Here is a 57671-nt window from a genome sequence, read left to right as displayed (position 1 = left end):
TCCCCTGCCTCAATCGGCCTTTCGGATCCTGCTGCGGATGGGGATCTGGCACGAAAACGAAAACCTCTACCTGCTGGAACAGAACATCTCCCCTGAATTCTCCAAAGAAATTGAAGATCTGGCTACCGATCTCTCCACCGCCGACATTCATAGCCTCGGGGACAGGGAACAGCGGCGCGATCTGAGGTCTCTCCACACCTTCACCATCGATGGGGCTCAAACCCGCGATTACGACGATGCCCTGAGCCTGGAGATCCTGGAAGGCGGCCTGTTCGAAATAGGAATCCATATTGCCGATGCGGCAGAATTCGTCGTCAAAGGCAGTCCCCTGGATCTGGACGCCCAGGAAAGGGCCAGTTCCATCTACCTGCCCGATGCCAGGATCTCCATGCTGCCCCCGGCTCTCTCGGAGGGGATCTGCAGTTTGAAGGCCGGCGAAGATCGCCTCGCTCTCAGCTTCCTCCTGCGGATAGATGCTCAGGGAGAAATCCAGAGCCGGGAGATCGTTTCCAGCATCATCAAAATCAAGGAGCAACTGACCTATCAAGAAGTGAACGACAGGGTCCGGGAAGAGCCTTTCCACACGCTCCATGCCCTGGCATCGAAATTGAAAGAGCAGCGCCTGGCCAGGGGCGCCGTCATTCTTCCCCTGCCTGAAATTCAGGTTTTTGTGGGGCCGATGGGCATGATTCAAGTGGTCCGGTACGAGAAGGAATCCCCCAGCCAGCTCATCGTTTCCGAATGGATGATTGCGGCCAACGGGACGGCGGCGGCTCACCTGGCGGAAAACGGCGTTCCGTCGCTTTATCGCCTCCAGGGGGAATGCAAGCCGGAAACGGATTTCACTCAAAGCGAGCACGAGATCTACCGGATTTACCGCCAGAGGCGCCTTTTTGCTCGAGCGGAGCTGGACGCGAAGCCCGGCGCTCATTGCAGTCTGGGGATGCCTCAATACACCACGGCCACTTCTCCCATACGCCGGTATTCAGACCTTGTCGTCCAAAGGCAGCTCAAGCACCTCATGATGGATGCACCCCCCCTCTATTCCGAGGATGAATTGCGCCAGGTGATGATGAAGCTCGGCCTGATGCAGTCGAAAATCTCCCTCATTCAGCGCAAGTGGACCCGCTACTGGATTCTCAAGTACATGGAGCAGGAGGATCTCCAGACCCTGAATGCCCTGGTACTGGATTTGAACGGCCGGTTCGCTCATCTCCTCATACCCGAATTTCTCCTGGAGACCAATGTGCCCATTCTCGAGAACGTTCGTCTTCAGCGGGGAGAAATGATTCGGGTGAAGATCGAGAAATTGAATCCCCGGGAGGACATTTTGAGGGTTCAGCTTCCGGATTTCACGAAATGAAAGTCGGTGAAAGCCGGGAAGTGGGGAGCTCTTCCCGGCCGTGCGAAAGATGTGAGAGGGACCTCTCGAATCGTTACAGCGTATAGCCAACCTCGCCGTGCAGCTCCCGATCCAGGCCCATGACTTCAGCCTCTTCATCGGCGCGGAGTCCCATGGTCTTTTCGAGGATCAATCCCAGGACATAGGTCAGAACGAAGGCATAAACCGCCACGACGGCCACACCGATGAACTGCTTGCCCAGCAGGGACGGATCGCCGGCAACGAGTCCCGTTCCTCCTATGGTGGCGAAGATTCCCGTGGCAATGGCCCCCCAGGATCCTCCCACCCCGTGGATTCCCACTACGTCCAGGGAATCGTCAAACCCGAAGACTCCTTTGATGCGGATGCCGTAGTAGCAGAGGACGCCCGCAGACAGCCCCATCACGATGGACCAGAAGGGTGTTACAAATCCCGCCGCCGGGGTGATCACGACCAGGCCCGCAACCACTCCCGACCCCAAACCCAGGGCACTGGGTCTTTTGTGGACGACCCATTCCATGAGCATCCAGGAAAAGCCCGCTGCAGCGGAAGCGATCATGGTGGTGGCGAAGGCCAGCCCTGCAATGCCATTGGCTCCCAGGGCACTTCCGGCGTTGAATCCGAACCAGCCGAACCAGAGGAGTGCGACTCCCAGGAGGGTCATGGTCAGATTGTGAGGGACGAAATCCTCCCCGGGATAGCCCTTCCTCCTGCCGAGAAGGAAGACCAGGGCCAGGGCGGAAGCCCCGGAGGACAGGTGCACGACCGTTCCCCCCGCAAAGTCGAGGGCGCCCATCTTCTGAATCCACCCGCCGCCCCAGACCCAGTGGGCCACGGGGTCGTAGACCAGCGTCGCCCAAAGCACGAGAAATACGACATAGGTGCTGAACTTCATGCGCTCGGCAATGGCTCCACTGATGAGGGCAGGCGTGATGATGGCGAACATGCCCTGAAACCACATGAAGACGTAGGTGGGAATCGTACCGCTCAGGGAATCCGGCGTGATGCCGTCCAGAAAGAGCATGCTGAAATCTCCCACCAGGGAATTTCCCGGACCGAAGGACAGGGAGTAGCCGTAAATCACCCACTGGATGCCGATCACCGCCAGGGCCACAAAGGAATGCATGAAGGTGCTCAACACATTTTTCTTGCGGACCATGCCGCCGTAGAAAAGCGCCAGCCCCGGCGTCATGAGCATGACCAGGGCGGTGGAGGTCAATACCCACGCCGTGTCCCCCGCACTCAAGGTGGGCGGGGCAGCTTCATCGGCCCAGGCGAGTCCTCCCGCAGAAAGAGACAAAAGAGCACCCCCCCATCCGGCAAGGATTTTCCCGGACCATCGTCGTGCATGGGGAAGGCTGGATCGTAGTGTATCGAGCAATCGTTCCATCAACATGTTGTCCTCCATCGGAACCGACCGCCGAAAGACGGCGGCGGCAAATTCACAGGCTCGTGTAATATTCCGTCCTGGTTCCCACTCAAATGGCATCGGCACCCGTTTCACTGGTCCGAATCCTCATGGCTTCCTCGATGCGCGAAACAAATATCTTTCCGTCCCCGATCTTGCCGGTGCAGGCCGCCTTCTGGATGGCCCCCATCGCCTTCTCAGCCAGGTCGTCCCCGACGACCACCATGAGCATGAGCTTGGGAACAAAATTCACCTGATACTCCGCACCACGGTAAAGCTCCACGTGCCCCTTCTGACGGCCAAACCCCTTCACTTCGGTCACGGTCATTCCCTGGATCCCCAGGGCCACGAGTGCATCCTGCACTTCATTCAGGCGGAAGGGTTTGATGATCGCTTCGATTTTTACCATGGTCTCACCTCCTGTTTCTTTCCGTTGATAACACTGCAGTCCCTTTTCCCATGTTCCCAATTCCTCTCAAAGCCATTCTTCCCTACTCCATTGTCACCCTCCGCCGATGGATCCCCGACAGATCCTCCTCAGCGAAATTTTGCAGAATGGTGAAAACTCCTCTTTCGTCGTCTCCACAACATCGCCACTTGGAGGCTCTTAATACCAAGCGCCGTGCCAAGGGAAGCACCGGAGCAATCATTAAGTCTATAAGTAATTGTTTTATATAATAAAGATCTGTGGACTTCACCCCATCTTTCAGAAAAGAGGGAGCATTCCAGCATGACAAGTTTGTAGTCCAGGGGGATCGTCTTCCCTATAAAACTACATTTTTGTGCCATATTTTATTTACTTTAAAAATTAAAGACCAGTTCGGAGGAGGGATATTCTGAAAGATAGAAAAAGTATTGGACAAAATTGGATCATATTGAAATGAGGATTTTTCATTTGTGGAGGAAGACCCAGGGAAAGGCCAAGCGGCGAAATTGAGTCCACAACCCCCTTTTGGCGCTCGTCTCCTCGATCTTTACGTGCAGAATGCCGCTGGAGCATCAAACAGGGAACATATTTGTAGACTCTAATGTCTAAAAATACCTGAAATGAACAATTATGGATCAATTATGGGATTTTTCCGGCACTATCAATGAAAAATATCATATCAATTTCAATATATTATATGAAAATATCCTTATGGTCCATAGATTGCTATTCGCATGCGCCGAAGCACAAGCATCGAGATTCCATATGGCGCCCGGTTTAAATCCGGACCTTTGCCATCCTCCCCAAACAAGCCGATGGGCGTTTTTATTCATGGAGCGGCGTCACCCGACTCATGGATGCCAGGAGATGGGAATCGCACGGGAGGGTGCAGGGGCGAACACTATCTTCAGGGAGAAATCACCATGCCTTTTTTTCAGTCACCATGCCGGCTGCATTCCGTTTCCATTGAAAAGATCTCCAAAATGTCTATTCCCGGTCTTCTCCCGGCCCTCACACTGCTTGGCAGTGGAACGGCGCTGGCAGCCGACGCGCCCGGGGCCAACGCCGCGGACACCGTATGGATCCTCATCTCTTCCGCCCTTGTCATGCTGATGCTCCCGGGCCTCGCCCTTTTTTATGGCGGGATGGTGCAGACCAAAAACGTGCTGAGCTCTCATATGCATTCCTTTGTGGCCCTTGCGGTTGTGGGAATCCTCTGGGTTTTCACGGGCTATTCCCTCTCCTTCGGCACCGGCAACGCCTGGATCGGCGACCTCAGCCAGTTCCTGCTGATAGGCACGACACCGGACTCTCTGACAGGGACTATCCCCACCTATGCCTTCGTCATGTTTCAGGGCATGTTCGCCATCATCACACCGGCGCTCATCAGCGGCACCATCGCCGAGCGCATGAAGTTCAGCACCTATGTCGTTTTCATCCTGCTCTGGTCCTTTTTTGTCTACAACCCCGTCGCGCACTGGGTCTGGGGTGGAGGCTGGCTCGCCAAGATGGGGGTCCTGGACTTTGCGGGCGGCATCGTCGTCCATCTGACCGCGGGCATCTCTTCCCTCGCCATTGTTGCACTCATCGGAAAACGGCAGGGATATCCCGGTGAACAATTCGTACCCCACAACCTTGCCATGACTGTTCTGGGAGTCGGCCTGCTGTGGTTCGGCTGGTTCGGTTTCAATGCAGGAAGTGCTCTGGCCGCCAACGCCAGCGCAGCCCTGGCCTTCACCACCACCATGGTGGCCGGCGCGGCTGCCGCCACCTCGTGGATGCTGATGGAATGGTGGCTCCTGGGCAAGCCGAGCGCTTTGGGGCTGGCTTCAGGAATCGTTGCCGGGCTCGGCTCCATCACCCCGGCAGCCGGATTTGTCACCCCCGCCGCAGCACTCCTCATCGGTCTGGTGGCCGGAGCTCTCTGCTACTACGGCGTTCGTTTGAAATTCAAAATGGGTTACGACGACTCCCTGGATGTGGTGGGGGTGCACGGGGTTGGAGGGGTATGGGGCCCCATCGCCACCGGGATTTTTGCCACGGTGGGAGGCCAGGGCCTCTTGAGCGGCAATGCCCATCAACTCCAGGTCCAGGTGATCGCCGTCGCAGCGGTGGGATTTTATTGTTATGCCGTGACCTACCTTCTCGGGTGGCTGCTGGACAAAACCATGGGACTTCGGGTGGATGAAGACCAGGAGCTCATCGGCCTGGATCGGGAGCTCCATGGGGAGGTGGGTTACAGCCTGTAGAAATCGCAGACGGTGGCGCATGAAAAGGGTAAAGAAAAGGGCAGGTCGCCCTTCCCTGTCCGACATCCTGGATCTGTCAGGGAAGCACGACCCGCCCTTTTCTATTGGACTGCGCAGTGGGACTGTCTGCAATCCCAACCCGAAAGCCTGAAGAGGGTTGGGGGCAGCGTCATTCTCCTGCATTCTTGTCAGCCGATGGACGCCCGCTCTCGCGTGTTCATGAGATTCATGAGATACGCCTCGATGAATTCATCCAGGTCTCCATCCATCACGGCCTCCACATTGCCCTTCTCGAAGTTGGTGCGATGGTCCTTCACCAGGCGATAGGGCTGCATGACATAAGAGCGGATCTGGCTGCCCCAGGCGATTTCATCCAGATTGTCATGAGCCTCCTGCATCTTTTCCTGCTGGGCATGCTTTTCGCGCTCGTACAGTTTCGCACGCAGGATCTTCATGGCGATGTCTCGATTGCGGTGCTGTGATTTCTCGTTTTGACATGCCACCACGATGTTGGTCGGCAAGTGGGTGATACGGACGGCCGAGCTGGTTTTGTTGACGTGCTGTCCCCCGGCTCCACTCGCCCGGTAGGTGTCTATCCTGAGGTCGGAGAGCTTGATGTCGATCTCGATCTTATCATCCACTTCCGGGTAGACCAGCACCGCGGCGAAAGACGTGTGGCGCCTTCCGCTGGCGTCGAAGGGCGAAATGCGCACCAACCGGTGAATGCCCGATTCGGACTTGAGCATCCCATACGCGTGAGGCCCTTCCACGGTGAAGGTGGCGCTCTTGATGCCGGCCTCTTCCCCCTCCAGGAGGTCCACCATCTGGGTTGAAAATTTCTTCTTTTCACACCACCGCAAATACATGCGGAGCAGCATTTCGGCCCAGTCCTGAGCTTCCGTTCCCCCGGCGCCCGCGTTGATGCAGACGATGGCATTCTTGTCGTCGTTCTCTTCGCACAGCATCTGCTCCAGCTCCAGGGATCGCATGCTCTTCTTCAGGGCCTGCGACTTCTCCAGGACTTCCTTCAGCGTCTCTTCGTCATTCTCTTCGAGGGCCATCTGCAGCAGGAGCTCGCACTCCTCCAGGCCTTCAGAAAACTGCTGCAGGGTTTGAAGGATTGCGCCGATGTCCGAACGCTCCTTCAGAAGGGGCTTCCCCTCTTCGGGCTTGTCCCAGAATCCCGGTTTTGCGAAAATCCGCTCCAACTCTGCAAAGCGCTTCTTTTTGGCCTCTATGTCAAAGATACCCCCCGAGGGTCTGGAAGCGTTCAGAAAGTTCCTTCAACGTCGCCTTGATGTCACCCACATCGATATTCATTTGGAAGTCCTCCTCAGGTTGATTTGGCGGAACGGCGCTTCAGGGTCGAATAAACCATGCAGCCCATGCTCGCAGCCATACAAAACCATACAAAAAAGTCACCCCATCGTGCGTAGATCGTCAGGAGCCCCGGTGAGCGCGCAGTGCACACCATTTCCCCTTGAAGATCCAGCTCTATTCTACCACAACTCTCTCCAGCAGCGTCGATCACCGTGCTGATCCCCGTATTGGCCGCGCGAATCATGGGAGCTCGAAGCTCGATGGCCCGCCATCGTTCGATCTCCAGGTGCTGATAGGGGGCGGAGGTCCTGCCGTACCATGCATCATTGGTGATATTGACCAGGTACGCAGCTCCCGCCAGGACCGTACGGCGCGCCAGAGAGGGAAAAATCCCTTCATAGCAGATGAGAACGCCCAGTCCCCGATCTTCCCAGCGGAGGGGCTGAGAATCATGCCCGGGCACAAAGTCTCCGGCAGCCTGGACAAGGCGGTGCACAAAAAACAGCAGCTTCTGCAGGGGCACGTATTCGCCGAAGGGCACCAGGTGCTGCTTGGCATACCAACCCAATATGTTCGCGCGGGCATCCACCAGGTAGGCCCGGTTCTGAAACCGGGGCTCACCGTCCAGGAGCGTGATGGCGGGGCTCCCAAAGAGAAGGGGAACCCCCAGTTCGCGCACCATTCCATTGAGCTGTTCCGTCAGGTCGTCTTCCACGCCATAGAAAAAGGGAGCCGCCGTTTCGGGCCATACGATGAGATCCGGGCGGGGACTCCTGGCAGCAGCGGCCATGGAAAGCTCCCGGTAACGCCGCAGGGTCTCCTGCTGAAAAGCAGGGTCCCACTTTCGAGCCTGGTCGATGTTCCCCTGGATGACCGCCACCGTCCAGGAATCCGCTGTCTTTTCCAAGGCCTTCACGGTGTCCAGGCGCCAGCCCCCATAGACCAGCGTACCCGAAAGGCACAGGACAAAGACCGGCAGGCTCCAGCGGACGCAGCGCCCCTTCAGGCACGAGAGGACCGTCGTGCTTCCCAGTACCACCAGCCAGGAGAGGCCGAATACACCGGTGACATCGGCCGCTTGAATGAGGAGCGACCAGGGGGTTTGAGTATACCCCAGGTTCGCCCAGGGAAAACCGGTCAGTAGAGCTCCCCGCACCCACTCCAGAGCTACCCAGACCCCCGGAAGCCCGAAGATTTCCAGGAGGGGATGCCCCTGCCATCGGTGAGCCGCGACAGCAAAGCAGGCTGGATAGAGAGCCAGATACCCGCTGAGCAGGGCGACCAGCAGGACCGCCACGGGCAGAGGGATCCCGCCGAAGTGCTGGACGACATACTGAATCCAGTAGAGGGTGGAAGCATAATGGGCCATGCCGCAGACATAGCCCAGGAGAAAAGCCTCTTTGCCCGACTTGCCCTCCAACGCGAGCAAAAGGGGTACGAGGGCGACCCAGGAGAGGTAGAAAAGCTCGGGCTTGGGAAATCCCAGCGTCAGCAGCAAGCCACTCAGGACACTCAAAAAAAGGCTTTTCATTCCCATACCCAGGAGCTCATTTCGGTTGATTGTACAAGCAATGCCACAGATCTCTTATAGAGGTCCATCCAGGGGGAAGGGGCTGGTTTCAAGAAGGGAAAGCGGCCATCGTTCCCCGGGTGGCGCCGTGCAGCAGATGCAGAGGGGGGATCCTGGCCTTCAGTCGGAGCTTCCATCCAGGCTCTCCGTTGCACTGGAATCCGGGTGAATTTTGCGCACACGTATGGTTTCGATTTTTCGATTGTCCGCCGACTCGACTATCATTTCAATATCTTGATACACCAGGCGCTCATTGACGGCTGGAACTTTGCCCAGGAGACTGATGACAAAGCCCCCTACCGACTCAAACTTGCCCTCGGGCAGTTCGATATTGAGATAGTCTTCCAATTCTTCTACATCCAGCCGGGCGTTCACAAGCAGAGACCCGTCGTCGAACTCCACCATGAGGTTTTCTTCGGCGTCATATTCATCCATGACATCACCGATGATCTCTTCGATGATGTCCTCGAGGGTGAGGATTCCCGCCGTGCCACCGTATTCATCCAGCACAATGGCCATATGAGATTTATTGATCCGCAGGTCTTTGAGGACGTCGCTGATCTTTTTCGTCTCGGGAATGAAATACGGAGGCCGCATGATGGTTGTCAAATCCAGCGAGCTCTGGCCCCAGTAGTTCAAGAGATCCTTGGCGTGGAGCGTTCCAACGATGTTATCGATATTTTCCTGGTAGATGGGGATCCGGGAATGACCGCTCTGGAGGATGATCTGTATGATTTCGGAAAGCCCGGCATCGACACGGACATAAACGGCATCGGTTCGGGGAACCATGATTTCTCGTGCAATCGTATCCCTGAAGGAAAAAATCCCCTGGATCATCTCCCCTTCGTCTTCAGAGATGAGGCCCCGCTCCTCCCCCTCGTCGATGAGCTGTTGGATTTCCTTCTCGATGTTCTCGGATTCTCCCACGCGAGCCAACCGGCGGAAGCACATCCGTAGCCAATTCTGAAACCCTTTGGCTGACTCCTCTTCCAATGTTTGATCTCACCCCTCAGTGAAGTTTGACGATTCTCCGAAAAGCCAATGGGGGATCGCGAAATGTCCCCTTAAATCGAAAGGTTATTATAATAAATTTTTTCAATTTAACAAGATGCAGGAGCATTGTCCACAAAAATACTTTGAAGACGGCAGCGACGGAGCGGGCGCTCCACCCCCGAGTGAAAAGACTACAAAATAAATGGGGTCCAGAGCTTGAACAGCCCGGACCCCATGTCGCATTCAAAGGATATTGCCGAAACGTCTGATGGGCTACCTGGAGCGCTGCATGAGCATACGATCCATGCGGACAACCTGTGCGGTCTCGTGAATGGTGTTGGGGAATTCCTGTCCTCGATCCAGCACCTTCACTTCGCACTTTTGGATATCAAAGTACCTTTTGATGGTTTCCACTGCAACATCCGTATCGAACGGCTTGCAGGAGAACATGTCCAGACTCAGATACTGCTTGTCCGGAAACGTGTGAACACTGATATGGCTTTCAGCGATGAGAACGAATCCCGAAACCCCCCAGTCCTCCGGTACTGAGCCATTATAGCGAAAAACGTAAGGAGGCATGATCTTCGTCATTTCCATCTGAGTCGGATACTCATCCAGGAAATTGTAGATCAAGGTCATATCTTCAAGCCCGGCACGATTACAACCATACCCATCCACCATCAAGTGGACCCCAAAACCAAATTCGGGTTTGCCCCTACCCATGGCAGTCACCTCCCATTTTCTCTCGAGAACCGTCACGTTCTCACCAAATCCACACAACGTTTCCCTACCGCCCATCATTTTGGAGATGCCACCTGACAGCTTTCGAAAGCAACGCAGGGCCGCATGCTTTCAGCTTTCTCATTCGCGATGGACTTAGCTTCCTTTACTCTGGGGCGGACCTGTTACCATCTTCATACTGATCGGCTCATTGAATTCTTAGGTAGAAAAAGCATACCCCCGCCTCAACCAATCGATTCCAATGCATCAACCGCGTACATCATTGGATCCTGGCGTGCAAGGTAACACTTGTTTTTTAAAATTTTAAAGAATTCTCCACCGTTTACCTGTACAAAAGCACCTTTCATCAAAGTCAGCACTATATAAAGGACCGCTTAAAAGGTGTCAAGAAAAATCAGAGGAAAATGGGAAGGTGGGTCAAAAAGGCGTGAAGGCGGAAGAATATTCAAGATATCAATGGGCTGGATGTATCAGGTCGATTCCTCATCGAGAACGGCTTGATCGCCTCCCAGCTCGTGCTTGACGCGATAGAGGGCCCGATCGGCACGCTCCACCATATCGGCAATGTCCTGGTCCACATCTCCCGTTCTCTCACGAAACTGAGCCATTCCGATGGACAGGCACGTCGGGGCGAGAGCCAGGCGATTGTAGGTTTGGCGGATACGGTCCGCCACAACCTGCGCCTGGCCAGGCAAAAGATGGGGGAGCAGCAAAGTGAATTCATCTCCCCCATAGCGAAAGGCCATGTCCAGGTCCCTGCGGATGCATGAGCTCAGGACTTCGGCAAAGCGCATGAGGAGCTCATCACCCGTCTGATGCCCCCTGGTGTCGTTATAGAGTTTGAAATGATCGATATCGAAGAAGAAAAGAAACAGGGAATGGCGGTATCGCGTGGCCCGCAGGGCTTCCTTTCGCGCCATGTGCTTGAAAAAGCGTCGATTGTACAAGCCCGTCAGAGGATCCCGGATGGCGAGGTGCTCCAGTTCCTTGCGCAGGGAACGTTCCCGAATGATGCGCGCGAGCTTGGCCTCCAGTTCATTGAGAGTGAAGGGCTTGATGATAAAATCCGAAGCCCCGGCGGAAACCACATCGGTATAACTGTAGTTCATGGCGTGGCCGGTGATGGCGATGATATCGATCTCCTGGTGGTCGCGGGCAAGATGCCGGATGAGCTCAAGGCCGTCCATCCGAGGCATGTTGATGTCCGTAATGACGATATCGAAGGTGTTTTTCGTGATCCGATCGAGGGCCTCTTCTCCGTCTTTGGCAGTCACCGTGCGATGGCCCATGTGCGCCAGAGCCTCTCCCAAAATATCGCACATCTGGTCTTCGTCATCCACCAACAGGACGTGCTGAGAAACCGACTTCGACCTCGAATCTTTCAAACCCATGCGGTGGCTTTTCCTCTTCCCCCGGGAGATCCGAAAATCTCCACAGGGACGCTGCGGATGGCAACAATACACGCGGAACGCAATACTTTAGTTGAACTTCCTTGATTTGACAAATAATTTTCATTGCATTTTCCAGGGCGATTTGCCTATCATCCTTGCCGACCGGCAAGAAGGAGGAGGAAGATGCACCACATCGCCATTGTTTATAAACGCACACGCTCATTAGCGGCTGAATTGACCCAGCGCCTGGCGCATTGGTTGGAGGAGCGCAATATCCAGGTAATTTCACACGAGAACATCGACTGCTCCCGCGACCAGTGCACCCACAAGCACCTGGAGATCCCCCCCACTGTCCAGGCGGTGATCGTCCTGGGAGGGGACGGCACCCTGCTGAGTGTGGCGCGATTGCTGGAAAACCGCACCACACCCATCATGGGCATCAACCTGGGAGGACTCGGTTTCCTCACGGAGTACAGCATCGAAAACTGTCTCCGGGAAATCGAGCACATTCTGGACGGCCGTTATGAAATAGAGGAGCGGATGCGCCTGCGAGTCTCTGTCGTGCGGGGGGAGGAGGAAATCTTCTGCCACGGAGTGCTCAACGATGCGGTCATCAACAAGGGGGCTCTCGCACGCATCATCGACCTGGAAACCACCATCGATGGAAGGTATCTGACGCGCTATCGCGGCGACGGCCTCATCGTCGCCACTCCCACAGGCTCTACAGCATACAATCTCTCGGCGGGAGGCCCCATCGTCTACCCCACCGCCAAAGCCATCATGCTGACGCCCATCTGTTCCTTCACCCTGTCCAACCGCCCCATCATCTTCCCACCTGAAGTCATCATCCAGGTGGAGGCGCGCGGCCCCCTCCAGGACGTGACTCTCACCTGTGACGGCCAGATCGGCTGCACACTGGAATCTTCCGACCGCATCGTCATCTCCGCAGCCTCGATCCCTCTACGCCTCATCAAGACTCCATCCATAGACTACTTCGAAATCCTTCGCACGAAGTTGAAGTGGGGACAGAACTGACAGCCGGGATGCAGCATTTCATCGCGCGTCCGCCCCTGCGCTCCCCCCATACCGTCACAAAGCCCGCAGCCATTCCGGCTTGAGGCGCACAGCCCCTTGAAGAGCTTCGTCGATGGTGGTCAGGGCTTTCTCTTTTTCACCGGGCATCCTGACTTTGAGGGGCAGATAATTGGAGGCATGGTTGGCGAAAAACAGGCCCCGGCTCATGTGCGTATAGTGCAGCATCTGGCGAAGCTCCATGAGGAATTCCGTCTGCGTCAGCAGCTCGAACCGGCCCTCCTGAGCTTTTTGTCCCAATTCCGTATTGGGGAGGAGCATGAGGGTGAGGACCCCCACGTAGTTGGGATCCATGGCCGTAAGGAGCTCCCCGGTGGCCCGGGCATGATTCATGGAACGTTCTCGCCCCCCCACTCCCAGGAGGACCGTGACGGAAAGCTTGAGTCCCACACTGCGAATCCTCCGCCCTGCTTCGATCAGCCGTTCGGGGGTCACCCCTTTTTTGATGTCTTTCAGTACCTGGGCATCCCCGCTCTCCACCCCGAGGTAGACGATCCCCAACCCCAAATCACGCAGTTCCTCCAGCTCTTCCGGTGTCTTGCGCAGGATGCTCTTGGCATTTCCATACAGTCCCACCCGCCGGACCCAGGGCATTTCTTCCCGAATGCGCGAAAAAATCCTCACCAGCCGGGCCTGGGGAATGATGAGCGCATCCCCATCGGCAAGGAAAACCCGGCGCAAAAACGACAGATGCTTCGCGGCGTACTGAATATCCGCATCGATGACCGCATCGTCTTTGATGCGGAACCGTTCTCCCTTGTAGGTCCCGCAGAAGGTACACTTGTTGTGCGAGCAGCCGACCGTGACCTGCAAAATGATGCTGTCCGCCTCGCTGGGAGGACGAATGATCATTCCTTCATAGTGCATTCCATCCATACGCTTATCACCCTGTTCCTTATGGATTGTGCTTCTCGTGAACACCATTTCTAATCAGATATCATGGCTTGTTCATCAAGAATAGATTATGATCCCCTTCCGTCGCATGCAAGAACGCTCTCAGACGAAAGGTCCTCAGCAGATGAAGAAGATGCCTCCCCCGCTCCCGCCCGACGCCAAGTGCACGCGCTGCCGCAGCCAGGCGACAATCCGCCTTCCCAACCATCACATGAACTTTTGCCCCGACTGTTTCACTCATTTTTTTCAAACGGCGGTTCACAGGGCCATGAAAAAATACGGCATTTCCCGAGCCACCCCGCTTCTGGTGGCGGTTTCGGGCGGCAAGGATTCCCTGGCCCTCTGGAACGTCCTCAACCAGCTCGGACATGTCACCCGGGGTCTTCACATCAGCCTGGGCATCGACGACTTTTCGGAGGCGTCCACGGCCGCCGTGGATCGATTCGCCCAGGAACGAAGCCTCCCCTGGACCCAGTACTCCCTCAAAGAAATCTTCGGGTACGACCTGATGGAAATCAAGCGTCGATCGAGAAGGCGGATCTGTTCCCTCTGCGGACTGCTCAAACGGCAGATGCTCAATAGACTCACCATCAAGGAGGGCTTTCAAGTCCTTGTCACGGGGCACAATCTCGACGACGAAGCCGGGCGGCTCCTGGGAAATCTCGTGTACCACCGCAGCGAGCACCTCAGGAAGCAATCCCCTTTCCTGCCCACCCCCCACGGGAAAATGCCCATCCGGTTCAAGCCGCTCTACCGGTTGGACGCTCAGGAGGTCCGCAATTACTGCTCCCTGCAGGGCATCCATTCCCTGGAAGCCGCGTGCCCTCTCTCCCGGGGAGCCACGAGCCATATTTTCCAGGAGGCGTTGAATCTACTGGAAAGGGAAATGCCCGGGACCAAGCGCCAGTTGTTGTACGGATATCTGGAACGCCACCCGGCATCCCCATCGACCATCCCCTTCGTTCCCTGCACGATCTGCGGTGAGCCCACCTATGAGGATACCTGCAGCGTATGCAACCTGCGGAGACACCTGGAAAAAAATTCCGCGAAGGAATGAAGGACTCCCCGGCGCCAGGGCGGTCTCCCTACCTCCCTTTCTGCGGTGATTCCTGAGCCCCCTGCCGCGGGACCAGCGCGATATTGAGAGCCTCCATGATCAGCTGGAGCTCATGAAAGACCATCCCCTCACGCAGGGACTGAGGAATGTCCACCAGGTCCCTGGCATTGGCCTGGGGAATCATCACTTCCCGAATGCCTGCACGGCGGGCGGCCAGTATTTTTTCCTTGATGCCACCCACGGGCAAGATATCCCCTCGCAGAGTGATTTCACCCGTCATGGCCACATCGCGGCGCACCTGCCGCCCGCACATGAGGGATGCCAGGGCCGCCACCATGGCCACTCCCGCCGAAGGACCGTCCTTGGGAATGCCCCCCGCCGGGATGTGGACGTGAATGTCCGACTTCTCGAACTGATCCACATCGATCCCCAGATCGGAGGCATGGGCGCGGATATAGGTCAAGGCTGCAGCAGCAGACTCTTTCATCACGCCTCCCAGCTGGCCGGTGAGCGTCAGGTTGCCCCGGCCCCCCGTGCGCAGGGCCTCGATAAAAATGAGCTCCCCGCCGCTGGGTGTCCAGGCGAGCCCGGTACAGATGCCGGGTCCCCAGGACCGGGTCGTTGTCTCAGGGAGATAACGAACGGGTCCGAGGATATCCCGACAGTTTTCCGGACGAATGGTGATGGGCCAGCCTTCCCCTTCGGCGATGTCCTTGGCCGCATAGCGACACAGCGCCGCGAGATTCCTTTCCAGGTTGCGCACGCCCGCTTCCCGTGTGTAAAAACGAATGATCTCCACAACGGTTTCGTCGGGAAGGATCAGCTGATCTTCCCGAAGTCCATGGTTCTCAATTTGACGACGAACAAGATATTTCCGGGCAATCTGCACCTTTTCCTCTTCCGTGTACCCCGGAAGCTCGATCACCTCCATGCGATCCCGCAGGGCGGAAGGGATGGGATCCAGCATATTGGCAGTCGCCACGAACATGACCTTGGAGAGATCAAAGGGTACTCCGAGGTAATGATCGGAAAACGTGGAATTCTGCTCGGGATCCAGTATCTCCAGCAGTGCGGACGAGGGATCCCCCCGAAAATCCATCCCCAGCTTATCGATTTCATCCAGCATGAAGACGGGATTGTTGCTGCCCACGCGGCGCAGGCCCTGAATGATCCGCCCGGGGAGCGACCCGACATAGGTCCGGCGATGCCCCCGCAGCTCTGCCTCATCCCGCAGCCCGCCCAGGGAAATGCGCAGAAATTTTCGGCCGAGGCTTCGGGCAATGGACTGTCCCAGGGATGTTTTCCCCACTCCGGGAGGGCCAACGAAGCAGAGAATGGGGCCCTTCAAATCTTTCTTGAGCTGCAGAACGGCCAGAAATTCCAGAATGCGGCGCTTCACTTTTGTGAGATCGAAATGATCTTCGTCCAGGATCCTGGTAGCCTCTCGAATATCCAGAGTATCTTCGGTGGAAACGCTCCAGGGCATTTCCAGGAGCCAATCGAGATAATTGCGCGACACGGTGTATTCCGCTGCGGACGGTGACATGCGGCTCAGGCGCTCGATCTCTTTTTCTGCAGCGCTCAGAGCCTCCGGGGGCATTCCCAGATCTTCCAGCCGGGCGAGCAGCTCCTGAATCTCCGGATTCTTCTCTTCTCCCTCCCCCAATTCTCTCTTGATGACCTGAAGCTGCTCCCGCAGATAGTATTCGCGCTGCCGCTTATCCATTCCCGCCTTGACTCGATCCTGGATCTTCTGGGCAAGCTCCTGCCGTTCCAGCTGGCGCGTGAGATAAAATGTCGTTCGTTCCAGAACGGTCAGCAAATCCAACACTTCCAGGATAGTCTGCCTTTCGGAAATGTTCATGGAAAGGTTGGCCGCCACAATATACACGAGCTGTATGGGACGTTCCACGTTCAGGGCCAGTGTGCCCAGCTCTGCAGGCAGGTTCGCCAGTTCCACCAGTTTCTCGAACTGGTTACGAAGATTGTGGGCCATGGCCTCGATTTCGGGGCTGGTGCTCGGATCCTCGGGAATGACTTGTACGCGCGCGTCGTAATATTTTTCCAGGGGCCGTACATCCTCCAGCCGCACCTTTTGCCTGGCGCGAACAATGATCTGGTAGCTCCCGTCGGTCTGCTTCACCAGCTTCATGACGCTGGCGATGACTCCCACGTCGTACAGGTCGGAGGAGCCGGGGTTCTCCACCTGCTTGTCCTTTTGAGCCACCACGACCATCAGTTGATTGCCCGACACGACATCATCGACCAGTTTCTGAGAAGCGGGTCTTTCGACATGCAGAGGCATGACCAGTTCCGGATAAAGCACCATGTTCCTGAGGGGAAGAATGGGAAGACGCTCCGGAACCGGACTCTCCTGATCATTTACCTCCAGAAGCTCTTGTGACATGACCACCTCGCTTTCCTCATCCTGTAAGCTTGCTTATTCCTGTCGCAATGGGACCCGAACGGAAACCGGCTCCGGCAGCTTGGGCAGCACGATCTCGAGGAATCCATTCCGGTAAATAGATTGTGCCGCTGCGACATCGAAGGGAAGGAGAAATTGAAAGCTTCTCTGGAACCTCCCGGAATCGATTTCCATCTGGTGGATGCGGGCGCACCCGCTGACCTGAGGGCGCTTTCGATTCCCCTTCAGGCAGAGACCGTTCTCCTCGACGCTGAGCTCGATCTGCGAAGGCTCGACACCCGCCAGATCGACAAAAACGTGGTAGGCCGTCTCCGTTTCATGAATATCCGCGCGCGGTATCCACTCATGGCTGCCGGAAAAACAGCTCTGGACACCATATTTCGACAGTTGACCCAGCCAATGGAGCAAACGACGGGGCATTTCTTCCATTTCGTCATTCCGGTCAAACAAGGACATGATGGACCCCTTGTCAAAAGAGGTGGGATTTTCAGGAGATGAAGATCCTGGAAATGAAAGTCCCTCCGGCCTCTGTCCAAAGACGGGGGAAGGAGGGATCTGTGGCTTGGCTCTGCCTGAAACCCGCGGGAAAGCGGCTCAGGGTGCATCCTCGGGAGGGACACGGAAAAACATCCTTTTCCCCCGTCCCCCAGAGGCTCTATTCTTGAATTTCCTCAAAGGACTTGACGTCGATATAGTCCCCTTTGTCAGTCTCGTTGATTACACCGGTCGCTTCCACCAGCTTGCCGACCATCTTGGAGAGATCAGCACCCTTGACTATGTAATCCCCATCTTCCGCTTCGATGATGATCCCTTTATCCGTCTTGGTGACAACACCGGCGATGGTTTCCGGCTCCTCCGCGGCAACCCCCTTCTGCACACAGACTGTAGAAATCATAAAAAAAAGCAAAACACTCAGCAGAATGCTCAGAAGTCCCCTGTTCGCTCTCATTCGTCCCTCTCCTCATTCACAAAAGGGTTGCTCATGGCCAGCAATTTTTCAGTCTTCCCGCAGGGCACCCTGCCCCCTGAGAAGCCCACTTCGAACCGTCCGGCATGGGCTCTTCACAGCTGCCCGCCCGCCACCACGGCTCGGGAATGGGTGATATCAAATTCATCGAACAATGTATAGATCTATTTTTCACGGTTTACGATAAAAAAATACAATAATTCAGATGCTTATTACATCTCCAAATCTAAGAGCCTCCGTTGTCGCGCGGCATGGCGAGATCTACCCCCCTGCTTCGGGCGGCGCTTCCAGAAATCCCTTTTCCCGCAGGTAACGGGCAGAGGCAAGGACGACCTCCTCGGCCCGCTGTTCGAAGCAGTCGAGCTTTATGGTGACATACCCCCTGTAGTCATCCCGTTGCAGACAGCGCAAAAAGCCGGGGATATCCATGACCCCTTCACCCAGCTGGATATGACGGTGAGCACTGTCGGATGAAATGTCGTCCAGATGCACGTGCGCCACATAGGCTTTCAATTTATCCCAGGATTCACTGGGATCCTCACCGATTCGGAAACAGTGGCCCGCATCGAGATCGATCTTGAGAACACTGGAGGGCGGCAGCTCTTTGAAGAATTCCAGGGCCTGCTCCGTCGTCTCGATGAGGGTATGGACTTCGGGCTGAATCAGGATCTTTACACCCAACTTCCCGGCCAGGGGCAGCAGCCGGTTCATGCCCCCCATGAAAAGGTTCAAAATTTCCTTCTGGTTCATCGCTTCATGAGCGGGCATGGCGCCACTTTCCGTGGAAACACTGGGAATTCCCATGGCCGCCGCCAGGCGCAGGCATTCCAGGGTGTACTGGATCCGATTTTCACGCTCTTGCCAGTCCACGGAAATCCATGAGGGATTATTCATCTCTCCGGCCGATGTCACCACACAGCTGTTGAGGTTGGAGACTCTCAATCTGCGCTGTTCCAGGCATTGATTCAGCTCTGCGACCTTCCCCGCCGTCAGATCGCGAGGGAAGGCATGGGGACGATCCGCCATGAGCTCCACGGCCGTGAACCCCGCTTTGGCAATACCCTCTACCGCTTCGGCAAGAGGACGAGATCGAAAAATCGTGCTGCTGTACGCAAACCGCATAAAACATCCCCTGTCAGGTAAAACGGTCGGCTCAGACCATGAGCCATGACTCACCCTTCGTTGCGCGCCAATCCAGAGCCATACAGCCTTCCGGGTAGAGGCGCACCGGATTCAAATCGAGCTCCTGGATTTCCGGAAAATCATGCAGCAGCCAGGAAATTCGCACGAGAACATCGCACAGGGCCTCACGATCCAGGGCAGCTTCCCCGCGCACCCCGCGCACCAGAGCAGCCCCCCGGCTCCCGTCCACCATGCGGCCCGCTTCTTCCATGGTTATGGGTGCGATCCGAATGGACGTTTCCCGAAAGATCTCCACGTAAATCCCCCCCAGACCTGCCACCACGACAGGCCCGAAGCTGGAATCCTGCCGTCCCCCCACGAGCCATTCCAGCCCTGGATGCGCCATTTTTTGCACCAGCACCGCAGGCCCGATCTTTAGAAGCTTCCGGTAGTCCCCTCGGACAGCATCCGCATGCGGCAGGTTCAGATGTACACCCCCCACATCGCTCTTGTGCAGCACCTCGGCATGAGCCGTCTTGAGAGCGACGGGATAACCGAAGGTCTCGGCCGCGGCAACGGCAGTGTCCTCGCTCTCGGCGCGCTTCCAGGAAACCAGTCGAATGCCGTAGGCATCGAGGATGGAAGCAAGGCTTTCGGGAGCAATGGGGCCCGCAGGCAGCCGTTCCAACCGGCTCCGGGCTTCTGCTGCGTCCACGCCGGTGGGGCGCTCGGCGGAAAAGGGCAACGGCCTGAGCTCAGACCGGTCGCGGCTCATCGCCAGAGCCATGACCGCATCCCTCGGGTCGTCGAAAATGGGATAGTCCAGGGTCTTCCTCAAATGTTCAAATTCCTCCTGAACCGTGAAGATACAGACCGCTATGGGCTTTCGGCATTTCTGCATGATTTCGCCCAGGCTACCGAGGAGACGCCGGGACTCCACCAGGGCTCGATTCCCATTGTAATTCAAAATGAACGTGATCCCATCCACATCCTCCCGGGCCAGCGTCTGTTCGAGGAGGGTCCTGTAGAGGGGCAGATGGAAAAGGTCGCCGAGGTCCATGGGATTTTGCAGATGAATCACCCCGGCCCGCGAGTACTCACGCACCATGTGGATCGCTTCCTGAGGGTAAGGTGGAAGTTCGAAACGGAACTCTTCGGCAGCGTCGGCAGCCAGGACGGCATGGCCCCCGGACCTGGAGATGACTGCCAGACGAGGACCTGACATCTGAGGAAGAGAGAATGCCTTGAGGCAGTGCAGAGCCGTTCTCTGGTCCGGCACCCGAATGATGCCGCACTGCAGGAACGCGGCGTCCACAACCTGGTCATCGGCGGAAAGCGATGCCGAATGCGACCGGGCCATGGCTGCGCCGGGCCGGCTCTTGTTGGCCTTTTGAACGACGATGGGCTTGGTGGAGCGGGAGGCAATTTCCATCAGCCGCCGGCCGTTGGAGATTCCGTCCAGGTAGAGGTAGATCTGGTGGGTTTCTTCGTCCACCAAGAAATACTCCAGCAAGTCCGCCTCACCCACATCCAATTTATTCCCCATACTGGCAAACTTGCTGAACCCCATATTTTCCGAGGTCAGGGAATTGATCATCATGGCACCGATGCCGCCGCTCTGGGCTGCGACACGCAAGGCCATTGTTTCTGTTCATGATGCCGATGCCGTTGGGACCGATCATGCGCATGTCATAACGCCGAAGGGTTTGCACAACCTCGTCTTCCAGGGACAACCTGTCTTCCCCCATTTCCCGAAATCCACCCGACTGCACGACGACGCGTCGAATCCCCTTTTCTCCGCACTGCCTCAGGATTTCAGGTACAGCCCGGGCGGGCACCAGGACACTGGCAAGATCGACAGGGTCGGGAATGTCCATGACCGTAGGGTGAATTTTGTGCCCAAACAGGGCGCCGCCCTTGGGCCCCACCAGGTGAATGTATCCTTTATAGCCAAATTCGATCAAATTCTGCACCATCAATGCCCCCAAGTTTGTTGGCGAGTTGGAAACACCGATGATGGCTACACTTTGTCCTTCGAAAAAACCCCTCATGCCGTTTCCCTTCACGATTCAAAAGGTCTGGAAAAGGTCCTGCCGCGTTTATGGTTTGATGCACGCCTGAATGTTCAACGGATGCACCTGCAGGCGTGCATCCTTTGGGATGATAGGACCAGAAAACATGGATTTCAAATGAAAGATGGACTCCTCGCCAAAATCAACAGATCTCCGGAGGCTTTCCGGCTTCCGTCATGTACGCCCACGACGGCTTTCGGCCCCCGTGCGCCCACACATTGATTTTGTAACAGGACTGTAACATTATGAGCATGTTTTCGGCACATAAGCATGATTATATCGAAATTCATGTTACGAAAGGCTCGGGGGACCCGCTCTGTACCCCCGGTCATCGTGATATGACGCGATGTGACAGGCGTTGAGGGCTCTCCGGAAGATCGGTTTGGGATGTCGGTGTGGGGCTTCTCGCTGAAAGTCTGCCCGTCTTTCGTTTCACTCAGGAGTTGCCGATGACCAAGACGTACATACTCGTTGTGGAGGATGATCACGATATTTTACAGCTTTTACGTTACAATCTTCAAACGGCGGGCTTCGACGTCGCAACAGCCCAGGATGGATATGAGGCCCTGGAGAGCGTCAAGCAGCGTCAGCCCGATCTCATGCTTCTGGATTTGATGATCCCGGGACTCGACGGGTTCGAGGTATGCAAGGAGCTGAAGAGGAATGGGACCTTCAAGCACATCCCTGTCATCATGCTGACGGCCCGGGGTGAAGAGGTCGATCGCATTGTAGGACTTGAACTGGGAGCCGACGACTACGTGGTCAAGCCCTTCAGTCCGCGAGAGCTCATTCTGCGCATTCGCGCCGTGCTGCGCAGATCGACTCAGGAGGAGCCCGAATCTCTACTCTGGCAGCGAGAGGGGTTCCAGGTTGATTTCGAGGCACACAAGGTGCTCATTGACAGTGTGGACGTGGCACTCACCGCCACGGAATTCAAGCTCCTGGCCGAGCTCATCAAGGGCAGGGGCAAGGTGCTGACCCGGGACCATTTGCTGGATACCGTCTGGGGTTACCAGTTTGAGGGCTACGCACGCACCGTTGACACCCATGTACGGCGCCTGCGGCAAAAGCTGGAGGGCTACTCCCGCTGGGTGGAAACGGTCAGAGGCGTCGGATACCGTTTCAGAGGTTGAATCATGACAAGACCCATCAAGTTTCGCACGCGTTTGATCCTTTACCTATCGGTCCTCGTCTGCCTGGCTTACATTCTCCCTTCCTGGTACTACTACCGTACCCTCAGGGAGGAGATTGTCAACGAAACGCGCGGAAACGCCGTACGCCAGCTCGACCTGGTGCATTGGCTGGTGCGGGAGAAGGCCGATCTTTCCGATGCCGAAAGCCTGCAGGGATGGCTGTTGGAAATCGGCCGCCACATGGATGGTCGGATCACCTACATCGCTTCCGGGGGGCACGTCGTTGCCGATTCGCAAGTGCCTTTTTCCGAGATAAAAAACCTGGACAATCACGCCGGCAGGCCTGAAATCATGCAGGCCAGAGAGCAGGACCTCGGGGTGTCGATCCGGTACAGTGAGAACACGCGCAAAATGCTCCTCTATGTCGCCAGGAACATCGAGCCTGCAGGGGCCATTTCCCCTGGCGTCCTGCGGTTGTCCGTTCCCTTTTCGCCGGTGAGCGAGCTGTTGGAGCGCCTCAAGTACAACTACCTGGTGGTTTTGGCTTTTGTACTCCTTGTCTTTGTCTGCATCACTTATTGGCTCATGCGGCAGAGGTCCAAGCTCCTTCAGCAAATCACCTCGGCTGTCAATGCTCTCGTGGATTCCAACTACAAGCAGCGCATTCCCGCGGTTTACGACGGGGAGCTCTCGGAACTGGCCCAGGCCGTCAATACAATGGCCGAGCGCATCGAAAGCGACATCAAGGTGATCCATGAAAAAAAGCAGCAGTTGGAGGCTGTGTTCAACGGCATGCAGGAAGGCGTCATGGTCCTGGATTCCCGTGGAAAAATCCAGAGCATCAACCGCGCCCTCTCCGAGCTTCACCTGAGTGCTGCGCAGGGATTAGGGCGGAAACCCCTCGAAGTCTTCATGAACCTGGAGCTGCAGGATGCATGCGATCGTATTCTGGCATCCAAAGAGGAGCTCGGTTCCCGTCCCTATAGTCTTCAAATCACTCTGGGCGAGGAAAAAACCTACAGCGTCAACCTCGTTCGCCCCAGAGATCTTACAGACAGCGCCCGGGTCATCGTCGTATTCCACGACATCAGCGAGCTCAAGCGCCTGGAAAAGGTCCGCCAGGATTTTGTGGCCAATGTCTCTCACGAGCTGCGCACGCCCCTGACCTCCATCAAAGGGTATTCCGAAACCCTGCTGGCGGAGAAGGAGCACGACCCGGAAACCCTCGCGGCATTCCTCCAGGTCATCCTTCGCAATACCAACCACATGGTGAAAATGGTGGATGATTTGCTGCAGCTGGCCAGGCTGGAAGGGAGGCAGAGCCCCATCACTCCCCTTCCCGTCCAGGCGGACAAAGCCCTTTGGGCCGCGTGGAAAGAATGTGAGCCCCTGGCCCAGGCCAAGGGCATCCAACTGCAAAACCATCTGCCTCCAGCGGGCGTCCTGGTGGCTGCAGACTTCGATCAACTGGTTCAAGTCTTCCGGAATCTCCTGGAAAACGGCGTCAAGTACAGCCCCGGAGACAAGCCGTTGACCGTTTCCTGCCAGTTGCAGGAGCAAAAGGCCGCCTTTGCCGTTCGGGACGAAGGCCCAGGGATTCCCAAGCAGCACCAGCAGAGGATCTTTGAGCGGTTCTATCGCATCGAAAGACATCGGGGAAGCGAATCGGAAAGCACCGGCCTGGGACTGGCCATATGCCGGCACATCATCCGAAATTTCGGAGGCAGGATCTGGGTGGAAAGCCCGCATCCCGACGGGAGCGCCGGAGCCACCTTCTGGTTCAGCCTCCCAAGATCGCAGGGGGATTACGACAAGAGTTCCATCTCATCCAAGGCTTTAGAAGCCTGAAGGGTTATTCAATGGAAAAAACTCCCAAAATGAGCTCCAGGAATTTGGACTTTTACTACGGCGATTTCCATGCGCTGCATTCGATCTCTCTGGAACTTTACGAAAAACAGGTCACAGCCCTCATCGGCCCCTCGGGATGCGGCAAGAGCACCTTCCTGAGATGCCTCAATCGCATGAACGACCTGATCCCCATCAGTCGCGTGGAAGGAGAGGTCCTCCTGGACAACGAAGACATCTACGATCCCGGGGTCGATGTCGTCTCCCTGCGCCGCAAAGTGGGCATGGTTTTTCAAAAGCCAAACCCTTTTCCCAAGACCATCTTTGAGAACGTGGCCTATGGGCTCAGGGTCACGGGAAACAAGGACGGGGCGTTTATAAGTCGGCGCGTCGAGGAGAGCCTCCACCACGCCGCCCTGTGGGACGAGGTCAAGGACCGCCTGCACCAGTCGGCCCTTGGGCTTTCGGGAGGCCAGCAGCAGAGGCTGTGCATTGCGCGCGCCCTTGCCGTCGAACCCGAGGTCGTTCTCATGGACGAGCCTGCGTCCGCCCTTGATCCCATTGCGACACAAAAGATAGAGGAGCTCATCCACCAGCTCAAGAAGAATTACACCATTATCATCGTCACACACAACATGCAGCAGGCTGCAAGAGTTTCGGATGTCACGGCTTTTTTTTACATGGGAAAGCTCATCGAAGTGAACGACACCGAGACTCTGTTCACCCGTCCCAAGTACCGACAAACCGAAGACTACATCACAGGCCGTTTTGGCTAGGAGCCCCCCATGGAAAGTCGTTTTCACCAGGAATTGGAAGGCCTTCGCATGATCATCCTGCACATGGCCGCACTGACGGAAAAAGCCCTGGAAAAATCCATCCAGGCATTCAGCGACCGTGACACGGAGCTTGCCGGCGAGGTCATGGAGGGTGACAAAGACATCAACGCGCTGGAAGTCGATGTGGACCGGCAGTGCCTCAAGCTGCTGGCTCTCGAACAGCCCATGGCTCGGGATCTGCGCTTCATCATCGGGTGCATGAGGATTGCCGTGGACCTGGAGCGCATCGCGGACCAGGCGGTCAATGTCGCTGAGCGGGTGGTTTTTCTCGCTGCCCGTCCCCCGCTTCCTCCCAACCCCGCCATGGCTCAGCTGGGTGAGACGGCCCTGGACATGCTCCGCAGCGTCATTGCGGCATTTGTCAACGAGAGTGAGTCACAGGCCATCGATGTATGTCAGATGGACGATACGGCGGATGAATTGAATGTTCGCATTCTCAAAAATTTTCTGGACTACATGGCCACGGAAACGCCCGCCGTTGAACGGTCCGTCCAAACCATCATCGCTGCCCGATGCCTGGAGCGGGCAGCGGACCAGGCCACCAACATCGCCGAAAGCGTCATTTTCATCATCAAAGGCGTCAACATCAAGCACCACTGTCAGCGCACCTGAAAGAAAAACCCGTCAGGGGATCGCATGTAGGGTAATGTGCGATTCCCTGGCGGTTTCGTTTTGGAGCGAGAGAATGGAGAGATGGGTGATCCATTTCGCCATTTGTGCTCCAGTCTTGCACAAGCCATTCTCAATCATTCCAGGCCAAGATCCCTGTCTCTACGGCAACATCGACCTGAAGTCCTTTCGCAACAATTTATGAAGTTTGAGGATCTTCGAGCCTGCCCGCCGCAGATCAGGTACGCACCGATATACCGCTTCCCGCCATTTTCAACCAATTGTCACTGTCTCGCCGCTTTCTCGTAACAGCAGGACTGTTTAATGGAAACCGTTCAAGCGACTGTTTTCTCGGGTGCATGAAGGTCCCTGATCCTCTGGCCCTGGACGCCTTAACTGTAGCTCTGGATTTCGGGAAAGCGCCTGCTTTCCATCTCAAACCTGGGGAACTGACGATCGGCAACGCCGACCGATTTTGATTTGTCGGCTTTCATCTAATGTTAAAAACGAAAGGAGGTGACAGGTTCGTCGAAAATTGCTGCGAGTTGTGTGAAAAAATGTTGAAATCTTTAATAAATGACCGAAGTAACTTTTGAGGAGGAAAAGAATGCTATTGAAGTCCATGAAGGAAAAATCCGTTGCAGGGCGTATGAGGACCCTGCTTTTCACAGGAGTTGTGGCCCTGAGCTTCGCAGGCGCCGGCGGCGCCATGGCGGCCGGTTGCACCAAGCAAAAAGCTCAATGGCTGTCGGGCGATTTTCATCAACATACTCTTTATACCGACGGAAGTACCTCTTTTGACTTTGTCATGGGAAAAGACAATGCATTCGGACTGGACTGGTGGGCCAATTCAGAACACGGAGGTGGCCGGAACCGCGATGGAGAAGGCCATCTTTGGACGGACCCGAACTTTTATCCCACCAACCCGATTCTTGGCGATGTATCTGGAAACCCCCAAGTGATGTGGCGCTGGCAAAGCATCCGGGATTTCGTCTTTCCCGACATCCTGCGCAATCGTGCTCTCTACCCCGACAGGAAGATCTTCTCAGGCCTGGAGTGGAACGTTCCTGCTCATGAACATTGCAGCACCGGCATCGTAGCGGATGATGCGAGCGCCATCAGCGCCTTTGAGTTCCAGTTCGACAAATCGGATGCGGACAAGAGCCGCATCGGTGAAGTGACCCCCTACGGCACGCTGGTTAAATCCAACAAAACCCATACTGATAGCGTGGCTGCGTGCCAGTGGATGGAGGACCAATACAGGAATGGCACCATCGACAACGGCTGGATCATCTTCGCGCACGTTGAGCGGGCCGGAGTCTGGAAAGGAACCGGTGGAGGCTATAATATCGAAAACTTTCGCGATTTCAATAACGCCGCTCCCGACATCTGCTTTGGCTTCGAGGGAGCCCCCGGTCACCAGGTCAACAATGACCGCGGCTTTGGAAATACTGTCACATGTGATGAAAACGGAGCATGTACATCCAGTGATTTCGGCGGATCTTACGGCGGCGTGGGCTATTACTCAGCCAAAGTCGGAGGACTCTGGGACGCTCTGCTGGGCGAGGGCCGACATTGGTTCAACTTTGCCAACTCCGACTATCACTCGCACTACACCGTCGGTGGCGACGACTTCTATCCCGGCGAATACCAGAAGACTTGGGTTTATGCCGTTGATAAGAACCGTGACGGTGATTTCTCCCTCGATGAAATCGCCGACGCCATGCGCTCAGGCAACGCCTATTTCGTGCATGGCGACCTGATCAACCATCTCGAGTTCGAAGCCCAGAACAACGATGACAAGGTTCCCATGGGCGGTGAGGTCAAAGCAGGCGGCACCATCAAGAACCTGAAGCTCAAGATCAAATTCAAGAGCCCCGAAAGCAATAACTGCATGCCCAACGATTACATCACTTCCTGCTCTCCCCCGAAGGTGGATCACATCGACTTGATTGCCGGTGAGATCACGGGAAAGGTAGACCCCGGTGATCCGAATTACACCAAGGCCACCAATCCGACCACCAAAGTCATCGCCACCTTCGACGCCAATGACTTTGAGACGGACAAGGAAGGCTACTCCACCATCGTTTATCACATCAAAAACGTGCACAAAAACATGTACTTCCGACTCCGCGGAACAAACCTTGCTCCCAACACGCCCTTTGAAACGGATGCGGAAGGCAACCCGTTGCCCGATGCGCTCGCTACCAAGCACCTCGGGATCGACGGCGCTCAGGAAGCCTGGAACGACCTTTGGTTCTACTCCAACCCCATCTTCGTCTATGTAAAGTAATGCTCCTGCAGCGGTAGAATCGTTTTGAACTGAACAAGGGGCTCGAAAGAGCCCCTTTCCCTTTGGTGCATCTAAAGACAGGATCGCATGAATCTTCAACTGCCGGTGCTCTATTCCATTGTCTTTCTTTCTGGATTCGCTGGACTTGGCTACGAAATGGTCTGGACACGGATCCTATCGGTTGGGGTCGGCCACGAGATAGTGTCCGTGCTGGCTGTCGTGGCGGCCTTTTTTTGTGGCATGGCCCTTGGTGCATGGTGCCTGGGCGAAATTGCGTTGACATGTGACTCCCAAAGGACTGCAATTCATTGGTATGCCGGGATCGAGGCAGCCATCGGCTGCTGGTCTTCGGCCCTGGTCGTGCTGATTCCGTGGGCCAACCAACTTGCAGCCCAATGGATGGGGGCCGAGCCGTCCCCGCTGCTCCACTGGGGTGTTTCATTCTTCCTGCCATTTGTTTTGCTGCTCCCGGCTACCTTCGCCATGGGAGGGACTCTACCGTTCATGCGCCGTATTTTTCAGGCACGGTGGAGCGCAAGCTCGCCCATAGGCGGTCTCTATGCCGCCAACACCTTCGGTGCAGTAGCGGGTACCCTGCTTGCGACGTTTTGCATTTTGCCGTGGCTGGGTTTTCAAAAGACGCTCCTCTCCTTCGCCCTCATCAACTTTTTCTGTGCCGCCGGGGCTATTTGCTGTTGTCACCGCGCAGGAAGACCGGCCGGGCTGATGCCGGGTCCCACCCCGGCGGGCAGTCCCGTCCGCGGAATGGGAGCTGTGCTCTTCGTGACGGGTTTCCTCGGCATTGGGTACGAAGTGTTGATGGTGCGCACCTTGAGCCAGGTGCTGGAAAATACCGTTTACAGCTTTGCATGTCTCCTGTCGGTCTATCTGCTTGGCACGGCATGTGGGGCTGCCTTGTACCGGTATATTCCACGGACGCAATCTTTTGAGGGTGCGCTGTCTTTTCTCTTGACGCTCCTGAGCGGCTTTTGCCTTCTGGGGATGCTCGTCCTCGATCAATCGGAGGCCATCCACTTCCTCCTGCGCAGTCTCGCAGGGGAAGGCTATTGGGGATCTATAGCGGCTGAAATGGGGCTGGCTTCAGCCGTCTTCCTGCTTCCCACTCTTGCCATGGGGGCTACTTTTACCCTCCTGGCACAGAAAGCCGACACCGAGCGAATGGGTTTCGGAGGCGCGCTTTGCTTCAATACGCTGGGGGGGGCGGTGGCGCCTTTCGTCTTCGGGGTCCTCCTGCTTCCCCTTCTCGGCCCCAAAGGAGCCTTCCTTTCAGTGTCCGCAGGTTACCTCGCTCTGATTCCGGTCATGGCCCGGCGTATCTACAAACCGCTGTTGGTTCCCCTTTCAGCCGGCATCCTTCTCCTCATCAGCCCCTTTTCGTTGAATCTCGTGACACTCGAACCAGGGGATGTGCTCCTGGAGCACCTGGATGGCGTCATGGCGTCAGTCACGGTTGTGAAAGACCCTTGGAATGAGACTCACCTCAAGATCAACAACCGGTTTCAGATGGGCGGAACATCCTCGGCCTTCTCAGACCGACGTGAAGGCCACATCCCTCTGTTGCTCCATCCGAATCCCCGAAAGGCTCTCTTTTTGGGAACGGGCACCGGCGGTACCCTGGCGGCTGCAGGGGATCATCCCGGGCTGAGGGCCGTGGGTGTCGAGCTCGTCCCAGAAGTCATTCCCATGTTGCACCATTTTGAAAGATCGACGGGAAATTTGAGCTGCCATCCGCAGCTCCACTGGGTCGTGGCCGATGCTCGCCGATACGTGAACTGCTCCCGGGATGTTTACGATGTCATCGTTGCGGATCTTTTCCACCCCGCACGCGACGGAGCGGGATCACTCTATACGAGGGAGCATTTTCTGGCCATCAAGGCTCGACTAAATGCAGGGGGTATTTTCTGCCAATGGCTGCCCCTCTATCAGATGGACCTGGACGTCCTTCGCGTTATAGTCCGCACGTTTATGGAAGTGTTCCCCGATGGATCCGCCTTTCTTGCCCATTACAGCATCAAAGCCCCCATTCTCGCTCTGATTTCGGGCAAACCTGCGGGGGACTCCTCCTCCGACTGGTGGGATGTGAGAACTGAGGACGCAAGATTGAAACGTGCATTGCAAGCTGTACGCTTGGACAACCTTTACAACTTTTGGGGCTGTTTTTTGGCCTCCGGTGAGGATCTGCGCCAATTTGCCGCTGATGCTCCCCTCAACACCGATGACCATCCCATAGTCACCTTTGAGGCCCCTCGCTTCGCTTACCGGAAAGAGGAGTCTGCCGCCGGGAGGCTTCTCTACCTTTTGGACCGCTTCAGGCCCATGCCCCATCAAGTCCTGGCATCCCCTCATACCCATGAGGAGCAGGATGTCCATCAGCGTCTCGCCGCTTACTGGAAGGCCCGAAACTTGTTCATCCATGCCGGCGTCGGAGTGTCCGAAACCAGCGATGTGGAGGTGCTGGTCCGGAGTACCCGGGAAAAGCTGCTGGAAACGATCCAAACCAGCCCAGACTTCACAGCCGCCTATTTTCCACTTCTCGCCATGGCCCAGCAGCTCTACAGGCGGGACCCTCAGGCAGCCAGGGCACTTCTCCATGACCTGGAAAAGGCGAATCCACGCCGGGAGGAAGCTCGATCCGTGCGATCCAGGCTCTTTCACGAATAACAACGCTAGAGCAGCAACCCATAAAAATATTTGAAATAACAAGACAATCTCCTTGATTTACTTTCATCGACATGAAAAACGGTCTCCAATGCAGAAACGCAACGAGCCGGTCATGTATCTGTAACCGTCGCATGAAAGACTTGAGTCCATGAAAGCACGCAATCCCGGCCATGAAAGGAGGTGATGACAGGTGTCGGTAGAGTAATGGCGAGGTGGGCGTGCAAGTCTCCAATGGCAAGAGTTGGAAACAGGGTCCTCATGGAGCGGTCACTCCCTGGGGGATATGGCCGCAGTAAAGCGCTTGGAGGATTTTTTGAGGGTAGATCGTTGCAAAATCCCCGGTGCAAAGGAGAAAGATCGTGAAGCGTCAGATTGGAGTCGTCACTGCAATATGCTGTGCCCTTTCCTGCCTGTTCATTTCCAGTGTCTGGGCTGTCGAGAGGGGCAATTCAACCAAAACGGTAAAGGGAGTTGTGTTTTGGGATCGGAACAACAATGGCGTGCTTGATAGAAATGAGCCCGGAATCAACGGTGTCTCTGTTTCAAACGGAAGAGACGTTGTGCAAACGAACGGAAAGGGATATTACAGTTTAACGGCTTATGATGAAATGGTGGTTTTTGTTTCAAAGCCGGCAGGTTTTACGTCTCCTCTCAACAAGAACAATGTCCCACAGTTCTTTTATTTCCATCAGCCCAACGGTTCTCCCTCTGTAATCCAAAAATATCCAGGTCTCGCGCCCACGGGGCCGCTTCCCGCAATGATCAACTTTCCCCTTTACAAGGAGCCGGAGTCTGGGGAATTCAAGGCGATCATTACTGGGGATACTCAAGTCTACACCAACAAAGAAATCGATTATCTCAGGGATTCTCTCGTAAAGGAGGTTGCCGGCGCGGATGCATCCTTCATCTTGTGCATGGGGGATAACATCGGAGATTATTTGGAATTGTATCCACGTTTTCTGGAAGTCATGAGCAAGACCGGTAAGCCTGTCTATCTCGTCCCCGGCAATCACGACGCAAACCTGGCTGATGCACCAGTTCCTGAGTACGCCTATGAAACCTTCAAGGCTCAGTTCGGCCCTACATACTATTCCTTCAATTACGGCAAAGTCCATTTCGTTGTTCTGAACGATGTTGTCTACCCGTCGCCGCTGTATCTTCCATCAAGGACATATCACGGTGAGATCGATGCAAAGCAGATGGAATGGCTGGCGAACGATCTCAAATTCGTTCCCGGCGATCACCTGATCGTCCTGAACATGCACATCCCCATCGTCTCTGACGTGGACCGACTGGCTCCCAAGCACAATGTGTCGAACCGTGAGGCGCTCTATGCATTGCTTGAAGGCCGCAAGGTTGTTTCACTGGGCGGACACACTCACACACTGTCTCATTTTCAGGCGGGAGAGGAACAGGAAGGCTGGGGACAACCCACTCCCTTTCCACAGGTTATTGTCGGTGCAACCTGCGGCAACTGGTGGGGAGGCGACCTGGACAACAACGGAATACCCATGTCATACATGAAGTGTGGAACACCACGCGGCTACATGGTTTGGAGCTTCGACGGCAACGAATACAACGATCGGTACATGGCTTCCGGAAAGAAACCTGACGAACAGATGCATTTGTCGCTCCATACACCGACTTGGGCAGAGTGGTTCAATGAAATGGGAGTATATGCCGCATTGCCTCTCCCCAGGCCCTACACTCCGCCCCTGACCCTCAATGACCTGCCGGATGTCAACAGCGTCAAGGCATCGGACCTTTCCAGCACGACTCTCGTGGCCAATGTCTGGAACGGCTCCCGCGATTCCGTCGTCACCTGTACTTTCGACGCCAAAACGACGGTACAGGGGCACCAGGACCTGGCATTCGGCGACCCGTATGCACAGCGCCTCCAATCTTACGTCTTTCGATACGCCATGGGTTTTGAGCAGTACGCTCAAACCATTGCACTTCCAGGGACTGCCCCCCAGCCCATACCGGCCGGGAATATCATGAAAGAATCCTTTCATGTTTGGACGTTCGATGTCCCTGACGATCTACAAGCCGGGGTGCACGAGGCCGTCGTCAACACGACCGATGTACACGGCAACAGGTACCAGCAAAACCTTGTCTTTGAGGTAGCTCCATAAACACGACCACACGTCCGTTCCGGTTTCATGAAAGGGGGCGAACAGACAAGCCGCTTCAGCTTTAAGAAATGCCGGGCGCCCCTCCGGGTGCGCCCGGCGCTGCCGGCAGAATAGAACCTGCGCAAGCCAATTTGCTCCAATTTGGCCCCTTGCCAAAGCCTCTCATCGAGGCCCTTTGGCCCGAGCGGCGAGGAGCGTTTCGAGAACGATCACCTGTTGTCTGGAAGGAAAGCAGGCTTATGAAAGCGGATCTCCATGTCCATTCGAAGTACTCCAAGCGGCCGTCGCAGTGGGTTCTTCAGAAAATCAACTGCCCCGAAAGTTTTACTGAGCCCATTCACCTGTACAAGATGGCCAAAGACAAAGGGATGTCCCTGGTGACACTTACGGATCACAACTCTATCGAAGGCGCACTGGAACTGGCGCACCTGCCCGACGCTTTCATCAGTGAAGAAGTCACCACCTACTTCCCGGACGATGGCTGCAAGATCCACGTACTGGCTTGGGACATCACGGAGGAGCAGCACCAGGAACTCCAGAAAGCCCGAGAGAATATTTTTGATCTTGTTGCTTGCCTGCAGCAGAAAAATATCGTGCACTCCCTGGCTCATCCCCTTTTTGCCGTCAATGAGCGCCTCACAGTGGAGCATTTCGAGAAGCTTCTGCTTCTGTTCAAAAATTTTGAAATGAACGGAGCACGATCAGAGCATCACAACCAATTTCTCAGATCATTTCTGGAACAGCTCAGCCCGGAGGATATCCGGCACCTGGCGGAAAAGCACCGTCTCGAGCCCGCCTTTGAAGATCCGTGGAAAAAAAATCTCACCGGAGGATCGGACGATCACAGTTCTCTGAGCATTGCCAAAAGCTATACGGAAGTTGAGGGGGCGGGGAATGTGCTCGAGTTCCTTCTGGGCCTTCAACAAGGGTGCGGTCGGGCGATGGGCGAAGGGGCCACGCCCAAAGCCATGGCGCACAATCTTTACGGCATCGCTTACCAGTTTTACAAAAACAAGCTGAGCTTGGACCGACATGTTCAGAAAGATATCCTCCTGCGTTTTCTTGACCGGATGCTTTGCACGAGCAACGGCGGGGAGGGAGGCATCCTGACCCGTCTTACATGGATCTGGAGCTACCGAAGATGGCCGAGGAGCAAAACTCACGGTTCCGTGTCCACCCAGCAGCTCTTCAGGCTGGAGGCGCAAAGATTGATCCTGGATGACCCTGAGCTGATTGCCATTGTCAAGAATGGGGAGAGTGCTCAGGAAAAAGTCGAAAACCGGTAGTTCGAGTTTGTCGACAAGGCCACCAACAAGCTTCTGCTCCATTCCGGCACCCATGTGCTGGACCAACTGGCTGGTGCGAACTTGTTCAACATTTTCAAATCACTGGGTTCGGCAGGGGTGCTTTATTCCCTCCTGGCTCCATATTTTATGGCGTTTTCCATATTCACCGCAGACAGACGGCTGATGGAGGACCTGCGCCGGCGGTTTCCTCACCTCTCCCTTTATGGAGTGCCGAGAGCCAATGGGACACATGTCGCTCATTTCACAGACACACTTTACGAGGTCAACGGGGTGGCCCTCACGCTGCGGCAGCAGGTGCAACGAGCGTTGTCACCGATGTGGGGGGACCGCAGGAAAATCTTATCCAGGGTAAAACCGGATGGATCATTCCCGCCTATGATCTTTCTGCTTTTGTTCAGGCCATTCGGACCCTGGTGTCGGATAAGGTGCGTCTGAAAGCAATGAGCCTAGCGGCACGCAGCTACATGAAAAAGCGATCCTTTGAGACCAGCTTTGACGAGTCCTGGAAGTTTCAATGGGGAGAGTCTCAGAAGGAATCCCAAGATGAGCCCTGTACTTTTGCCCGTGCAAGTTAGAACTTCGCCGATGTCAAATTCAGAAGGGAACGCTGCGCCATGAGCTCTTTGAAGAACTTGTGTCCCCGCTGCGGGGAGAAAATGGCCCTTAAATCTACCCACACTTCGATGGACTGTTTGAAGAAGCTCCAGAAAGACAATGCACTGCTTAAAATCCGTTGGAAGCGTAAACAGGGAAATGACGCTGGACCTGGCGAAAAGCCTGATTCCGCGGGCAGAAAAACGCTTCGATGGGGCTCATGCCGTTGACCTTTTCCCGTTAGTGCGCATGCTTAAAAAAAACAGCTTGGCTTTTATCCCATTGCGCACCAGGATGAAAATGACACGCGATTTTGGATGAATTGGACCTGGGATGGACTCTGAGCATGGCTTCTTGCTGTCACTGCTCGCTTCACTTTTGTTCTCAGGTCAGCCAGATCGTGCGACTTGATGACGTAGAAATCTGCCGCTGCGGCTTTGGGGCTTGATTTGTAGCTGTCGTAAGGGCTACACACGATGATGGGTATGTGAGGGTATGCTTCACGAATCTGTTGTAACAAATCGAGTCCGCCGTGGTCCGCCAGCTGGAGGTCCAGAATGGCCACGTTGAACTGGATGGTTTTCATTTGCTGGAGAATCCCATCGTCACGGGCGATAGCAACCACATCGTAGCCCGCCTCCGTCAGTTCCAACTCGAAAAGCTGCCGGATGTGCTCGTCGTCGTCGATCACGAGAACCCAAGGCATTTTTTCTCCCTTCTCCAATTCTCGAGAGAGAATAGTGCAGACGAGTTTTCTATCTACCCCACGGAAAGCTCCTCAGGCACTGCTTCCACAACTCGCAAAATCTCGATGCGAACTTTTCTTCGACTCGATAGGAGGATTCATCCTGCAACACCTATGTGAATGATTTTCCTTCCCATGCAGGCGGAGCCCAAAGTGTGTGAGGTATGGACTCCGCATCTGCAGGAAGGCGGGAGGGGAATGAATGTCAACAGGTTAAATTGAATGTATGCTGTAATCATAAGGCCCGAGTGTGACTTGCTGATGACAGTCTTGTTAAGAATTGATGAACCTGCACTCGCAGATGACGACGATTAGATCAAAGCATACGGCAGGCGGTCGGTGGGCGCCGTCCCGCCATTTCCAAGGCGATGCAGCAAAGAGACCCTCTCACTTGGCCGAATCGCCCCGAAGCCATTGGATCTCACCATGGGGCTTCGAGTGGGCGTCCTTCCGGTGGGCTGTCCCGGTGGCTATAGCAGGGTCGCGCAGAGCTCCGCGACCCTGGAGCGCTCGCCCTTCACCAGGGTAATATGCCCTGTGATTTCCTCTCCCTTGAGCTTTTCCACCAGATAGGTCAGCCCGTTGCTGCTCTCGTCGAGGTAAGGATGATCGATTTGTTCGGGATCTCCCGTGAAAACGATCTTAGAGCCCTTTCCCACCCGCGTGATGAGCGTCTTGATCATATGGGGAGATAGATTTTGGGCTTCGTCGCAAAGGATATAGCTTTTCGGTATCGTTCTACCCCGAATGTAGGTGAGAGCTTCCAGTTCGACGAGTCCTCTTTGCAGCAATTCATTGACTTCTTCAGAGGGCTCAGAACAATCCTTCATGAGAAATTCCAGGTTGTCATATATAGGCTGCATCCATGGTCGCAGCTTATCTTCCTTTGTTCCCGGCAGGAAACCGAGATCATCCCCCATAGGAATCACGGGCCTCGTGATGAGCATACGATGGTAGATTTTCTGCTCGAGGACCTTTTCAAGCCCTGCGGCCAAGGCGAGGAGCGTTTTTCCCGTACCCGCGCGTCCCACAAGCGTTGCGACCTTGATGTCATCATTGAGCAGAAGTTCGAAGGCAAACCTCTGCTCTTTGTTCAAAGCCCTGACCCCCCAGTTGATGGAATCTCCATGCATCAGAGGCCACAGAGTGCCTCGAAAAAGCCGCGCCAGGGCGGACTGCGAGGGTCCACAGGGATTTGTCAGAATGAACATTTGGTTGGGATATCCTTGTCGTCCGTTCTCCATCCTGAGTTTCCCCTGTTGAAAAAATGCACTCATCTCCTCGGTCGAACAATAAAACTCCCCCACACCCGTGTGGAGCTGGTGATAATCCACTCGATCATTGTAAAAATCCTCAGCCGGAAGTCCGAAAACATCGGCCTTGATGCGCAGATTCAAATCCTTGGTCACCAGGATGACCAAATTCTTCCCTTCTTTCATTAGATTTGAGGCTACCGCCAAAATCCGATTGTCCGGTTTATGCGCCTCCAGTCCATCAGGATAGTCGATGAGATCCTGATGGTTGAGCTCTATGCGCAGCATTCCACCTCGAGGCAGGTTGACACCCTCGGAAAGGCAGCCTTGAGAGCGGAGCCCGTCGAGTATCTGGGAGGCGGTCCGAGCATTCCTGCCAACTTCATCCTGCCTCCTTTTCTGGTTGTCGATTTCTTCGATAACGGCCAGAGGAATCACCACCTCATTGTCTTGAAAAGCGAAAAGTGCATTGGGATTGTGCAGCAGGACATTGGTATCCAGGACATAAGTCTTAGTCATCTCGTCACGCCTCCCCGGCTAACGAATGAACCCCAAGTAGAATGACCCCGGTCCCTTCGGACGCACTTCGAAGTGCCTTGTTACTCATGCAGTCAAAGATCTTTTACTGTCTTTAAAGAAAACATTGAGCGGTGACGGAATCTTGAACGTTGGGTTACATTTTGACGACAGAAAATTGAGGACCCCGTAGGGTATCACTCCTTCCAGCGGCACCCCTCATTTGTCCAATACCCCCTTGACGGGTGACCACGTTATGCGTTGGCTTGGGTATAAATTGCTCCGCTGTATAGATGGACAAAAAACGATTCAAAGCCTCTGCTGGGTCACTCTGGGAGACCGCTGCAAATCGCCAGGCTCCAATGGAAGAACCCAACAGAAAGAGCGGTTCCATTCTGTGCTTGAACCACGAGGAGAAAAGGACGCGATCCAGGTTGTGAAGAACCAGCCACTTGGGGCCTCCTGCCGCGCCGACAACGATCCTGACCTGCTCCCGGCGGAGTCCATTTTTCCGGATGGTCTGGATGGCTTTCCTGCCGGCCAGGAAGACAAGATCATGAGACATGGAAATACCCCAGTATTAGGATTTTGATGTTCCAAGAGGCAATAGGAACGCTTTCACGAGTTCAGGATTTATTGAGATAAATCATGATAGCATGAACACAGAAAATCTAGAAGGGATTGCCCTACGGGCAGCCCGAAATGGCTGCTGGAAGGAGCAGACTGCAGGAAGAGAGTGGCCGTGAAGCAGAAGAGGGTACTCCCCCGCATAGAATGCAGATAAAGTAGATCAAGGTGATGGAATCAGGTGATTTCTTCGGCAAATGCCTTTACCCGAGCCCGAATGGAATCCCGAATCCGCCGGGCTCCCTCAAGCTTCTCTTCGGGAGTGCCCCTCAGTTCGGCCGGATCCGGAAAAGGCCAGTTCAGCCGTTTTCTGACGCCGGGGAAAATTGGGCATTTACCCTCGGACGATTCTTCGCACACCGTGATCACATAGTCGTAAAGTCTCCCTTCTTTGAAGAAGGAAAAGACACTGTTCGTCTCCTTTCCGCTGAGGTCAAAGCCGATCTCCTTCATGACCTCCATGACAAGAGGGTTGATTTCCGTAGGCTCAAAGCCTGCGCTTTCCGCATGAAACCGATTTTCAGTGTCGGCATTCATGAAAGTTTCAGCCATCTGGCTCCGCGCCGAGTTATGGACGCAGACGAATAGTACATGAATCCGGGGCATCTATTGCTCCTGCTGCTTTGGAACGAAGGCTCAACTCCACTGCCGAGGGCCAATCGACGTGCTCCCCCCCCTTTCTGGAAAGCGGGAAAGGAGAGGCTTTTGGGGCTGGCCCCCCTGTCTCGCATGCTTTAGGGAGTCTTGACGCCGAAACCCGCAGCCAATTCCATTCATTTCAGAAAGTCCACACGGTCTGTTCTCTCCCAGGGTAAGTCCATATCGGTGCGTCCCATGTGGCCGTAAGCGGCAAGGCGTTGATAGAATCCGTTGTGCATTCTTTGAGGCAACCGCCGCAGATCAAATTCCTTCATGATGCCGGCGAGGCGGAACTCGAAATGCTTCTCCAGGAGTCCTGCAAGGGCTTCGTCGGCTATCTTTCCTGTGCCAAAAGTCTCCACCTGGATGCTGGCTGGCCGCGAGCGCGTGACGGAATAACTCAGCTGCACTTCGCACTCTTCAGCCAGGCCCGCAGCCACGATGTTCTTGGCGGCGTGGCGAGCGGCGTATGCCGCCACGCGGTCAATGCGCAGCGGGTCTTTTCCGCTCAAAGCCGCTCCGCTGTGCCGGGCATATTCGCCATAAGTGTCGATGGCCGTTTTCCTTCCCGTCAGCCCCGAATGGACACTTGGGCCCCCTACGACGAAGGGCCCCTCGGGATTGATGAAGATCTCGGTATTGCGATCGGGTTTGATGGTTTCGTCCCTGAAAGCAGGGAGAACGACGCTCTCATAAATGGCATCCTGGAACTGCCTCAAAGTGGGTTCTTCAGGACGGGATTGACTTGCGGTTACCGTTATGCTGTGGATTCTATGGGGCTTTCGATTCCTGTACTCTATCCCCACATCGGTTTTTCCTTCGGGACAAAGGAAAGGAAGGACTTTGTCGCGACGGACCTGGGTGATTTGCCTCGAGAGTTTATGGGCCAGCCAGATGGGCAGAGGCATGAAGGCCGGGGTCTGGTCGCATGCGAAACCGAAGACCGTCACCTGGTTCCTGGCAGTCATCTTTTCGATGTCCTCGTCGGACATGAGCCTTTCGTCAACGCAGCAGGTTTCATCCCTGGGCAGCTCTTGAAGGCTTGTCAATATGCTGCAGGTCTTCGCATTGAACTCGTGCTGCTCGTAACCGATCTGACGGATGACCCGCCGGGCGATGTTTGGAAAGTCCACTACGGCATCCGACGTGAAGCGTGCCGCAATGAAGAGAATGGAGACTGAAACGGCGCATTCAGCGATGATCCTCGAGAGGGGATCGATCTCCAGGAAGTGATCGACGATGGCGTCACTGATTTGATCGCAGACTTTGTCCGGGTGCCCTTCGGTGACGGATTCGGAGGTGAACATGAAATCTTTTTTCATGAGAGGCCTTCCTGTGAGGGTGCTTTGGTCGCTTCATTGACGAGAAGGGGGAGAGCCGCGCTCGAGCCGATCCATACTGCGTCAACGAGGGTGATGGGAGTGAGCCCCAGGAGTCCTCTCAAACCGGGAACCACCATGGTCAGTACCTGCAGCCCCAGGGACGCGGAGAGGGCGACATTCAAGTATGGGTTGGCGGGCATTCTTTCCTTGGAGAAAATGGAATGGTGCTCCGATCGGCAACTGAAGGCATGCAGGAGCTGAGCCAGGGTCAGACTGTGAAATGCCAGGGTGCCGGCGTTGGCCCCCATTCCATACTTCGTGATCCCATATCCGTAGGTCGCGAGGGCGCCGGCACTCATCACCGCCGATTCCACCGTGAGTCTCTTGAAATCCGAGCCCGTAACGATGGGCTCCTCAGGGTTCCGGGGAGGGCGCTTCATGACGTCGGGCTCGGGCGGTTCCAGTGCCAGCGCCAGACCCGGAAAAATATCCGACAGGAGGTTGATCCAGAGCAGCTGCATGGCCGTAAGAGGATGTCCAAGCCCCACGGCCCCGGCGGCAAACATGACCATGATTTCACTGAAATTGGTGGACAGCAGGAAATGGAGCGCCTTCCGAATGTTGCTGTAAATGGTTCGACCATGGCTCACAGCCACGATCATGGTTTCCAGGTCGTCGTTTTCCAGCACGACATCGGCGACTTCCCGCGCGATGTCCGTTCCGGACTTTCCCAGGGCCACCCCCACATCCGCCGCTTTCAAGGCCGGCCCGTCGTTGATGCCGTCACCGGTCATGGCGACGACATGCCCCGCTCTCTGGAGTGCCTGAACGATTTGCAGCTTGTGGGCCGGACTCACCCGGGCAAACACATGGATGCGCCGTGAAAGGGACCGGAGGGCGTCTGCGTCCACATCGGCCAGGTGTGTCGAATCCATGATCTCCAAAGGGGCTTCCCTGCTGAGCTTGAGATCCCTCCCTATGGCATACGCCGTGGGGCTTTGATCTCCTGTGATCATGATCGTTTCGATCTTCGCCTCATGAAATCTTGCAATGAGATCTTTTACCCCTTCGCGAACAGGGTCCGCCATGCCGACCAGCCCCAGCCAGACCAGCCCACGGCTGGAATCGAAAGCTTTCTCGTCATCGGCTACGAGGGAGGCGAAGCCCAGCACTCTGAGGGCATCCCCCGCCATGCGTTCATTTTCAATGTCGATGCTTCGTCGGTCCTCGTCCGTCAGTGCTATTTTTTCTCCATCACACATGCGCCAGTCACACATGGCAAGAACCTCCAGTGGGCTCCCCTTTACGGCCACCAGTTTCCTTCCATCTTGACAACCGTGCAGTGTGCCCATGAAATGGCGGTCTTCAGCGCGGTGATTGGTCTTTAAAATTGGATACGACTCTCGCACCCGGCAGAGGTCGAAACCTGCCTTGAGAGCCATGTTGAGGAGGGCATTTTCCGTGGAGGAGCCTTGCAGTATGTACTCATTGCCCCTCTTGGCGATGTTGCTTTCACTGCAGAGGATGGCTACATGCAGGAGGTCCATGAGCTCCCGGCAGCTGGGGACGTCCAGGCATCCGTTTTCCCAGTTGAAGAGAGTATCGGAAACCTCGATGCGCTTATCGCCTGCGTAAACCCGCTGAGCGGTCATACGGTTCTGGGTGACGGTGCCAGTTTTGTCGAAACAGATTGTCTGGATGGCGCCGAGGGTTTCCACTGCGGACAGGTGGCGAATGAGGACTTTCTGGTTCTTCATTTTGTTGATGCCGATGGCCAGGGTGGTTGTGGCTACCGCCGTCAACCCTTCAGGCACGGCGGCAACAGCCAGGGCAATGGAGGCATTGAGCATGTAGAGCAGTCCCGAGCCGCGAGCGATGCCCATGAGAAAAACTGCACCGCAGATCGCCCCACTGATGGCGACGAGCTGGTTTCCGATTCTTGCCAGTTGTTTTTCAAGGGGTGTCTCCGGTGCCCCCGCATCCTCTACCAGGAGACGGAGCTGACCGAGCTCAGTCCCCCTTCCTGTAGCGACAACTACGGCCAACCCCTGGCCTCCGGTCACCAGCGTTCCCATGTAGAGCATGTTCAGGCGGTCCGCCAGGGGGGTGCTTTGCGCCAGGACCCGCTGGTGAGTCTTGGCTACCGGCAGGCTCTCTCCCGTGAGAGAAGATTCGTCCACCGTCAGGTTGCTGCTTTCAATCAGCCGGCTGTCGGCGGCAATGTACACACCCGGCTTCAGCTCGAGAAGATCTCCCAAAGCGACTTCTTCCATGCCGACTTCGGTGACGATGCCGTCCCGCACCACCTGCGCGCTCGGTCGGACCAGGGTCTTGAGGGATTCGATGGTCCTTTCAGCGTTGTCTTCGGTAACAAAGCCGATGGCCGCGTTGATGACCACGACCCCCATGATCACCAACGCATCGACAACGCCCCCCGTGGCCACGGAAATACCGGCGGAGACTCCGAGAAGCGCTACAGGAATGGACTTGAACTGGTCGATGAAGATGCTCCACCTGGACCTTCCTTCGGATTCCGGAAGTGTATTGAGACCATACTTCTGGAGATTCTCCGCGGCCGACTCGCGTGGCAATCCTGAAAAGATGGAGGTTCCCCACTCCTGCAGGATGGATTCGCAGTCCATGGCATGCCAGGGTTTGGGGCACGGTGCTTCCGTGCCCCACGGAGAGGGGAGGAGGCCCTTGATCCCTTTGTGGATGCTGCTTCCCTGGAACCCTTCCGAGAAGGGGCCTCCCACAGGAGAGGGGGGTGCCCCGGGGGATAGCTCGGGACGAGAATTTTCGCTTTCCCTGCAAGATCTCTTCGTCCGGTAATCCGAGACAATTTCCTCCAGCAGGGCTGCGATGGTCTGGACGGTATTGCCTGAGTTGTAATGAACCAGGACATTTCCCGTCACGCTGCTCGCTCGAGCACGCTTCACATCACTCAATCGAGACAGCTGTTCTTCCAAGAACATCTGGAGACTTTCTGAACGATAAAGCTCTTTGACCTTGTATCTGGCTCTGCCTTGGATGGAGCCATGGATTGCCTGAATCACGGGGTTCTACTCTCTTTGGGGTCCTGCCTGGTAAAGGGAATGCCCTCATGGGAGGATCAGTCCATGAACAGCCCGTGAGGGACGCTATTCCTTCTCTGTAGAATCCGACGTACCTTTCGCCTTGGGGAGGGCAGCGCTCGCAACATCCTTGACTCCTTCAACAGTGCCCAGCAGCACTCCCTTCACGGCCTTGACAGCCGATTCGCCAATGGCTCCGGCTGCTTCGATGGATCCACCGATGGCGGTCCTGGCGAGATCTTCGGCATTGGTGCCTATTTCTTTCCCCGCTTCGACTATCCCATCCACAGCCTTCTTTGCGACCTGTCCCACATCCGCACCCACACTGGAGGCAGCCTCCACCGCCCCCTGGGCTGTCTGTCGCGCCACAGAGAAAATATCACCCCCTACGTCGCTGACTCCCATGACAATGCCTTTGGCAACACTCTTGGTGCTCATGAGGAGCCCCGTGCCCACGTCTTCCGTGGCAGAGACAGCCCCCTTGATGACACCTTTGGCGACGTTGACTGCTTCCGTCGCCACGGACCCGGTCGCCTTGAGGGCGTCGGAAACGACATTCCGGGCCAGATCCACAACCCCCACCTCGATTTCGTTCAGCGCCTTGAGGCTGCTCAAAATCCCCACCTTGAGTGCCTTCCCCGCCTTCTCCACACTTTCTCCAATGCCGGCACTGCTGCTGGTTTCCATGTCCGTCATATCGACTCCTTTCCTGTCTGCTGCATGGTGATCCACGTATTCCCGTCCGCCGGGCACACTCTATCTGCCGACCGTTACAGTCTGGTGACAGAAGGACCTTCCGGATCAGATGATGACTTTCGCTGCGATGTTCTAAGATGTTTCTTCGGGACCGGCGGTCTCCGAACGTTCCGTTTTGGGATGCACCTTCTTCTCGCGGGAGGTGGCTTTTTTCGCGTGAGTTGAACGAGCGGGTGAGGGGGGATGGGATGCAGTGATTGCCGGCTCAACCGATTCGTCGGAAGCTTCTACCGTGACCGTTGGAGCCTCTCCCTCTGCCGGCTCTGCCGGGAAGGCTTCTTCCTGTGGAACATCGATGATCTTTACGGTGCCAGGAGGCTGCGCTTCAATTCGGAACGTTTGCGCATTACCGGTCGGGTTTTGTGGCTCCTGGGCCGGTGTTGCGGAACCGGTGGTCAGCAGGGGAGTACCCCGTGCCTCGACGGGCATTGTCCCGGGAAGAACGGCGCATACCACCTCTTTGCAGCCGAGTACTGTGGCTATGAGAAGGTCCCTTGTCACATGGATGGTCGTTCCGACGGTCAATGCGGCTGCATCGATCCCTCCTGTGGCCAGCGTTTTGGCGGTGTCCTCCGCATTCCGGCAGAGGTCTCGCGTCGTCTTCAAACTGAAGTTGGCCGCAGCTGCAGCCATACCTCCCACACCCGATCCAACTTGAGCCACTCCATGGATTACTCCATGTACAGTACGGCCGGACACGGACAAGATTTCACCGCCCACCATGGACAGTCCGCCGATAAAGCCTTTTGCCAGAGTGCTTACCGACCCTATGACCCCGCCACTGACTTCTTCAACTGCTGAAAAAGTCTCTTTGAGCAGGTCCCGGGTCAACTCCACTCCTTCCAAAGATATGGAGCCCGCTGTGCGAAGCAAACCTGTTAGAGAGCTTTGTACCGTTACCATGACTTCATGCTCGACCTCGCCCACGCCTCTGACTGTCCCCAGAAGACTTTCCTTAAGCATACTGGCCCTTTCAGCGGCGGGCTGCACTGCCTCCAAGCTGTTCGAGTCCGTAAATTCCGTCATTACACACCTCCCCGCAGGTTTCATGGATGTCCTGCGACACGGTCTTTTTTGTCGACAGCCTCAAGCTGTCCCAGAGTCCCCGGAGACCTTTGTGGGTTCTATCGCCTGCTCCTTCATCAGCTCGGCCTTCGCTTCCGCGGCAATGTCTTCCAGCACCTCGGCCGTTTCGGCAATGGCCTCCCTTCCTTTCTCGAAGAGGATGATCCCTCCCTTGATGGTGGCTTTGATGAGAGGTTTCACAACACTTCCGACTATGGGAAGGACGATGGGGGCCAAAATCAGTGCCCCAATTCCCACTGCGACACCGGTTCCCATTTTTATGCCGTTGTCAAATAGCGCCATAATCAATCTCCTGTTTCAGCGAACTAGTCTAAATCTCAAAATATCTATTAAAATATAAATAAGACATCATTTAAGTGGATTCTCAGCGAAATTCTATAGATCTAGTGCAGTTAATTTGATGATAGAGTTGTTTTTAGAGAGTGTCACGATTTTTTTTCATTACTTACCTACTCAGTCAGCCTAGGTGCCGAATGATTTATGTCCATTTACACTAGAAGGACATTATGTTAAAAAATAAAATAATCATTGAAGGAATAATAAGTGTTCCTATTTGCTGAATGTGATCATCAAGCAGAACGACTATTGACTGCCGTGAGGGAGCTCATAATGAAATCATGTAACCCTATCATTGTAGAAGATCTGATCCGGTTGGCACCTCATACTGAAGTGGTACACCATATTCCAGGAAGAGTAAGAATCAAGATTTTGCCTTCTGGTTTCAAAATGGCTCAAGAGATGGATATGGACGCAATGATTCAGCACATCCCCGGCATCTCACAAATTCGAGTCAACCCTGTTGCACGTTCATTGGTCATTGAATACGATAAGAATCGGCTGCCTTATGATCTATGGGAGAAAATGAGGCAGTTGAGGCACAATCCCGGGGTGGAGATGGAAATCCGGGCACGCCTGCAGAACGTGTGCATTTGAAGGAGATACAGTGCTCGCCGAGCAATCCAAAAAACGGCATGCATCTCTCAGTGCCCAATGGCGTTAACTGAACGTCACCCCGGTGAAAACCATGGTCCAGAAAGCCTTTATTTACCTGAATTCCGGCTTTCGCCAGAACAACGAGCAAACGCATTTTCAGACAGTTGCTAAGTCGGCGACATCGCCGCCAGGGCCTCACCAGTGAGGCTCCATTCCCAGTCCATGATCCCTTCCTGTGTTTCTGCAAAATCCCGGCATGGCAGCCGCCAGGAGTCGATCGCGACAACTCCGTGGGCACTCTTTTAGCGGGATTCCAAACACTCTCGCGGGTATTTCAGCGCGACCCAGTCTCCACAAGCAAAGCCTCGCCCGTACTCCTTAAAGAACGGGTGCTCCGCAGGCTCGCCGTAGCTCCATCCACCGGGCGTGCTTCCTGCAAACTCCTCATAGGCGGCGACGACAGCCTTGTCCGGAGGCAAATCATAGGTGAGGACGCGATCATCAAAGAGGTTGATGACAATGGTTTCCTTTTTCTGATTCATTTTCTCAGCTCCCTGTCAGACGAGAAGAAGACGGCCTCGACAGACGTGAAAACCTCGCTTCAAGCCTGCGACAGTACAAAGTTTTCCTGTGCAATGGATGGATTTCGATTGGATGTTTTGCGTCGTGAATCGAAAATGAAAGCATGTTTGAGAAAATTCTCCTCGGCGCAAAGGAAAGATCCGGCAATGCGGCATCGACCGGTTCTGCTCCGCTCACTTCTCATTCAAGTTGCACGTAAGATACACACCAAATGTGTCATTGCTGTTACAAGATGAAAATTTTCATGACCCGGTAAACATCGATAACTCAACACTTCGATATCAATATGAAAAGTTGGATTCCATATTTCTCTCGCTCATGATTTCGAAGATGACGCGGGGCTGGGGATCTTGGAAGAGCGTTCAGAAATGGGTTTTGTTCATGCATAAAGGCCTCCCTGGAAGGGTGCCTTGCAGCGTTTGGGTGAACCATGGGGGTGAAAAACATAAGATAGAACAGCACACAAGAAAGCTCGAGTGATGCGAGGGGTTCCAAATGTGAAGGGGGGGTCGCAAAAGATCCGTGGAGACCTCCTTTATTGGGGTGTAGCAGGGGCGGGAAATGGGGTGGAGGAAGCCGGGAGCTCCTCCTTCCTTTCGGAATAGAATTGGATGGCTGCCTCGCCCAACATTTTCGAGACGCAGGAAGCGGTCAATCCTGCTGCAGGCAGGGAGTAAAGTGGATGGACATCCAGGAGATGCACCAGGAACGGAACGCCCACGGCCAATCCCGTGGCGGCGACCACGGCAGCCATTTCCGGGACGCGTGCAGCGTCCTCGATATCCCTGCCATGGAGAAGCGCAATCTCCAGGATTAGGTAAAGGTGCATGCGCGTGATGACGGAAGCTCCTCCTACGAGGCCCAGCAACTGCAATGTCTGACCCAATCCCGGAATCAGCATGGGAAGGTGCAGCAGCGAGCCGCCCAAAAATGAGAGACTGGTCTGAGCGTCAATGAGGCGTCGGGCTCTTTCCTCGACCGTCTCTTCCGGGAAGCTTTCATTGACGGCATCCACGACTTTGCGTATTCGGTTCTTGCGGACTCGCAGGAAAAAATATAGGAACTGGTCAACGAGCAGATTTTCCTGGTGAACTGCCTTTTCATTGTCCATCGCACCACTCCAAAAGACGGACCGGGTCAGACGAGCCCATGCCGACGGGGGCTCTTGCCTAAAGTCTTTGTGTCCAAGACTTACAATAAGAATTCTGACATGTAAAGGGCCGAGAGTCCGACACGGGATGTCTCCCCTAGAGAATGACCGCCAGGAGGGAGAGAGGCGTGCCGTCAAAAACCCTGTCAACGACCAGTCCCAGAATCGCTTTGCTGAGCCACTTTCCACCTTTTGAAAACGAATCTTCAATCACCTGTTCGTTTGTGACGGCCTTGGATGGATCAAAATGTCCTCCCACGCGAAGCAATTCCAGGATTTCTTTTTTGCTGGCAACGCTCGTATCGTAATTGATCACGACACTACCGGTGGTCTGGTTTGATGCTACCGACAGGACCCCTTTTTTGCTGCTCAGGAGACCTTCGACCTGAAGGGCTTTCACTGGATTGCCCTTGACGGATGGAGTTTTTACACGCAGTCGTCCAGGCACATCGTGAACGTAGTAGCTCATAGAATCTCCCTTTCTTTCACCTTCAAATAAGTTCTGCATTTGGGATAATTTGAGCATCTATACCTCATGAATCCCTTTTCTTGCTTATAAACGTGCATCGCCCTGCCGCATGCAGGACACAGGGGCCTTTCATGCGGTTGGTGTTTCACCGAATTCTCAGTGAACTGCCTGCCACAGCTCAGGCACAGATACCGTTGCATGCCGCCTTTAGTCTTGCCATAGCGATAGACGGTATCTAGAAGACACTTCGGGCACTGCGGCATTACCATTGAGCCTCCCATCCCTCATAGGATTGTTGAAATATAGGGGATGGTTTTTCCATTTCTGTGAAGAAAAGGTTACAAGTCGGTGACACATACCCATCCAAGGAAACAGCCAAGAAAATTTTGGAGCGGTTTTTGATACTGTCTCCTGACGGCAACGTTGGGGAGATGGCGGGTCTCAAGAGAGGTTACAGGGTCCATGGCCATGGTCGCCGCTCCTGGCAGATGTGTTCAAAGACGTTTGACACGGTCGGGCGACAGCGCCACCATACGGGATGATCTACGCCGTTCTGAGTTTTCCCAGCATATTTCCGCGTTATTCTATCCATTAGTAAGCTCTTGAAGCTTTGAAAGCGCTATTCTACTGGAAAACGGGTTCGCCCCTCCCCGGGTCTCCAAGGGCCAGGGGGGCTTCCATCCGCGCGTTTTTCCCAGCTTGCGCCGTTCAGCGTTTTCCAGCTCCTTCTTACAGTGGACGCAAACCCGGGTCATGGGCTGTGCCTTGAGACGTTCCACGCCGATATCGTCGCCGCATTCCTCACACACACCGTAATCCCCTCTTTCAATGCGTTGCAGGGCTTGTTTGATTTCATAGATGAACTGGTGATTGCGCTGCTGCATGTGCAAAGTAAAATCTTCTTGATAGCGTGCAGAAGCGAGATCCGCCTCGTCCATTGGGTCACGGCCGCCGACACATTCAGCCCATTTAGAGTCGCTGCGATGGTTCCCTGACAGATAGTCCTGCAAACGGTCTCTCAGAGCCTCACTAAAATAGTTCAGCATTGCTTCTCCTCCTGTTCAGATGTATTTGGCGACTTACTGGACCTCCATGATTTTTTGTCTTTCATAATGGGTAGGATGGCGAAGTCATGTGACGGATTGTTTCCAGACAGGTTAAATTATGGTGAACAACTTAGACTGTCCGCCACTCGTTTCCTCATTCCGGCAGTCCTTCAGCCGGAATCCACAGGGGAAAAAACTGGATGCCGGCTTGAAAACTGCCGGCATGACGCGGACCGAAATGGGTCATCTTAATCTGTGGAAGTTTACTGAGCGTTCTTCAAATTCTGTCTTCATGGACATGGAAAGTCAGGATCGAGCCCGTAACCATGCTGCGGCCTGTGTAGAAGAGTACGGCAACCCAGAGAGTCTGCAAAAAGAGAATCATGCCCGGATGCCAGAGAACTCGGAGTCCCGTGAGGATTTCGGGGGGCGGAATGGCAGGGGTTTTGATCAGGAGTGGCAGGCAAAGGGCGTACAACATGGAAAAAATGCTCATGAATTGATAGCGGGTCACCTTTCCGCTCCCCCGGTAGTCGAAGCGAAGGAGTTCGGAGATGGATCGCCAAGCCTGGGTGCCCAAGAGGGGCAGCAGGAACGCAGCGAGGAAATGGGAGGTGAGAAACAGCACAATACCAGCCAGTCCTACTGCCACATAGAGGCAGGAGGTGACAGCCTGGATGGGAAAAACCTTTTGCCCTTCCAAGCCGCCTGCGTAGGCGACTTTCTTGGTTTTCCCCCAAAAGGTGAAGGTGTAGCCCGAAAAAATTTTCCTCAAGACGGGCTGGCAATCAGACAAGGCTTTGCCATAGCAGCAGCCGAAGCTCACGCAGGCCAGGCGCCCCAGTCCCTCCCCCAGGGCATAGGCGATGGAAAATGCCGCCAGGGCAGGCAGAACGGGAAGGGAGGGCAGCAAGAATTTCTCCATGGCGGAGTTCAGGAAAAAAATCATCCACGGAGCCGCTACGATTCCTATGAACGAGGCACCTGCCACTGTGAACGTGTAAGATTTCCTTTCCACCCACTTCGCCACAAGCCTGGATGCGGGCATACATAGCGCCAGCAGGGCCGTCACTATCGTAAACACCGCGCTCTTGGGCACCTGGATAGATCCCAGGAGAAGAAACACCATGGCCACAGCAGCGCTATAGGCCATGGCGTTGAAAAAGCCGTAGTAGGTGAGGTTGATACCCGTCCAGCGACCATCAGGCGTTTTAATTTGCGGCACTGCCGCCATGATCTGCCAGCGTTCTCCCGGCAGAGCGATGAATCCCCATATGAGCACCAGAGCAAAACTGATCGCCAGGGCGATCACAAATATTGAATTGGCCATGTATCCATTCCTCCTTTATTTCAGATGGCATAGCGTCAGAGCAGGACAATGACTGCCGGTTCTCTTTACCGCGCAGACTCATATGATTTCTGCGATGCACGAGCGCACCAACACCTCGGTCTCTACCAGGGGACGGCCGAAACCGAGGGAAAACCGGCTCTCCACGCCCGGCGCACGAAGGTTTCGGACGAGATCTGATGCAAAGGCCACGCGCCCCGACTGGAAAATCAATACGTCAGTGCTGCTGCCCGGGCGATAGAGGCTCTTGGGACAGCCTTTGCGAAGGAACATGCCAGGTCGAACCGGCTGGGGGGCGTCATAGCGTGTTTCGCTGTAGCACTGGACCACATCCCCCACCATGAGGGCCACGATTTCGATCATCGCCACCATCCCCGCCTCCGAACCGCCAGGAACGTTTGTATCCAGGATGGTCACCACGCGTTTGTTTTTGGAGTAAGGATTGATCGCTGCCACAACAGCCGAAGGATTGCAGGAGTTGTAGGTTCCAGAAATCTCATAGATGTCCAACACCTTTCCTGAAACGGGTGCATGGTTATAGTGGTATTTTTCCGGTGTCAAACGGAATACCGCAAAGTCCCCGCCTTGAAAGGCATTCAGCCATTTTTGTTTGTTCGTTCCCAGAAGTTCCTCATAATCGAAAAATTTTTCCTTCAGGAAGAGGCTGGAGGACGAATGGAACGAGCCCACCAGAACCCTTGCATCGGCCGGTGAGGCTACCGTGCGGGAGGCTTTGGGCATTGGGCGGCATTCCCAGTAGCGTATTTTCCGTTCGAAAATTTCACGCATGGTTTTGAAGTGCCGAAAATTTTCGAGGCATTCGTTGAAATCGATTCCCGCTTCCTGGAGGAATTTCGAATAGCCCGGAACTCTTCCACCCAGTGAAAAATCATAATGGATATAACCGAGAAAGGCTGAAAAGCGTGCACTTGTCAACGCCCGGAACAGCGTCTGTCCGTTTTCCCGCTCTCTGCCGTACAAACGCCGAATAATCCTGTCGCCGTAAAGTTGCTCGCTGCGTACCTTACCCGTTTGCCGCTCGATGTATTGGTGCTTCATGCCCATGATCTCCCGAGCTTTCATTCAGGGCTGCCTTTGCCCCCTGGATTTCGAAGTGAATGCACGTCAGCACCAGATGAATAAGCTGCCGCAACTCAGCTAGTGTGATGGTTCCTTCCAGAACATCTTGTTTAACCATACGGAAAAATCGCAGGGGGTCTTCGCACCCCACGGCATGGAACAATTCCTTAGGGAAAGGCGCCCCCCTGGAAAAAAACGCGCCTTCGGAGTTTTCAAGATCTGCTTCCAGTGAATCCAGTGCTTCACGAGTCTGCCTGATCCTGAGATCATTCCGGTAGAACCTTTCCGCCTCCTGATTGAATTCCCTTCCCTTCATGCGCAGGACTTCCTGACTGTCCCTATCTCCGAGAATACCTCGAGTGATTTTTCCCCCCGCGGAATGACGTTCCGGATCATCGAGCCTGAACTCTAAATCCCGGAGAATGTCTTTCAGGTCGAGCATCTCCACCAAGTCGGTCGCATCCTGACGGAGGATCCGAAGCAGGGCCTTACGGTATTCCAGGCTGTAAACCCTCCAGTAGCCGGGGTAGCGCCGACTGGCACGCACGTGGAATGTTTCTCTCAAAATCCGCTTGAGAAGAGCGTTCCGGCTCTTCAGACTCACGTAAAAGGTGGGAATGCCGATGGCCGCACCGAAGAAAATCTGCCTTCGCTCGCTTTCCACAAAGGGTTGGTCAGGAATATCCTCATGCTCCAGTTTCCCCTGAGCGATGTATTTGAAGGCCAGGGCTGTGACGAGAAGCTGGAGATCGACGGCCGGCCCCATATCTCCACTGTGGCTTTCAAAGAGGCTGTGAATACGCATCTCAAAGCCGCTGAAGCCCATGACATGATATTCCCTCAACCGGACCAGCTGGTAGAGAGCCATTTTGCAATTGAAAACCCCAAGATGCGCTAAATCCTGCTTCAACCGTTCACCGTTGCCCACCTGCCCGTCCAAGGCTGGGCTGCGCTCGGTGCTCATGAGGGCCACGAAGTAATCGACGAGACGGAAGTCCGGCAGAAAATCCCCCTTCAAACCGAACAGAGCGCTCAAAATACGGTCAAACCATCGGGGGCCGAAGGGAGTGATGGGGTGTCCAAAGATTTTCGTACTCGCCTTCTTCCTCCACCGCCTCCAGATCATGCGCAGATGCGTGTAATCGAGTTCATGGGGCAAAAATCCGAGAAGCTTTTCAGGGTGAAAATCCCAGAAATCCACTCGGTACGGCGCAGCGCTGTAGGTTCCTGCGAACAGGGGCAGAAAATGCTCCGTGAACTTGATGACCAGGTCTCCCAGGTACTTTTCTTCCACCCGTGTAAATCCGGAAGAAGAGTCATTCAGGCAGCGCGTAAGCTTGCGGCTGCCGAGACTCACATGAGTCCCGTTGTTGGCCAGGCTGATATTGGAGGTGTTGGGCAAGACCACCAGGTTCCGGTTGATGATGCCCGCCTCCCTCAGCTTTGCCACTCCATTCAACTGGCTGCGGCTCAGGACCTCATGGCACAATCCCATATACTGGTGCTTTTCCTCACCTTTGCACCATCCCGACAGGCACGGACTCATGAAAAGCTCCCTGTAATAGGCATCGGAAATGCAATCGTTGAGCTCTTTCTGGCGTATGGGCGGATGAGGAGCCGAATAGATCATCGCTTCCTGACCGGTGGCTCGAAGCTGGAAGACTTCGTTGGCATGGAGCATCAGGAGCTGCGTGAGGAGAAAGCGCCGGGCTGTTTCACGTGCAAGGGCCTGCCCCATGCCTGTTTCGGGGCACAGGGGCACGACATAAAAGGAAAACGTCTCGGGGGAGCTGTTGTCACTCAAGAAATGATTCAGTAAATATTCGCCGGTCTGCCGGACCACTGCGGGAAGAGACCTTTCGCCTCCCAGAATGTCGGCCAGAGACAGCTTCAGAAGATAGCTGACGGGGATGCGAATGGTTTCCTCTCCCCGCTGGTGGAAAATGAACCGGCCGGCATCCGAACGCAACCCACTCTGAGGCCTGCTTTTATCGGCCAGAAGATCCAGGTCCAGGATCCTTTTTGCATAGGAACTGAGGCGACGTACGGGAAAACGCACCCAACTGTTCTCCCAGACTCCCTCAGCATTGCCGGCGAGCCACCGTTCCAGGTCCGTAACCGCTTTCCTCGGTGCTTCACCCGAAGTGATCCTCTTAATGATATTAGCGAAATAATTCGACTGCTCGATGGTGATCGGCAAATCCACATCCATGCGCCTGCCTTTGACAATCGCCTGGAGCTCGCTTTCAGAACCTGCCGTGGTATCGTGCAGCATAAAGGGGAGGGAATGGATCCATCCCTCCTTTGCATGGGTATCGATATCGAGTTGTCTGGCGATACAGGATAGGGACGGCAGGGGTGAATCTGCCGACCGTCCAGGAACCAGAACCGGCGTATTGGGAGAAGACTTTTCCATCGGGTTCATTCAAATTTTTCCTCGGCAATTTGAGTAATGGACAGCTTGAACGTCAAGTGCTTTGATGATGCAACGCACTGCCACACTGCGTTTACCTCAAGCCTCGAGAAGTATTATGAGAAGCCAATGTGACGGATTGTTTTCGGGGCGGTGAACATGATGTGAAATTCAAGGAAATGAGGAATTTTCCCGGGACCGGACGGAAAAGCCCGGTGGACGGGACCTCTGGAGGAATGCCGAATGCTTTTTATTCTTTTGGAGGTTGAAAAACTTCATTTTCACGCGGAGACGCGGAGAGCCCGGGGAAAAGCGAGTGGCAACAGGCGCTGCGCCCTCCGCATCTCCGCGCCTCCGCGTGAGTCAAGAAAGGCAGCTTTTCAAGCTGAACGCGTATAGTCGCCAAGCTGAAAGGCAGAACGTCTCGATGGCATTCTCGATGCCGTGGACTTCAAAGGCCATGGCCGGGACACCATAAACAAAAAAACCGCCGGGTAATTCTCCGTTACCCGGCGGTTCTCTAAAATCCGTCTGCGCTTGCCCCGCTGCTTTTTTCAGTGTCTTCGCTGCAATCGTGCCCGGTAGATGATGGCGATGAGGTTCATCCCAAATACGAGGGAAATCAAAACAAGCGCTGTTCCGTATTGGAGAGGACGAGTCGCTTCGATTTCAGTACCGGCTGTCGCCAGCACGTAGACATGGTAAGGCAGGGCCATGACCGGATCGAAAATGGATGAGGGCATGTTGGGCGTAAAAAACACCGCGGCGGTGAACATGATGGCGGCGGTTTCCCCCGCCGCCCGACTGATGCCGAGAATGGAGCCCGTAAGCATCCCTGGAAAAGCTGCCGGCAAAACCACCCGGAAAATGGTCTGCCATTTGGTCGCCCCCAGCCCCAGCGAAGCCTCCCGGTAGGTGGAAGGAACCGACCTCAAGGCCTCTTCGGCCGTGCCGATGATGACGGGAAGAATCAGCGCACCCAGAGTGAGCACGCCCGACAACACGCTCACCCCCATCTTGCACCACGTCACGAAGAAAGTCAGCCCGAAGAGGCCGAACACCACCGAAGGAACGCCTGCCAGGTTGTTGATTCCCAGTCGAATGACGCGCATGGCAACACCCGGGCGGGCATATTCATGCAGGTAGATGGCCGTCGCCACTCCCCAGGGGAACGCAACGACCATGGCGCCAAAGCTCAGCAGGAAGGTGCCCATGATGCAGGGGAAAATCCCCCCTTTCGTCATGGACGCCATGGGCGCTTCCGTCAGGAAGGTCCAATTGATCGCCCGCCACCCGTTGAAGACAAGAAATCCCACAACCAGGGCAAGAGCCAGGCCATTGACGACGGCAGCGCAGCTGAACAGGCTGAACACGCCTTTTTGCACGATATGCCGCTTGCGGACGCGGTTTTGATATTCCCGATCCTCAGCCGTATGCTTTGCATCGTTTCGGGGGCTGCCGGCACCGGTTTGCATGGGCAATTCCCCCTGCGCCGCACTGTCGGGTACCTTCAATCCATCCATGGAGCTTATCCTCTCTGACAGTGGAGATTGGTGTCTACAAAGTGGCCGCTCCCACCTGCTTATGCTTCTGGGCTACATAGTCCGCTATCAGGTTAAAAAACAGCGTGAATAAGAACAGCACGATGCCGATGGCGAACAGAGCATGATAGTGATCCCCGCGAAAGGGGGCTTCCGCCATCTCGGCGGCAATACTGGACGGCATGGGTCTCACGGGGTCGAATATGGATGTGGGGACCATCCCGGCCCCACCCGCAACCATCAAAACCACCATGGTCTCCCCGATGGCTCTCGACATTCCCAGGATGACCGCCGTACTGATACCCGACAGGGAGGCAGGAAAGATCACGCGAAAAACCGTCTCCCAGTGTGTGGCACCCAATGCCAGCGACGCTTCCTTCAAATCCATGGGCACGCTGTGGATAGCATCTTCGGAAATGCTGCAGATGGTGGGGACCGACATGAAGGCCAGCATGAGGGACGCATTGAAAAGATTGAGCCCCGTGGCAAGATTGAAAGTATCCTGAAGGAAGGGGGCGACGACAACCATTCCGAAAAAACCGATGACCACCGACGGCAAGGCTGCCAGAAGCTCCACGACAGGCTTGGCGATTTCACGAAAGCGCACCGGCGCAACTTCCGCAAGGTAGAATGCCGTCATGATCCCGAGAGGCACTGAAATCAGCGCGGAAAGGAGGGTCACTGCGACAGAGGCGGCTAGAAGGGGGAAAATTCCAAAATCCGGCGGAGACGCAGTAGGATACCATTCATGCCCGAACAAAAAGCGATACGCGGACAATTTCTTGAAGATGGGAAGACCTTCGGCAAACAGAAATACCATGATCATGAAAAGGACCAGAATGGAAGTCAACGCGGTCAAGAAGAAGACACAACGAATGATTTGCTCTCGGATTTGACGCTGTTTCACCATTCTTCTGTTTGAACCTCTCTGGGATCTCTCCGGCAGCCTCCGTCCCTCGTTCTCACGGGATACTGCTGGTCTTGCTCCGGGAGCACTGCCGGGGCAGAGCCACTATGGGGGGAAAGGAGCCTTCGCGCCGGAAGCGGGAAGTCGGCGAAATGGTTAGAGACCGCTGCCCCGTTGAGAAGGAGCCCGGCCCTTCCACCATTCGCCAACACCCCGGTTGATTCAAAGATCAATGCAAGGGGACAAAGCCTGCCTCTTTGACGAGCTTCTGTCCCTGCTGCGGATTTATGACATAGTTGATAAAATTCAGTGTGTCTCCGCTGGGCCAGCCTCGGGTGAACATGAAAAGAGGCCTGGAAATGGGGTATTTCCCGTTCAAGGTCGTTTCCTCATTCCCGACGATTCCATTGACACTGAGTGCCTTCACGTTCTTGTCGACATATCCGATTCCAAGATACCCGATGGCATTCTTGTTCTTGGAGATGGCCTGAGAGACCGCTCCGCTGGAAGCCTGAAGGAGTGCACCGGCGAAAACCCGTTCCTTCTTCATAACTTTATCTTCCCATACTTCATAGGTGCCCGACGAGGTATCCCTGGAGATGACCACGATGGGACGATCGGGTCCACCGAGCTCCTTCCAGTTCTTCACGTCACCCTTAAAGATGGATTTCAGCTGCTCCAGGGAAAGATCACCGACCGTATTGTCCGGGCTCACCACCGGGACGATGCAGTCGTAGGCAATGGCAAAGGGGACGGGATAACTTCCCTTTTCGACAGCGAGCTTGACCTCTTCATCCTTGATGAAGCGCGAGCTGTTGGCAATATTCGTCGTTCCGTCGATGATGGCCTTGATGCCGTCACCGGAGCCTCCGCCGGAAACCGAAATGCTGACATCGGGATGCACCTTCATGTAAGCTTCCGCCACCTTCTGTGCGATGGGAAGTACTGTCGTGGAGCCATTGATCTGGAGTGATCCGGCAAGAGCACTGTTGACGGCCACAAAGCCCACAAGGGCTGCCACCAAAACAATCCATTTGAACTTCGACATCATGAACCTCCTGTAATTGAGTTTGCTTCCTTTAACGTTCGCATCCAATGTGACACATTCATTACGACTCATCGGCGCCGTATAGGAGGCATACTATTCACATTCTGTTACGGTTCTGTGACGAATCATGGCAATTTGCGTGACAAACGGGGAAAAAAGGAAGCCACCTTCCGGAGAAGGTGGCCTGTAAGGACGGGAAAAGAACACGGAAAATAGAAAGGAGGGAATGGGATGCAGGCGAGAGGCAACCCATCGGCATCCATCGCTGGGGGTAGCAGGTTGAATTTGCACACCCTGCGGGGTGCAGCCATACTTGCGGCAACAATGGTGCGTAAAACGCAGCCTACCTGTGAAGGCACGCAGGACGGATTTTTATTTCATGTGTCACACGCGTTTGAGAGGAGACGGAGATTCCAGAAGGAGAGGTCACGGTAAATCGAGGGACGGAAAATTCTTACAAAAGGGTAAAAAGGGATGGGGCGGCGGCGCCCTACTCTCCCACGCAGTCACCCACGCAGTACCATCGGCGCAGAGGAGCTTAACGACCGTGTTCGGGATGGGAACGGGTGTGACCTCCTCGCTGTAGCCACCGC

Annotated in this window: 47 protein-coding genes and 1 rRNA gene (1 of these 48 running past the window's edge); 14 read left to right on the top strand and 34 right to left on the bottom strand. The window is 55.2% G+C overall.

The annotated features are described in order from the left end of the window. Positions 1–1363: the 3' portion of a ribonuclease catalytic domain-containing protein gene (locus MWC30_RS17285; RefSeq protein WP_244085454.1), read on the top strand. The gene continues 680 nt to the left of window position 1, outside the view; the window shows 1363 of its 2043 coding nt (coding positions 681–2043); its start codon lies off the left edge, out of view; it ends in the stop codon at positions 1361–1363. A gap of 73 nt (positions 1364–1436) precedes the next feature. Here MWC30_RS17285 and MWC30_RS17280 read toward each other — a convergent pair whose 3' ends face one another. Continuing rightward, positions 1437–2777 carry an ammonium transporter gene (locus tag MWC30_RS17280; protein ID WP_244085453.1) on the bottom strand — a complete coding sequence of 447 codons (1341 nt, stop codon included), beginning with the start codon at positions 2775–2777 and terminating at the stop codon, positions 1437–1439. A gap of 82 nt (positions 2778–2859) precedes the next feature. After that, complete coding sequence (locus MWC30_RS17275; RefSeq protein ID WP_244085452.1) at positions 2860–3198, bottom strand: P-II family nitrogen regulator; 339 nt, start codon at positions 3196–3198, stop codon at positions 2860–2862. Between the two features lie 941 nt (positions 3199–4139). Between MWC30_RS17275 and MWC30_RS17270 the strand changes: the two genes are divergently transcribed. Beyond that, positions 4140–5465: an ammonium transporter gene (locus MWC30_RS17270; protein ID WP_244085451.1), complete on the top strand. Its 1326-nt coding sequence runs from the start codon at positions 4140–4142 to the stop codon at positions 5463–5465. Positions 5466–5653: 188 nt separating this feature from the next. Here MWC30_RS17270 and prfB read toward each other — a convergent pair. The 5 genes from prfB to MWC30_RS17245 all read right to left on the bottom strand — a co-directional run bounded on the left by prfB (position 5654) and on the right by MWC30_RS17245 (position 11480). Further along, a protein-coding gene (prfB, locus tag MWC30_RS17265; protein WP_244085450.1) for a peptide chain release factor 2 occupies positions 5654–6785 on the bottom strand; the annotation gives its coding sequence in 2 pieces (ribosomal slippage) (positions 5654–6718 and positions 6720–6785; 1131 coding nt in all). Between the two features lie 13 nt (positions 6786–6798). Next, positions 6799–8322: an apolipoprotein N-acyltransferase gene (gene lnt, locus MWC30_RS17260; protein WP_244085449.1), complete on the bottom strand. Its 1524-nt coding sequence runs from the start codon at positions 8320–8322 to the stop codon at positions 6799–6801. A gap of 153 nt (positions 8323–8475) precedes the next feature. After that, a complete protein-coding gene (locus tag MWC30_RS17255) occupies positions 8476–9348 on the bottom strand; it encodes a hemolysin family protein (protein WP_244085448.1) in 873 nt (290 codons plus the stop codon). A 273-nt stretch (positions 9349–9621) separates the two neighbouring features. Further along, positions 9622–10071 carry an adenosylmethionine decarboxylase gene (gene speD, locus MWC30_RS17250; RefSeq protein ID WP_244085447.1) on the bottom strand — a complete coding sequence of 150 codons (450 nt, stop codon included), beginning with the start codon at positions 10069–10071 and terminating at the stop codon, positions 9622–9624. Between the two features lie 488 nt (positions 10072–10559). Next, positions 10560–11480: a diguanylate cyclase gene (locus MWC30_RS17245; protein ID WP_244085446.1), complete on the bottom strand. Its 921-nt coding sequence runs from the start codon at positions 11478–11480 to the stop codon at positions 10560–10562. A gap of 183 nt (positions 11481–11663) precedes the next feature. Between MWC30_RS17245 and MWC30_RS17240 the strand changes: the two genes are divergently transcribed. Continuing rightward, positions 11664–12515, top strand: a complete 852-nt coding sequence (locus MWC30_RS17240; protein ID WP_244085445.1) for an NAD(+)/NADH kinase — start codon at positions 11664–11666, stop codon at positions 12513–12515. A 54-nt stretch (positions 12516–12569) separates the two neighbouring features. Here MWC30_RS17240 and MWC30_RS17235 read toward each other — a convergent pair whose 3' ends face one another. Further along, positions 12570–13439, bottom strand: a complete 870-nt coding sequence (locus MWC30_RS17235) for a radical SAM protein (RefSeq protein WP_368860881.1) — start codon at positions 13437–13439, stop codon at positions 12570–12572. Positions 13440–13590: 151 nt separating this feature from the next. On the opposite strand from MWC30_RS17235, the gene MWC30_RS17230 reads away from it, so the two are divergent. Next, positions 13591–14523, top strand: coding sequence for an ATP-binding protein (locus MWC30_RS17230; protein WP_244085443.1), 933 nt, complete (start codon positions 13591–13593; stop codon positions 14521–14523). Positions 14524–14551: 28 nt separating this feature from the next. Here MWC30_RS17230 and lon read toward each other — a convergent pair whose 3' ends face one another. The 6 genes from lon to MWC30_RS17200 all read right to left on the bottom strand — a co-directional run bounded on the left by lon (position 14552) and on the right by MWC30_RS17200 (position 21088). Beyond that, complete coding sequence (gene lon / locus MWC30_RS17225; RefSeq protein WP_244085442.1) at positions 14552–16930, bottom strand: endopeptidase La; 2379 nt, start codon at positions 16928–16930, stop codon at positions 14552–14554. 33 nt (positions 16931–16963) lie between these two features. Further along, on the bottom strand, positions 16964–17404 hold the full coding sequence (locus MWC30_RS17220) for an Hsp20/alpha crystallin family protein (RefSeq protein ID WP_244085441.1): 441 nt from the start codon (positions 17402–17404) through the stop codon (positions 16964–16966). A 199-nt stretch (positions 17405–17603) separates the two neighbouring features. Next, positions 17604–17897: a hypothetical protein gene (locus MWC30_RS17215; protein WP_244085440.1), complete on the bottom strand. Its 294-nt coding sequence runs from the start codon at positions 17895–17897 to the stop codon at positions 17604–17606. A gap of 279 nt (positions 17898–18176) precedes the next feature. Continuing rightward, positions 18177–19037, bottom strand: a complete 861-nt coding sequence (locus MWC30_RS17210) for a sugar phosphate isomerase/epimerase (protein ID WP_244085439.1) — start codon at positions 19035–19037, stop codon at positions 18177–18179. Positions 19038–19068: 31 nt separating this feature from the next. Next, positions 19069–20679 carry an acetate--CoA ligase family protein gene (locus MWC30_RS17205; protein WP_244085438.1) on the bottom strand — a complete coding sequence of 537 codons (1611 nt, stop codon included), beginning with the start codon at positions 20677–20679 and terminating at the stop codon, positions 19069–19071. Beyond that, positions 20573–21088 (bottom strand): CoA-binding protein, encoded by a 516-nt coding sequence (locus MWC30_RS17200; protein WP_244085437.1) that lies wholly within the window; start codon positions 21086–21088, stop codon positions 20573–20575. Before MWC30_RS17200 ends, MWC30_RS17205 begins: the two co-directional genes overlap by 107 nt. Positions 21089–21558: 470 nt before the next feature. On the opposite strand from MWC30_RS17200, the gene MWC30_RS17195 reads away from it, so the two are divergent. The 9 genes from MWC30_RS17195 to MWC30_RS23075 all read left to right on the top strand — a co-directional run bounded on the left by MWC30_RS17195 (position 21559) and on the right by MWC30_RS23075 (position 34524). Then, entirely contained in the window at positions 21559–22242 is a 684-nt protein-coding gene (locus MWC30_RS17195) for a response regulator (protein WP_244085436.1), read from the top strand. 3 nt (positions 22243–22245) lie between these two features. Further along, complete coding sequence (locus MWC30_RS17190) at positions 22246–24090, top strand: HAMP domain-containing sensor histidine kinase (RefSeq protein ID WP_244085435.1); 1845 nt, start codon at positions 22246–22248, stop codon at positions 24088–24090. An 11-nt stretch (positions 24091–24101) separates the two neighbouring features. Continuing rightward, positions 24102–24863, top strand: coding sequence for a phosphate ABC transporter ATP-binding protein PstB (gene pstB, locus MWC30_RS17185; RefSeq protein ID WP_244085434.1), 762 nt, complete (start codon positions 24102–24104; stop codon positions 24861–24863). A 9-nt stretch (positions 24864–24872) separates the two neighbouring features. Further along, positions 24873–25535 (top strand): phosphate signaling complex protein PhoU, encoded by a 663-nt coding sequence (phoU, locus tag MWC30_RS17180; protein ID WP_244085433.1) that lies wholly within the window; start codon positions 24873–24875, stop codon positions 25533–25535. 604 nt (positions 25536–26139) lie between these two features. Beyond that, positions 26140–27825: a hypothetical protein gene (locus tag MWC30_RS17175; protein ID WP_244085432.1), complete on the top strand. Its 1686-nt coding sequence runs from the start codon at positions 26140–26142 to the stop codon at positions 27823–27825. Positions 27826–27912: 87 nt separating this feature from the next. Then, positions 27913–30507, top strand: a complete 2595-nt coding sequence (locus MWC30_RS17170; RefSeq protein WP_244085431.1) for a fused MFS/spermidine synthase — start codon at positions 27913–27915, stop codon at positions 30505–30507. Between the two features lie 359 nt (positions 30508–30866). Further along, complete coding sequence (locus MWC30_RS17165; RefSeq protein ID WP_244085430.1) at positions 30867–32642, top strand: calcineurin-like phosphoesterase family protein; 1776 nt, start codon at positions 30867–30869, stop codon at positions 32640–32642. Between the two features lie 239 nt (positions 32643–32881). Continuing rightward, complete coding sequence (locus tag MWC30_RS17160) at positions 32882–33928, top strand: PHP domain-containing protein (RefSeq protein ID WP_244085429.1); 1047 nt, start codon at positions 32882–32884, stop codon at positions 33926–33928. A gap of 98 nt (positions 33929–34026) precedes the next feature. Next, positions 34027–34524 carry a glycosyltransferase gene (locus tag MWC30_RS23075; protein ID WP_368860880.1) on the top strand — a complete coding sequence of 166 codons (498 nt, stop codon included), beginning with the start codon at positions 34027–34029 and terminating at the stop codon, positions 34522–34524. Positions 34525–34817: 293 nt separating this feature from the next. Here MWC30_RS23075 and MWC30_RS17155 read toward each other — a convergent pair whose 3' ends face one another. The 8 genes from MWC30_RS17155 to MWC30_RS17120 all read right to left on the bottom strand — a co-directional run bounded on the left by MWC30_RS17155 (position 34818) and on the right by MWC30_RS17120 (position 44843). Further along, positions 34818–35249, bottom strand: a complete 432-nt coding sequence (locus MWC30_RS17155; RefSeq protein ID WP_244085428.1) for a response regulator — start codon at positions 35247–35249, stop codon at positions 34818–34820. Between the two features lie 509 nt (positions 35250–35758). Continuing rightward, positions 35759–37060: a PhoH family protein gene (locus tag MWC30_RS17150; protein WP_244085427.1), complete on the bottom strand. Its 1302-nt coding sequence runs from the start codon at positions 37058–37060 to the stop codon at positions 35759–35761. An 801-nt stretch (positions 37061–37861) separates the two neighbouring features. After that, the gene (locus MWC30_RS17145; protein ID WP_256461272.1) at positions 37862–38290 is read right to left on the bottom strand and encodes an arsenate reductase ArsC; all 429 of its coding nucleotides are present in this window, start codon (positions 38288–38290) and stop codon (positions 37862–37864) included. A gap of 167 nt (positions 38291–38457) precedes the next feature. After that, a complete protein-coding gene (gene metK, locus MWC30_RS17140; RefSeq protein ID WP_244085425.1) occupies positions 38458–39645 on the bottom strand; it encodes a methionine adenosyltransferase in 1188 nt (395 codons plus the stop codon). Next, entirely contained in the window at positions 39642–42620 is a 2979-nt protein-coding gene (locus MWC30_RS17135) for a cation-translocating P-type ATPase (RefSeq protein WP_368860876.1), read from the bottom strand. Before MWC30_RS17135 ends, metK begins: the two co-directional genes overlap by 4 nt. 165 nt (positions 42621–42785) lie before the next feature. Continuing rightward, positions 42786–43415 (bottom strand): hypothetical protein, encoded by a 630-nt coding sequence (locus tag MWC30_RS17130; protein ID WP_244085423.1) that lies wholly within the window; start codon positions 43413–43415, stop codon positions 42786–42788. Between the two features lie 132 nt (positions 43416–43547). After that, the gene (locus MWC30_RS17125) at positions 43548–44501 is read right to left on the bottom strand and encodes a hypothetical protein (protein WP_244085422.1); all 954 of its coding nucleotides are present in this window, start codon (positions 44499–44501) and stop codon (positions 43548–43550) included. A gap of 60 nt (positions 44502–44561) precedes the next feature. Continuing rightward, positions 44562–44843, bottom strand: coding sequence for a DUF5132 domain-containing protein (locus tag MWC30_RS17120; protein WP_244085421.1), 282 nt, complete (start codon positions 44841–44843; stop codon positions 44562–44564). A gap of 327 nt (positions 44844–45170) precedes the next feature. On the opposite strand from MWC30_RS17120, the gene MWC30_RS17115 reads away from it, so the two are divergent. Next, positions 45171–45494 (top strand): HMA2 domain-containing protein, encoded by a 324-nt coding sequence (locus tag MWC30_RS17115; protein WP_244085420.1) that lies wholly within the window; start codon positions 45171–45173, stop codon positions 45492–45494. Positions 45495–45796: 302 nt separating this feature from the next. Here MWC30_RS17115 and MWC30_RS17110 read toward each other — a convergent pair whose 3' ends face one another. The 12 genes from MWC30_RS17110 to rrf all read right to left on the bottom strand — a co-directional run. Continuing rightward, a complete protein-coding gene (locus tag MWC30_RS17110; protein ID WP_244085419.1) occupies positions 45797–46036 on the bottom strand; it encodes a hypothetical protein in 240 nt (79 codons plus the stop codon). Between the two features lie 575 nt (positions 46037–46611). Next, positions 46612–47187 carry a hypothetical protein gene (locus MWC30_RS17105; RefSeq protein WP_244085418.1) on the bottom strand — a complete coding sequence of 192 codons (576 nt, stop codon included), beginning with the start codon at positions 47185–47187 and terminating at the stop codon, positions 46612–46614. A 136-nt stretch (positions 47188–47323) separates the two neighbouring features. Next, entirely contained in the window at positions 47324–47695 is a 372-nt protein-coding gene (locus MWC30_RS17100) for an HMA2 domain-containing protein (RefSeq protein WP_244085417.1), read from the bottom strand. Next, complete coding sequence (locus MWC30_RS23070) at positions 47692–47958, bottom strand: IS1 family transposase (RefSeq protein ID WP_368860879.1); 267 nt, start codon at positions 47956–47958, stop codon at positions 47692–47694. Before MWC30_RS23070 ends, MWC30_RS17100 begins: the two co-directional genes overlap by 4 nt. A 321-nt stretch (positions 47959–48279) precedes the next feature. Beyond that, positions 48280–48741, bottom strand: coding sequence for a TraR/DksA C4-type zinc finger protein (locus MWC30_RS17095; RefSeq protein WP_244085416.1), 462 nt, complete (start codon positions 48739–48741; stop codon positions 48280–48282). Between the two features lie 277 nt (positions 48742–49018). Beyond that, positions 49019–50071 carry a hypothetical protein gene (locus MWC30_RS17090; protein WP_244085415.1) on the bottom strand — a complete coding sequence of 351 codons (1053 nt, stop codon included), beginning with the start codon at positions 50069–50071 and terminating at the stop codon, positions 49019–49021. A 78-nt stretch (positions 50072–50149) separates the two neighbouring features. Beyond that, positions 50150–51154 carry a phosphatidylserine decarboxylase gene (locus tag MWC30_RS17085; RefSeq protein ID WP_368860878.1) on the bottom strand — a complete coding sequence of 335 codons (1005 nt, stop codon included), beginning with the start codon at positions 51152–51154 and terminating at the stop codon, positions 50150–50152. Next, a complete protein-coding gene (locus tag MWC30_RS17080) occupies positions 51114–53594 on the bottom strand; it encodes a hypothetical protein (protein WP_244085413.1) in 2481 nt (826 codons plus the stop codon). Before MWC30_RS17080 ends, MWC30_RS17085 begins: the two co-directional genes overlap by 41 nt. Positions 53595–54136: 542 nt before the next feature. Next, complete coding sequence (gene pstA / locus MWC30_RS17075) at positions 54137–55105, bottom strand: phosphate ABC transporter permease PstA (RefSeq protein WP_244085412.1); 969 nt, start codon at positions 55103–55105, stop codon at positions 54137–54139. Positions 55106–55139: 34 nt separating this feature from the next. Continuing rightward, positions 55140–56033, bottom strand: coding sequence for a phosphate ABC transporter permease subunit PstC (pstC, locus tag MWC30_RS17070; RefSeq protein WP_244085411.1), 894 nt, complete (start codon positions 56031–56033; stop codon positions 55140–55142). 226 nt (positions 56034–56259) lie between these two features. Further along, positions 56260–57078, bottom strand: a complete 819-nt coding sequence (locus tag MWC30_RS17065) for a phosphate ABC transporter substrate-binding protein (RefSeq protein ID WP_368860877.1) — start codon at positions 57076–57078, stop codon at positions 56260–56262. Positions 57079–57555: 477 nt separating this feature from the next. Continuing rightward, positions 57556–57671, bottom strand: a 5S ribosomal RNA gene (rrf, locus tag MWC30_RS17060); the annotation flags it as partial.

The organism is Desulforhabdus sp. TSK (genome assembly GCF_022836495.1).
Classification (GTDB): domain Bacteria; phylum Desulfobacterota; class Syntrophobacteria; order Syntrophobacterales; family Syntrophobacteraceae; genus Desulforhabdus.
Note: the sequence above shows the minus strand (reverse complement) of the source record. Positions and strands in the feature narration are given on the sequence as shown.

Bases quoted from the DNA above. Each gene is read 5' to 3' on its own strand.
- MWC30_RS17280 (WP_244085453.1), bottom strand. From the start codon at position 2,777: ATGTTGATGGAACGATTGCTCGATACACTACGATCCAGCCTTCCCCAT.
- MWC30_RS17275 (WP_244085452.1), bottom strand. From the start codon at position 3,198: ATGGTAAAAATCGAAGCGATCATCAAACCCTTCCGCCTGAATGAAGTG.
- MWC30_RS17270 (WP_244085451.1), top strand. From the start codon at position 4,140: ATGCCTTTTTTTCAGTCACCATGCCGGCTGCATTCCGTTTCCATTGAA.
- lnt (WP_244085449.1), bottom strand. From the start codon at position 8,322: ATGGGAATGAAAAGCCTTTTTTTGAGTGTCCTGAGTGGCTTGCTGCTG.
- speD (WP_244085447.1), bottom strand. From the start codon at position 10,071: ATGGGTAGGGGCAAACCCGAATTTGGTTTTGGGGTCCACTTGATGGTG.
- MWC30_RS17245 (WP_244085446.1), bottom strand. From the start codon at position 11,480: ATGGGTTTGAAAGATTCGAGGTCGAAGTCGGTTTCTCAGCACGTCCTG.
- MWC30_RS17240 (WP_244085445.1), top strand. From the start codon at position 11,664: ATGCACCACATCGCCATTGTTTATAAACGCACACGCTCATTAGCGGCT.
- MWC30_RS17235 (WP_368860881.1), bottom strand. From the start codon at position 13,439: ATGCACTATGAAGGAATGATCATTCGTCCTCCCAGCGAGGCGGACAGC.
- MWC30_RS17230 (WP_244085443.1), top strand. From the start codon at position 13,591: ATGAAGAAGATGCCTCCCCCGCTCCCGCCCGACGCCAAGTGCACGCGC.
- lon (WP_244085442.1), bottom strand. From the start codon at position 16,930: ATGTCACAAGAGCTTCTGGAGGTAAATGATCAGGAGAGTCCGGTTCCG.
- MWC30_RS17220 (WP_244085441.1), bottom strand. From the start codon at position 17,404: ATGTCCTTGTTTGACCGGAATGACGAAATGGAAGAAATGCCCCGTCGT.
- MWC30_RS17215 (WP_244085440.1), bottom strand. From the start codon at position 17,897: ATGAGAGCGAACAGGGGACTTCTGAGCATTCTGCTGAGTGTTTTGCTT.
- MWC30_RS17210 (WP_244085439.1), bottom strand. From the start codon at position 19,037: ATGCGGTTTGCGTACAGCAGCACGATTTTTCGATCTCGTCCTCTTGCC.
- MWC30_RS17205 (WP_244085438.1), bottom strand. From the start codon at position 20,679: ATGGCCTTGCGTGTCGCAGCCCAGAGCGGCGGCATCGGTGCCATGATG.
- MWC30_RS17200 (WP_244085437.1), bottom strand. From the start codon at position 21,088: ATGAGGGGTTTTTTCGAAGGACAAAGTGTAGCCATCATCGGTGTTTCC.
- MWC30_RS17195 (WP_244085436.1), top strand. From the start codon at position 21,559: ATGACCAAGACGTACATACTCGTTGTGGAGGATGATCACGATATTTTA.
- MWC30_RS17190 (WP_244085435.1), top strand. From the start codon at position 22,246: ATGACAAGACCCATCAAGTTTCGCACGCGTTTGATCCTTTACCTATCG.
- pstB (WP_244085434.1), top strand. From the start codon at position 24,102: ATGGAAAAAACTCCCAAAATGAGCTCCAGGAATTTGGACTTTTACTAC.
- phoU (WP_244085433.1), top strand. From the start codon at position 24,873: ATGGAAAGTCGTTTTCACCAGGAATTGGAAGGCCTTCGCATGATCATC.
- MWC30_RS17175 (WP_244085432.1), top strand. From the start codon at position 26,140: ATGCTATTGAAGTCCATGAAGGAAAAATCCGTTGCAGGGCGTATGAGG.
- MWC30_RS17170 (WP_244085431.1), top strand. From the start codon at position 27,913: ATGAATCTTCAACTGCCGGTGCTCTATTCCATTGTCTTTCTTTCTGGA.
- MWC30_RS17160 (WP_244085429.1), top strand. From the start codon at position 32,882: ATGAAAGCGGATCTCCATGTCCATTCGAAGTACTCCAAGCGGCCGTCG.
- MWC30_RS17155 (WP_244085428.1), bottom strand. From the start codon at position 35,249: ATGCCTTGGGTTCTCGTGATCGACGACGACGAGCACATCCGGCAGCTT.
- MWC30_RS17150 (WP_244085427.1), bottom strand. From the start codon at position 37,060: ATGACTAAGACTTATGTCCTGGATACCAATGTCCTGCTGCACAATCCC.
- MWC30_RS17145 (WP_256461272.1), bottom strand. From the start codon at position 38,290: ATGCCCCGGATTCATGTACTATTCGTCTGCGTCCATAACTCGGCGCGG.
- metK (WP_244085425.1), bottom strand. From the start codon at position 39,645: ATGAAAAAAGATTTCATGTTCACCTCCGAATCCGTCACCGAAGGGCAC.
- MWC30_RS17135 (WP_368860876.1), bottom strand. From the start codon at position 42,620: ATGTTCTTGGAAGAACAGCTGTCTCGATTGAGTGATGTGAAGCGTGCT.
- MWC30_RS17130 (WP_244085423.1), bottom strand. From the start codon at position 43,415: ATGACGGACATGGAAACCAGCAGCAGTGCCGGCATTGGAGAAAGTGTG.
- MWC30_RS17125 (WP_244085422.1), bottom strand. From the start codon at position 44,501: ATGACGGAATTTACGGACTCGAACAGCTTGGAGGCAGTGCAGCCCGCC.
- MWC30_RS17120 (WP_244085421.1), bottom strand. From the start codon at position 44,843: ATGGCGCTATTTGACAACGGCATAAAAATGGGAACCGGTGTCGCAGTG.
- MWC30_RS17115 (WP_244085420.1), top strand. From the start codon at position 45,171: ATGAAATCATGTAACCCTATCATTGTAGAAGATCTGATCCGGTTGGCA.
- MWC30_RS17110 (WP_244085419.1), bottom strand. From the start codon at position 46,036: ATGAATCAGAAAAAGGAAACCATTGTCATCAACCTCTTTGATGATCGC.
- MWC30_RS17105 (WP_244085418.1), bottom strand. From the start codon at position 47,187: ATGGACAATGAAAAGGCAGTTCACCAGGAAAATCTGCTCGTTGACCAG.
- MWC30_RS17100 (WP_244085417.1), bottom strand. From the start codon at position 47,695: ATGAGCTACTACGTTCACGATGTGCCTGGACGACTGCGTGTAAAAACT.
- MWC30_RS23070 (WP_368860879.1), bottom strand. From the start codon at position 47,958: ATGCCGCAGTGCCCGAAGTGTCTTCTAGATACCGTCTATCGCTATGGC.
- MWC30_RS17095 (WP_244085416.1), bottom strand. From the start codon at position 48,741: ATGCTGAACTATTTTAGTGAGGCTCTGAGAGACCGTTTGCAGGACTAT.
- MWC30_RS17090 (WP_244085415.1), bottom strand. From the start codon at position 50,071: ATGGCCAATTCAATATTTGTGATCGCCCTGGCGATCAGTTTTGCTCTG.
- MWC30_RS17085 (WP_368860878.1), bottom strand. From the start codon at position 51,154: ATGGGCATGAAGCACCAATACATCGAGCGGCAAACGGGTAAGGTACGC.
- MWC30_RS17080 (WP_244085413.1), bottom strand. From the start codon at position 53,594: ATGAACCCGATGGAAAAGTCTTCTCCCAATACGCCGGTTCTGGTTCCT.
- pstA (WP_244085412.1), bottom strand. From the start codon at position 55,105: ATGGATGGATTGAAGGTACCCGACAGTGCGGCGCAGGGGGAATTGCCC.
- pstC (WP_244085411.1), bottom strand. From the start codon at position 56,033: ATGGTGAAACAGCGTCAAATCCGAGAGCAAATCATTCGTTGTGTCTTC.
- MWC30_RS17065 (WP_368860877.1), bottom strand. From the start codon at position 57,078: ATGTCGAAGTTCAAATGGATTGTTTTGGTGGCAGCCCTTGTGGGCTTT.